The sequence below is a fragment of the Wenyingzhuangia gilva genome (genome assembly GCF_030519655.1).
In the GTDB taxonomy this organism is placed as follows: domain Bacteria; phylum Bacteroidota; class Bacteroidia; order Flavobacteriales; family Flavobacteriaceae; genus Wenyingzhuangia; species Wenyingzhuangia gilva.
In genome coordinates, this window is sequence record NZ_JAUMIT010000005.1 from 1 (window position 1) to 57,671 (window position 57,671).

At 32.8% G+C, this 57,671-nt stretch carries 41 protein-coding genes, 2 tRNA genes and 3 rRNA genes (1 of these 46 running past the window's edge); 36 read left to right on the plus strand and 10 right to left on the minus strand.

The window, feature by feature from the left end:
• On the plus strand, window positions 1–313 hold a 313-nt coding region (locus QVZ41_RS10280), incomplete at its 5' end, for a helix-turn-helix domain-containing protein (protein ID WP_302884492.1).
• Window positions 314–315: 2 nt separating this feature from the next.
• A complete protein-coding gene (locus QVZ41_RS10285) occupies window positions 316–1,146 on the plus strand; it encodes an IS3 family transposase (protein WP_302884725.1) in 831 nt (276 codons plus the stop codon).
• A gap of 69 nt (window positions 1,147–1,215) precedes the next feature.
• Here the strand turns inward: QVZ41_RS10285 and QVZ41_RS10290 are convergent, their stop codons facing one another.
• Window positions 1,216–1,929 (minus strand): YebC/PmpR family DNA-binding transcriptional regulator, encoded by a 714-nt coding sequence (locus QVZ41_RS10290; protein ID WP_302884493.1) that lies wholly within the window; start codon window positions 1,927–1,929, stop codon window positions 1,216–1,218.
• A gap of 65 nt (window positions 1,930–1,994) precedes the next feature.
• Window positions 1,995–3,623, minus strand: a complete 1,629-nt coding sequence (locus QVZ41_RS10295; RefSeq protein ID WP_302884494.1) for an acyl-CoA carboxylase subunit beta — start codon at window positions 3,621–3,623, stop codon at window positions 1,995–1,997.
• Window positions 3,624–4,137: 514 nt separating this feature from the next.
• Between QVZ41_RS10295 and QVZ41_RS10300 the strand changes: the two genes are divergently transcribed.
• From QVZ41_RS10300 to QVZ41_RS10330, 7 genes are all read left to right on the plus strand, one after another.
• Window positions 4,138–5,721, plus strand: coding sequence for a sensor histidine kinase (locus QVZ41_RS10300; RefSeq protein ID WP_302884495.1), 1,584 nt, complete (start codon window positions 4,138–4,140; stop codon window positions 5,719–5,721).
• 2 nt (window positions 5,722–5,723) lie between these two features.
• Window positions 5,724–6,485 (plus strand): LytR/AlgR family response regulator transcription factor, encoded by a 762-nt coding sequence (locus QVZ41_RS10305; protein WP_302884496.1) that lies wholly within the window; start codon window positions 5,724–5,726, stop codon window positions 6,483–6,485.
• Between the two features lie 121 nt (window positions 6,486–6,606).
• The gene (locus QVZ41_RS10310; RefSeq protein WP_302884497.1) at window positions 6,607–8,547 is read left to right on the plus strand and encodes a sensor histidine kinase; all 1,941 of its coding nucleotides are present in this window, start codon (window positions 6,607–6,609) and stop codon (window positions 8,545–8,547) included.
• A 4-nt stretch (window positions 8,548–8,551) separates the two neighbouring features.
• On the plus strand, window positions 8,552–9,313 hold the full coding sequence (locus QVZ41_RS10315; RefSeq protein WP_302884498.1) for a LytR/AlgR family response regulator transcription factor: 762 nt from the start codon (window positions 8,552–8,554) through the stop codon (window positions 9,311–9,313).
• A gap of 138 nt (window positions 9,314–9,451) precedes the next feature.
• Complete coding sequence (locus QVZ41_RS10320; protein WP_302884499.1) at window positions 9,452–12,298, plus strand: redoxin family protein; 2,847 nt, start codon at window positions 9,452–9,454, stop codon at window positions 12,296–12,298.
• Window positions 12,299–12,485: 187 nt separating this feature from the next.
• Entirely contained in the window at window positions 12,486–13,025 is a 540-nt protein-coding gene (locus QVZ41_RS10325) for an NADPH-dependent FMN reductase (RefSeq protein ID WP_302884500.1), read from the plus strand.
• A 4-nt stretch (window positions 13,026–13,029) separates the two neighbouring features.
• Entirely contained in the window at window positions 13,030–13,470 is a 441-nt protein-coding gene (locus tag QVZ41_RS10330) for a MarR family winged helix-turn-helix transcriptional regulator (RefSeq protein WP_302884501.1), read from the plus strand.
• An 83-nt stretch (window positions 13,471–13,553) separates the two neighbouring features.
• On the opposite strand, the gene QVZ41_RS10335 is transcribed toward QVZ41_RS10330, so the two are convergent.
• Entirely contained in the window at window positions 13,554–14,435 is an 882-nt protein-coding gene (locus tag QVZ41_RS10335; RefSeq protein ID WP_302884502.1) for an AraC family transcriptional regulator, read from the minus strand.
• A gap of 249 nt (window positions 14,436–14,684) precedes the next feature.
• On the opposite strand from QVZ41_RS10335, the gene QVZ41_RS10340 reads away from it, so the two are divergent.
• The 3 genes from QVZ41_RS10340 (at window position 14,685) to ettA (ending at window position 22,147) form a co-directional block, all read left to right on the plus strand.
• Window positions 14,685–17,513 (plus strand): glycoside hydrolase family 2 TIM barrel-domain containing protein, encoded by a 2,829-nt coding sequence (locus QVZ41_RS10340; protein WP_302884503.1) that lies wholly within the window; start codon window positions 14,685–14,687, stop codon window positions 17,511–17,513.
• 39 nt (window positions 17,514–17,552) lie between these two features.
• A complete protein-coding gene (locus QVZ41_RS10345; protein ID WP_302884504.1) occupies window positions 17,553–20,339 on the plus strand; it encodes a sugar-binding domain-containing protein in 2,787 nt (928 codons plus the stop codon).
• 116 nt (window positions 20,340–20,455) lie between these two features.
• Complete coding sequence (gene ettA, locus QVZ41_RS10350; RefSeq protein WP_302884505.1) at window positions 20,456–22,147, plus strand: energy-dependent translational throttle protein EttA; 1,692 nt, start codon at window positions 20,456–20,458, stop codon at window positions 22,145–22,147.
• A gap of 403 nt (window positions 22,148–22,550) precedes the next feature.
• On the opposite strand, the gene QVZ41_RS10355 is transcribed toward ettA, so the two are convergent.
• Both QVZ41_RS10355 and QVZ41_RS10360 read right to left on the minus strand, forming a co-directional pair.
• On the minus strand, window positions 22,551–23,327 hold the full coding sequence (locus QVZ41_RS10355; RefSeq protein ID WP_302884506.1) for a helix-turn-helix domain-containing protein: 777 nt from the start codon (window positions 23,325–23,327) through the stop codon (window positions 22,551–22,553).
• A 3-nt stretch (window positions 23,328–23,330) separates the two neighbouring features.
• A complete protein-coding gene (locus QVZ41_RS10360) occupies window positions 23,331–23,678 on the minus strand; it encodes a hypothetical protein (RefSeq protein ID WP_302884507.1) in 348 nt (115 codons plus the stop codon).
• A 209-nt stretch (window positions 23,679–23,887) separates the two neighbouring features.
• Here QVZ41_RS10360 and QVZ41_RS10365 point away from each other — a divergent pair, with 209 nt between their 5' ends.
• The 16 genes from QVZ41_RS10365 (at window position 23,888) to rrf (ending at window position 42,584) form a co-directional block, all read left to right on the plus strand.
• Window positions 23,888–25,093 (plus strand): c-type cytochrome, encoded by a 1,206-nt coding sequence (locus QVZ41_RS10365; protein WP_302884508.1) that lies wholly within the window; start codon window positions 23,888–23,890, stop codon window positions 25,091–25,093.
• Between the two features lie 62 nt (window positions 25,094–25,155).
• Window positions 25,156–28,209: a TAT-variant-translocated molybdopterin oxidoreductase gene (locus QVZ41_RS10370; protein WP_302884509.1), complete on the plus strand. Its 3,054-nt coding sequence runs from the start codon at window positions 25,156–25,158 to the stop codon at window positions 28,207–28,209.
• Between the two features lie 31 nt (window positions 28,210–28,240).
• Entirely contained in the window at window positions 28,241–29,641 is a 1,401-nt protein-coding gene (nrfD, locus tag QVZ41_RS10375; protein WP_302884510.1) for an NrfD/PsrC family molybdoenzyme membrane anchor subunit, read from the plus strand.
• On the plus strand, window positions 29,631–30,158 hold the full coding sequence (locus QVZ41_RS10380; RefSeq protein ID WP_302884511.1) for a DUF3341 domain-containing protein: 528 nt from the start codon (window positions 29,631–29,633) through the stop codon (window positions 30,156–30,158). Before nrfD ends, QVZ41_RS10380 begins: the two co-directional genes overlap by 11 nt.
• A 6-nt stretch (window positions 30,159–30,164) precedes the next feature.
• Window positions 30,165–30,716, plus strand: a complete 552-nt coding sequence (locus QVZ41_RS10385) for a c-type cytochrome (RefSeq protein WP_302884512.1) — start codon at window positions 30,165–30,167, stop codon at window positions 30,714–30,716.
• Window positions 30,717–30,739: 23 nt separating this feature from the next.
• Entirely contained in the window at window positions 30,740–32,140 is a 1,401-nt protein-coding gene (locus tag QVZ41_RS10390; RefSeq protein WP_302884513.1) for a quinol:cytochrome C oxidoreductase, read from the plus strand.
• A 39-nt stretch (window positions 32,141–32,179) separates the two neighbouring features.
• Window positions 32,180–33,238 carry a cytochrome c oxidase subunit II gene (locus QVZ41_RS10395; RefSeq protein ID WP_302884514.1) on the plus strand — a complete coding sequence of 353 codons (1,059 nt, stop codon included), beginning with the start codon at window positions 32,180–32,182 and terminating at the stop codon, window positions 33,236–33,238.
• A 41-nt stretch (window positions 33,239–33,279) separates the two neighbouring features.
• Window positions 33,280–35,055 carry a cytochrome c oxidase subunit I gene (locus tag QVZ41_RS10400; RefSeq protein ID WP_302884515.1) on the plus strand — a complete coding sequence of 592 codons (1,776 nt, stop codon included), beginning with the start codon at window positions 33,280–33,282 and terminating at the stop codon, window positions 35,053–35,055.
• Window positions 35,056–35,391: 336 nt separating this feature from the next.
• Window positions 35,392–35,958: a hypothetical protein gene (locus QVZ41_RS10405; RefSeq protein WP_302884516.1), complete on the plus strand. Its 567-nt coding sequence runs from the start codon at window positions 35,392–35,394 to the stop codon at window positions 35,956–35,958.
• Window positions 35,959–36,011: 53 nt separating this feature from the next.
• Window positions 36,012–36,161, plus strand: a complete 150-nt coding sequence (locus QVZ41_RS10410) for a hypothetical protein (protein ID WP_302884517.1) — start codon at window positions 36,012–36,014, stop codon at window positions 36,159–36,161.
• Window positions 36,162–36,252: 91 nt separating this feature from the next.
• The gene (gene ppnP, locus QVZ41_RS10415; RefSeq protein WP_302884518.1) at window positions 36,253–36,534 is read left to right on the plus strand and encodes a pyrimidine/purine nucleoside phosphorylase; all 282 of its coding nucleotides are present in this window, start codon (window positions 36,253–36,255) and stop codon (window positions 36,532–36,534) included.
• Window positions 36,535–37,379: 845 nt separating this feature from the next.
• A 16S ribosomal RNA gene (locus tag QVZ41_RS10420) occupies window positions 37,380–38,901 on the plus strand.
• Window positions 38,902–38,990: 89 nt separating this feature from the next.
• Window positions 38,991–39,067, plus strand: a tRNA-Ile gene (locus tag QVZ41_RS10425).
• Between the two features lie 137 nt (window positions 39,068–39,204).
• Window positions 39,205–39,278: transfer RNA gene (locus QVZ41_RS10430), tRNA-Ala, on the plus strand.
• Window positions 39,279–39,515: 237 nt separating this feature from the next.
• Window positions 39,516–42,313: ribosomal RNA gene (locus tag QVZ41_RS10435) — 23S ribosomal RNA — on the plus strand.
• 162 nt (window positions 42,314–42,475) lie between these two features.
• Window positions 42,476–42,584 (plus strand): 5S ribosomal RNA (gene rrf / locus QVZ41_RS10440).
• The 16S, 23S and 5S rRNA genes sit together here with 2 tRNA genes alongside, the layout of an rRNA operon.
• 126 nt (window positions 42,585–42,710) lie before the next feature.
• Here rrf and QVZ41_RS10445 read toward each other — a convergent pair.
• Complete coding sequence (locus QVZ41_RS10445) at window positions 42,711–43,613, minus strand: DUF72 domain-containing protein (protein WP_302884519.1); 903 nt, start codon at window positions 43,611–43,613, stop codon at window positions 42,711–42,713.
• A gap of 169 nt (window positions 43,614–43,782) precedes the next feature.
• Between QVZ41_RS10445 and QVZ41_RS10450 the strand changes: the two genes are divergently transcribed.
• Genes QVZ41_RS10450 through QVZ41_RS10460 form a run of 3 tightly spaced genes read left to right on the plus strand, consistent with a single transcriptional unit; the run spans window position 43,783 to window position 46,227 of the window.
• Complete coding sequence (locus tag QVZ41_RS10450; RefSeq protein ID WP_302884520.1) at window positions 43,783–45,036, plus strand: Y-family DNA polymerase; 1,254 nt, start codon at window positions 43,783–43,785, stop codon at window positions 45,034–45,036.
• On the plus strand, window positions 45,036–45,458 hold the full coding sequence (locus tag QVZ41_RS10455; protein WP_302884521.1) for a LexA family protein: 423 nt from the start codon (window positions 45,036–45,038) through the stop codon (window positions 45,456–45,458). Before QVZ41_RS10450 ends, QVZ41_RS10455 begins: the two co-directional genes overlap by 1 nt.
• A 1-nt stretch (window position 45,459) precedes the next feature.
• Window positions 45,460–46,227 (plus strand): arginine deiminase-related protein, encoded by a 768-nt coding sequence (locus tag QVZ41_RS10460; protein ID WP_302884522.1) that lies wholly within the window; start codon window positions 45,460–45,462, stop codon window positions 46,225–46,227.
• Window positions 46,228–46,268: 41 nt separating this feature from the next.
• Here QVZ41_RS10460 and QVZ41_RS10465 read toward each other — a convergent pair whose 3' ends face one another.
• A complete protein-coding gene (locus QVZ41_RS10465; RefSeq protein ID WP_302884523.1) occupies window positions 46,269–48,842 on the minus strand; it encodes an ATP-dependent Clp protease ATP-binding subunit in 2,574 nt (857 codons plus the stop codon).
• Between the two features lie 291 nt (window positions 48,843–49,133).
• On the opposite strand from QVZ41_RS10465, the gene gyrA reads away from it, so the two are divergent.
• Together gyrA and QVZ41_RS10475 are read left to right on the plus strand one after the other, a co-directional pair.
• Window positions 49,134–51,647, plus strand: a complete 2,514-nt coding sequence (gene gyrA, locus QVZ41_RS10470) for a DNA gyrase subunit A (protein ID WP_302884524.1) — start codon at window positions 49,134–49,136, stop codon at window positions 51,645–51,647.
• An 18-nt stretch (window positions 51,648–51,665) separates the two neighbouring features.
• Window positions 51,666–52,889, plus strand: coding sequence for a tetratricopeptide repeat protein (locus tag QVZ41_RS10475; protein ID WP_302884525.1), 1,224 nt, complete (start codon window positions 51,666–51,668; stop codon window positions 52,887–52,889).
• 57 nt (window positions 52,890–52,946) lie between these two features.
• Here the strand turns inward: QVZ41_RS10475 and QVZ41_RS10480 are convergent, their stop codons facing one another.
• Window positions 52,947–54,059 (minus strand): glycoside hydrolase family 43 protein, encoded by a 1,113-nt coding sequence (locus QVZ41_RS10480; protein ID WP_302884526.1) that lies wholly within the window; start codon window positions 54,057–54,059, stop codon window positions 52,947–52,949.
• A gap of 149 nt (window positions 54,060–54,208) precedes the next feature.
• On the opposite strand from QVZ41_RS10480, the gene QVZ41_RS10485 reads away from it, so the two are divergent.
• Both QVZ41_RS10485 and QVZ41_RS10490 read left to right on the plus strand, forming a co-directional pair.
• Window positions 54,209–54,904: a CoA transferase subunit A gene (locus QVZ41_RS10485; RefSeq protein ID WP_302884527.1), complete on the plus strand. Its 696-nt coding sequence runs from the start codon at window positions 54,209–54,211 to the stop codon at window positions 54,902–54,904.
• Window position 54,905: 1 nt separating this feature from the next.
• Window positions 54,906–55,559, plus strand: coding sequence for a 3-oxoacid CoA-transferase subunit B (locus QVZ41_RS10490; protein ID WP_302884528.1), 654 nt, complete (start codon window positions 54,906–54,908; stop codon window positions 55,557–55,559).
• Here the strand turns inward: QVZ41_RS10490 and QVZ41_RS10495 are convergent.
• On the minus strand, window positions 55,552–56,322 hold the full coding sequence (locus tag QVZ41_RS10495; protein WP_302884529.1) for a C40 family peptidase: 771 nt from the start codon (window positions 56,320–56,322) through the stop codon (window positions 55,552–55,554). The genes QVZ41_RS10490 and QVZ41_RS10495 overlap by 8 nt on opposite strands.
• Window positions 56,323–56,342: 20 nt before the next feature.
• Window positions 56,343–57,521, minus strand: a complete 1,179-nt coding sequence (locus QVZ41_RS10500) for an acetyl-CoA C-acyltransferase (RefSeq protein ID WP_302884530.1) — start codon at window positions 57,519–57,521, stop codon at window positions 56,343–56,345.
• A gap of 74 nt (window positions 57,522–57,595) precedes the next feature.
• Between QVZ41_RS10500 and QVZ41_RS10505 the strand changes: the two genes are divergently transcribed.
• Window positions 57,596–57,671, plus strand: partial view of an HD family phosphohydrolase gene (locus tag QVZ41_RS10505; protein WP_302884531.1) — the 5' end (the start) only. Its footprint extends 1,985 nt past the window's final position; 76 of the gene's 2,061 nt are visible here — the first part of the coding sequence; the start codon lies at window positions 57,596–57,598; the stop codon falls past the right edge of the window.

Below are 57,671 nucleotides of genomic sequence, written 5' to 3' on the forward strand. Positions count from 1 at the left end.
ATTTAAACTTGATGTTTTACAACGAATAGAAAAAGAACATCTTTCATTAAAGCAAGCATGTATTCTATTTGATATTGGAAGTGGTGCTAGTATTATTAATTGGCAAAGAAGATATAAATCCTTAGGTTTGAAAGGTCTTAAAAATCAACCTAAAGGAAGACCTATCGGAATGAAATCCAAGTCTAGAAAAAATAAATCTATACCATTAACTAGAGAAGAAGAGCTTTTAAAAGAGAATAAATATTTAAAAGCAGAACTTGATTTGCTAAAAAAGTTACAAGCCTTAGCTCAAGCCAGAGAGAAAAAGCAATAGCCATAAAAGAGTTAAGGCATAAGTATGATTTGTCGGTATTGTTACATCATGCAAAGATGGCTAGAAGTAGTTTTTATTATCATTTACAGAAGAATAAAAAGCCTGATAAATACGAGTTTATAAAAAGGTTTATTACTCAAATCTATCATCAACACAAAGGTAGATATGGTTATAGAAGAATCACTTTAGTATTAAACAATAGAGGTATTATCATCAATCATAAAACAGTATTAAGGCTAATGAAGTCCATGGGGTTAAAATCTTTGATTAGAGTTAAAAAGTATCGTTCTTACAGAGGAGTTCAAGGTAAAATAGCTCCGAATATACTTAAACGGAATTTTAAGGCTTCTAAACCCAATCAAAAATGGGCTACAGATATTACAGAGTTTAAAGTTAAAGGTCAAAAACTTTATTTGTCTCCAATTATTGATTTATGTAGTAGAGAAATCATTAGTTATCAAATTTCTAGGAGTCCTAATTTTAAACAGATAACTCAAATGCTGGGGAAAGCTTTTAGAAGCCACACAGCAACTAATGTATTATTACATTCTGATCAAGGATGGCAATATCAAATGAAAAAATATCAGAATATCTTAAAAAAGAACAAGATGATTCTAAGTATGTCTAGAAAAGGGAATTGTTTAGATAATGCTATTATTGAAAACTTCTTTGGAACTTTAAAATCTGAGCTGTTTTATCTAAAACAATGGAACTCGATTGAGCAATTAGAAAAGGAAATTAATGAATATATTTGCTATTATAATAATGATAGAATATCATCATTTTTAAAGGGAATGAGCCCGATAAAATATCGAGCTCATATCAATAATTAAATTTTTAACCGTCCAACTTTTTGGGGGCTGTCCATAAAGCAGAGGTTTTTTAGTTTTGTATAATAGTTATTATGCCATTGAGTGATATACGTTTTGTACATCATCGTCATCTTCTAATTTTTCTAATAATTTTTCAACATCTGCTTGTTGTTCCTCTGTCAACTCAGTTGTAGTGGTTGGAATTCTTTCGAATCCAGAAGATAATATTTCGAATTCATTTTCTTCCAAATAAGATTGAATTGCTCCAAATTGTGTAAAAGGACCGTAGATTAAAATTCCGTCTTCATCTTTAAAAACTTCCTCCACTTCAAAGTCCATCAAATCAAGTTCTAATTCTTCTAAATCAATATCTTTTCCTTCTGCATTAATTCGGAAATTACAAGTATGATCAAACATAAAAACGACAGAACCAGAAGTTCCTAAGTTTCCATTACACTTATTAAATGCTGCACGAACATTGGCAACCGTTCTGTTATTGTTGTCTGTAGCTGTTTCTACTACTACAGCAATACCATGTGGAGCATATCCTTCAAATAAGGTTTCTTTGTAGTTGGCAGTATCTTTATCAGTTGCTTTTTTTATCGCTCTTTCTACATTATCTTTAGGCATGTTAGCTGCCTTAGCGTTTTGAATAACAGCACGAAGTCTAGCATTGGCATCAGGATTTGGTCCTCCTTCTTTCACCGCCATAACAATGTCTTTACCAATTCTTGTAAACGTTTTTGCCATTGCAGACCAACGTTTCATCTTTCTAGCTTTTCTAAATTCAAATGCTCTACCCATTTCTATATGTATTATTAAAGTGCCGTAAAATTATTATTTTTTCTATTCTGCTACAAGTGTTTTTATCAAACTTGAATGACACCTAAATTGAAAGATTTTTCAATAGGAGCGTGGTTGGCAGCTTCTATTCCCATGCAAATCCAAGTACGGGTTTCTAAAGGATCTATTACCGCATCTGTCCACAATCTTGCAGCTGCATAATAAGGTGACGTTTGTTTGTCGTATTTTTCTTCTATATTTTTTAAAATCTCAGCATGTCTTTCAGGAGTAATTTCTTCTCCTTTGCGTTGTAAAGTAGCTTCTTCTATTTGAGCCAATACTTTTGCTGCTTGAGCACCTCCCATAACCGCTAATCTTGCTGATGGCCAAGCAAAAATCAATCTAGGGTCAAAAGCTTTACCACACATGGCATAGTTTCCTGCTCCGTAAGAGTTTCCTATTACTACCGTAAATTTCGGAACGACAGAATTAGACACTGCATTTACCAATTTAGCACCATCTTTTATAATTCCACCATGTTCACTTTTACTACCTACCATAAAACCTGTAACATCTTGTAAAAAGACTAAAGGAATTTTCTTTTGATTGCAGTTGGCAATAAAACGAGTGGCTTTATCAGCAGAGTCAGAATAAATCACGCCACCAAACTGCATTTCACCTTTTTTGTTTTTGATAACTTTACGTTGATTGGCTACAATTCCTACAGCCCAACCTTCTATACGAGCATAACCACAAATAATGCTTTCTCCGTAACCATCTTTATAAGGTTCAAAATCAGAATTGTCTACCAAACGTTTGATGATTTCATTCATGTCATATTGATCAGAACGTAATTTTGGTAATATTCCGTAAATATCTTCAGGATTTTCTTTAGGTGGTAATGCTTCTTTTTTGCTGTATCCAGCTTGGTCAAAATCACCAATTTTATCCATGATGTTTTTAATGGTATCTAAACAATCTTTATCATCTTTAGATTTATAATCTGTAACTCCAGAAATTTCGCAATGTGTGGTTGCTCCTCCTAAAGTTTCGTTGTCAATACTTTCTCCAATAGCCGCTTTTACCAAGTAACTACCCGCTAAAAAAATACTTCCTGTTTTATCAACAATTAAAGCTTCATCGCTCATAATAGGCAAGTAGGCACCGCCGGCAACACAACTTCCCATGACAGCCGAAATTTGAGTAATTCCCATACTACTCATTTGGGCATTGTTTCTAAATATTCTACCAAAATGTTCTTTGTCAGGAAAAATCTCATCTTGCATAGGCAAATAAACCCCAGCACTATCTACTAAATAGATAATAGGAATTCTGTTTTCCATGGCAATTTCTTGCGCTCTTAAATTCTTTTTAGCTGTAATAGGAAACCAAGCACCTGCTTTTACAGTAGCATCATTAGCCACAACAATACATTGCTTTCCGCTAACATATCCTATTTTAACAATCACTCCACCAGAAGGACATCCTCCGTGTTCTTGATACATCTCATCGCCAACAAATGCACCAATTTCAATTGATTTTCTTTTTTTATCAAATAAGTAATCAATTCTTTCTCTTGCAGTCAGTTTTCCTTTTAGGTGTAACTTTTCTATTCTTTTTAAACCACCACCCACAGCAACTTTAGCAAATCTTGATCTTAAGTCTGATAAAGCTAATTTGTTATGGTCTTCGTTTTTATTAAAATTGATGTTCATTGTCTATTTTTTGCAGTGCCAAATGTACAAAAACGATCACATTTTTTAGGGTAACAGTTACTAAGATGTTTTTATTGTTATACAAAAATCTAACTTGTTTGTATTTGTCCTAAGCAAAAAGGTTGATAAGAAAGAATAAATGCATTTTAATCTTTCATCATGCAGTTCGTCAGAAAAGTATTTTACCAAAGAGACTAATAAAGTTCTTTTGTGGTATAAATAATTAAATTTACTGTGATGAAAAAAACATACTACGCTTTCTTGTTTCTATTAATAGCTTTTAAATCGTTTTCTCAAGAATCGAAAAAACTTCCCAAAGTACCATGGGAAGACATTGTTGAAATAAATGCAAATAAACTTTTATCCTTAAAAAAAATGGAATACTGATGTTAAAGTTCAATTAGAAGGAGATTATACAAAAACGGATTCTTTAGAGGTTGCGAAAATCTTAAAAGAATTAGATGTAATCACAGAAACTATAAATATTGAGTTTTCAAAAGATGAAGCACCTAATATGATTGTTACATTTTCAGCTCCAAAAAAATCAGAATTAAATATTGATTTAATAAATAATACTCTTTTTAATAATGGAGATGATGATGGTTTTTATGTTGATGAAACTAATCAGTATATAGTAAAATCGGAACTGTTTGTTAATAATGACAAAGAATCAGAGTATAATCGTTTATCAAAGCTAAAAATAGCAGAAGCATTAGTAAGGTTTAATAATAAAACGCCTATTAATTTTCCTGGTGCGTCTGATATTCATGTGCTTGGTGTGAAAAAAAATCCATTAGATACTTTAGAAATTTTTATAAAAGAAATATATAATTTAGATTTTGAAAAGAACCTTAAAATAGCTAACAAACAGTTTGATTATATAATAGATGATATTTACAAAGAAAGAGTAAAAAGAAGAGACCGTGATTTATGGTGGGTGCAAAATCCAGAAGCTGTCCTTGCCTTGCCAGCCTTGTTATTATTGTTGCTATTTTTATTTATTCTTAAAAAAATAGATATAGCATTAGAGTTTAAAATAAAAAATAGGAATTTTAAATTTATCATTGTAGCTACTATAAGTTTAATATTTATTAGTTTTTTGATAAGCTGTTGGGATTATTCTTATAAGTTTTTAGAATTTCCTGTAAAGTATCGTTCTAATCATTCTTTTCTAGAAACAATTTTTATGAAATTCGTAGATGTATCGGGTATGGGGTTATTGCTTCCAATCATTCTGTTTCTTCGATTCATAGAAAATAAAATCAAAAAAACCTCGCAAGGCCTATTTATAAAAACAGCTTTGATATTTTTATCTACAGGTATTTTACCTTTTATTGCTATATTTTTGATGATGTATTTTTCAGGAAATTTAAATTCTGATGCACAATACCTAAGGTTATCTGAGTTTTTTCTATACACCATGTCTATTGCTGTAATAAGGTCATTAATAAGCTTTTTTATTTTTAAAGAACGAAATTTAATTGTAGAAAATGAGATGAAGCTTTCTAACCTGAGAGAGTTAAAAACCAAAGCAGAATTAACATCTTTACAATCACAAATCAATCCACATTTTTTATACAATGCCTTAAACTCTATTGCAAGTTTGGCACATACCAATGCCGATAAAACAGAAAAAATGGCCTTGTCGTTATCAGATTTGTTTAAATATACCATCAACAGAAAAGATAAAAAAATAAGTACCGTAAATGATGAATTAGAAATGGTGCGTAGTTATTTAGAGATAGAGCAAACCCGTTTTGGCGATCGTTTAGAGTTTGTTATAAATGTTGAAGACGAGGTGTTACAAGAAGAAATTCCTATGTTTTTATTACAACCTTTGGTAGAAAACGCGGTAAAACACGGTGTGTCTAAAATTGAAGATAAAGGCGTTATAAAACTTAATATTATAAAAAAGGACAAAGGATTAGAAATTGAAGTGACAGACAATGGTCCAGATTTTCCTGAAGGTTTGGTGAGTGGTCATGGTTTGCAAACAGTATATGATTTATTGCGCTTGAGTTATGGAGACAAAGCAGCTTTAAAATGGCAAAACACACCACAAAAAAGCATTTGTATTTTAATTGATAAAACAGCTTAAAAATGAGTACAAAATACAGCACTATTATTATAGATGACGAGCCGCCAGCAAGAGATTGTTTGTTAAAATTATTAGGGAATTTTCCTGAAACTTTTGATGTTTTAGATACCGCTAAAAACGGAAGAGAAGCCAAACAAAAAATAGAAGATTTAAAACCTGATCTCATTTTTTTAGATATAGAAATGCCAGGGCTTACTGGTTTTGAGTTGTTAGAAGCATTGGAAACGATTCCTATTGTAATATTTTGCACGGCATATGACGAATATTCTCTAAAAGCCTTTGAAACCAATAGTATTGATTATTTAGTAAAACCTGTCCGTTTAGAGCGTTTAGAAAAAACAATTGAAAAGTTAAAATTACTCGATAGGCATTTTTCAACTCAAAATTTTTCTAGTTTTTTAAAACAAGTATCATTTCAAAAAGAAGCTAAAAAAATGACCTCTATTACGGTTAAAAAAGGGGATAAGCTTGTTTTTATAAAATTAGAAGATGTTTCAAATTTTGAGGCAGGAGACAAATATGTAAATGTACATACCAATAATGAAATCCATTTAAGCGAACAATCTTTAACCCAATTAGAACAAAAATTACCAGATAACTTTTTAAGTGTTCATCGTGCTGTAATTATTAATACAGATTTTGTTAACGATGTTCAAAAATATTTTAATAGCAGGTTTGTCATCACTTTAAATAATCCTAAAAAGAGTAGTCTTACCACTGGGAGAAGTTATTATCAGGCTATAAAAGAATGGATGAATATTTAATAAAATGACTTTATTTAAAAAAATGCAACTCATTACATCCATATTGCAGTTTAACCGAAACTCATTTTACCTAAACAGCTTTTAAACTTCTTTTGTGGTATAAATAATTAAATTTACTGTGATGAAAAAAGATGTTTTAAAAATTGTTTTGTTGGTTGTTATTTTTGCTACAACCAGTTTAATTATGACTCAAAAAGTCATAAAAAATCCACAAGACCCAAATTGGGAATATGTGAAAAACAGAGTTTTTGATGGTGAAACTTCAGTTTTTAGAAAATCAAAAGGGCCAATCTTATTTGAACTTCATGAAGCTACAAAATCTGATAGTTTAGTTGTTAAAGAAGTGATTACTGATTTAAAAAAACTATTACCTAATAAAAAAATTGCTTTTTTTAATACCTTCGTTGGCAAACCTCTTTCAAGTTTTTTAAATAGGGGTAAATTAAAAAATCCTTTAGATAGCATAAATGGTTATAAACTTAAAGACATCAAAGATTCTCATATTCTTTTAAGCTTTGAACCCAGTAGTTTATACAAGAACAAAGGCAATGACTTTATACAACTAGGTCAAGGCTATTCTATTCAGTCAAGACCATTTGAACGCATAGACAATAAAATAACACGTAATTTCCCTTTAACAATTGTTTCAATAGGTGATATCTTTTCTTTTGATCAAAAAAAGAATTACTTAATGATTGGAGTATTAAGAAACTTAGTTTTTCTTCAAAATGATTCAAATGTTGACGGTCATTCTGTATTTGCTTCAAAGGAAATAACAGGTTTAGATAACAGAATTTTAGACAGAGATATCTTCTTATTACAAAAATTATATAGTGATGATTTTTTTGAGCAGTTTAAAACTTATTTAACGAATACATATTCCTGGAGATATTACAGTCTTTTTTTAAACAAAAAACTAAACAAAATACAAGTTATATCTAGTCTTTGTATCATAGGAAGTTTAGTTTTTATTTTGCTCTTTAGTTATTTTGAAAAAAGAAAGTTTAAAAATTCCTTTTTAAACTACTTTTTACCAATATGCGCTACTTGTATCTATTTTATTCATTTTTTATTCCTTTATAATTATTTAACCTTTAATGGTTATTTTCAACAAATACATCAAATGATGGAATACGTCATACCATTAACTTTAATGGATATCATTTCTCGTATTTTATTTATCCCAAGTATTATTGCATTAGTGATTTCATTATCACTTTGGCTTATAGAAAAAAATTGGGTTCAAAAAATTAAAAACTTTAATTTTCAATTAATTAATAAAACATTTTTTACATTTTTATTTTTTAATACTCCAATATTTTTATTACCAAATATAATCAGTAATTTAGAATATGCAACCAGCTATATACCCGTTTTTATTTTTACAGGAGCAATATCTATTGGAAGAGGCCTTCTCATCTATCTCAACCACTTTTCAGATTCTTTAGTAAAAGAAAAAGATGTAGAATTAAGTAAATTAAAAGAAGCCAATACACAATCTGAATTAAAATTACTACAGTCGCATATCAATCCACATTTTTTATACAATGCCTTAAATTCTATTGCCGGTTTGGCACATAGTAACCCAGATAAAACAGAAAAAATGGCTTTGTCTTTGTCTAATTTGTTTAGATATTCTATCAATAAAAAAGGACAAAAAATGAGTACTGTTAAAGAAGAGGTCTTAATGGTGGAAAATTATTTAGAAATTGAAAAAATACGTTTTGGAGATCGTTTAAAATTTACTCTAAACATAGATGAAACTTTAGAAAATGAAGAAATCCCCATGTATATTTTACAGCCTTTGGTAGAAAATGCGATCAAACATGGTATTTCTGAAATTAGAGGAGAAGGATTAATTACGCTAGAGATTAAAAAAGAATTAGCAAATCTGCTAATAATAGTGAGTGATAACGGACCTAGTTTTCCAAATGGTTTGGTAAGCGGACATGGTTTGCAAACAGTTTATGATTTACTAAGATTAAGCTATGGAGATAAAGCTTCTTTAAAATGGGAAAACACACCGGTTAAACAAATTTCAATTTCAATTACAAAAGGTTAGTGATATGAATAAAATATATAAAACCATTATTATTGATGATGAGCCACCAGCTAGAGAACGTTTGCAGAAATTATTGGCAAATTTTCCCGATACCTTTCAAGTAATTGCGGTGGCAGAAGACGGCGTAGAAGGACAAGAGAAAATAGAGACATTAAATCCAGATCTTATTTTTTTAGATATAGAAATGCCAGAAGTATCAGGTTTTGACATGCTAAAACGGTTAAAAACAATTCCGATAGTTATTTTTTGTACGGCATATGATCAATATTCGTTAAAAGCTTTTGAAACCAATAGTATAGATTATTTGTTAAAACCAGTGGGTTTAGAACGTTTGCAACAATCAGTTGATAAATTAAAATTGTTTAGTGATAACAAAGCCTCTCAGAATATAATGCAAATGTTAACGGATTTGTCATCCAAAAAAGAAATCAAAAAGATGACTTCTTTAACAGTTAAAAAAGGAGACAAGCTTATTTTTCTAAAGTTAGAAGAGATTAGTCATTTTAGTGCAGATGAAAGATATGTTTCTGTTCATTCAAAAGAAGAAAACTATTTAATAGAAGACACTTTAACTCAGTTAGAAGAAAAATTACCAGATAATTTTTTACGGGTGCATAGGGCTGTCATTATCAATACAGAATACGTAAAAGAAATTCAGAAGTATTTTAACAGTAGGTTTACCATCACTCTAAACAATCTAAAAAAGAGTAGTATTACCACAGGTAGAAGTTATAATTCGGCAATTAAAACTTGGATAGGAGTCTAAGAAATTAAAAAGAAACATATCTACATAATAAAATTAATTTAGGTTTACCTGTGTATAAACGTAATTATTTGGAATAAACATATATAAAACAATAAATTGTAAATCAAAATATTCAACATCCAAAAAAAAACTATGAAAATGGAACAAAAAATTATTAAATCTTTCTACTTACTTTTCTTGCTTTTGACAACTCAGATATTTGCACAAAACGACAATAATTCTAAAATCGATTTACCAGAATTAGTTTTTGGAGAATGGACTACCGTTCTCGATAAAAATAGATTTACAGAATTTACCCTACACAAACATTTTATAGAAAGTTACTGGCAACCCTATTTGTATAATGATGATTTTAAAAAATCAGAGAATCTTTATTCGTTTACGGCTACAAATGATCATGATGATACCAAAGAGTTTAAAATTAAAGTAATTAGCAAAGACACCCTATCTGTTAACAGAGGAGAAGGGTTTAAAACTTTTTTTAGGCAAAAAACTCCAAGAAAATCTAGTTATACAACTTTAAAAGAATGCCCTGACTTCCTCAAGAAAACATGGTATACAACGGATGGAAATAATAAGCTTGAGTTTTCTTTAACAGATGATGAATTTATTTTTGATGGAAAAAAATATGAAGTTGAACAAGTAGTAAATTATTCAGGATCTAGACAATACAGGTTTTTAGTAAAAGATGAAATTGGTTATAAAATGTTTTATTTTAAGGATTGGTATGCAGATGGTTATTTGCAAATAGGTTATAACGGTAATTATGGCGATTTGTATAAATCTAATAAAGCATACCCTAATTCTAGAACAGAAAATGTAGCAGCATACTTGGCATCTATAGTACCGAAAGAAATACAAGGAAATTGGTTAAAAACAGATGGAAGTAACTTATGGTCACACACATTGTATTATAATTTTGCTGTATTAGATCAAGTTAAATGGAACTATAAATCTATTAAAAAGAAAGGCAATAAATACATTGTTATTTTAGAAAAAAATGGCACCGAAAAAGTAATGTATGTACAACCAAATACTAATAATACAGTTAGTTTTGGGTTTAATAAAAAACAACTTCAACCTTATAGTCTCGAAAAAACCAATAACCCAAATTTCAAGTTAAAAGAAAATACAAGTATTGTTTTAGATACTACCATTCTTAAAGTAGGTATAGCAACTTACACGGGCATTATAAAAAACTTTGATAAAGATAATACAGAAAGAACAGGCACAGTTGCTGTAAATAATATTTTTACTGGCGACCAAGATTCTTATATAATTGAAATAGAAGATGATGGTAGTTTTTCTGTAAGTTTTCCATGTTATCATTTAGAACAAGTATATGTTAAGTTTCCAAAAAGTTATTCGGCTGTATATGTAGCTCCTGGAAAAAAGACATGGCATTTCATAAATAGTTCTAAAAGAGGTGATGGTTTTTTTGCAGGAGATTTAAAACAGTTAAATACCGATGTTAATAGTTTATTTTTTATGGTGTTTGATGAAGATTATTATAACCTAACAAAAAACATAAAAGAGCTTACACTTAAAGATTATAAAACAGCTTGTTTTAACATACAAAAACAACAGATTCATAAATTAGATAGTATCTCGAAAACACGTTTTTTAAGCACAAAAGCATATCAAACAATGCATGATGAGTTAACATATAGAGGTTATGAAGAAGCACTTAGTTACGATATGTATAAAAGATCATCATCTAAAGACGGTGATGATATAGATGCAGAATATATAAGTTTTATTACCCCAAATATATTAAATAATAAAAAAGCTATAGAAACAAGTAGTTACAATTCTTTTATAAACCGTTTAAAATTTTTAAAACCGTTTCGAGAAGGTATAAGTGTAACACATCCTAATGTCGTTGAATTGGCAAAAATTTTGAATGAAGAAGGAGTAGAATTAACTATTGATGAACTCGCTTTAATAGAAAAGCATAAAACATATAATATAGAAAATGCCCAAGCCATTAAAAAGCAAAAGGAATTTAATGATACGCATAAAGATATTTTAAGAGACATTAGTAGAAAATTTGGAACCTTATATCAAAAAATGACAGATGAAGAGCGTAAAAAGTATTTTGGTGAAAACATGTCGTTAGATAATTTTACAGATTATATAAAGTCAAATAAATTAGATATTACTTTTACAGAAGCAGAAAAAGAATACCAAATAAAGGCACAAAACTTATTAACCAAGGAAGAAAAAGAAAATCTTAAATTATTTTATTCTGAAGAAACTAATAAGCAAAATCGTGCATTTTCAGAAAAGTACAAAAGCCATATCGATAAATTTGTTTCGAGTGAACTCAAGAGAAAAGGTATTGAAAAGATTCGCGAAAACCTAGAAGATACTTTTAGTACAGATGTTATTATTGCTCAAGAAATTCTAGGAACATTAAGTCGCAATTACACGCCGCTTTCAGACTCAGAAATACAAACTTCTAAAAAAGAAATTAAAAATAGTTTTATCGCCAATGTTTTAACTATTGAAAACGATAAACTAAAAACCAAAATAGAGGCGAATAATTCCAGAACAGGGTATGTAGTTAATACAACGTCAAACATAGAAGCCAATAGAATTTTTGAAGCTATCACCTCTAAGTATAAAGGTAAGGTAATATTTGTCGATTTTTGGGCAACTTGGTGTGGTCCTTGTAGATCTGGAATTAAAAGAATGAAACAACTTAAAGAAGATTATAAAGATAAAGACGTTGCGTTTGTGTATATAACAAGTCCATCATCTCCAAAAACTACTTATAACAATATGATTCCCAGTATTAAAGGAGAGCATTATAGGGTGTCAAAAGACGAATGGAATTATTTAGGAGATAAATTTAATATTTCTGGTATTCCTCATTACTTATTGGTGAATAAAAAAGGGGAGGTTGTAAAACAAAATACTAGTGATCTCCATAGCCCAGAAAGTATAAAATTACTTTTAGATAGCTATTTAGAAAAAGAATAAGACTTTACAATAAAATAAATACATTTATTATAAATGGCGGTATTGTAACTAAATTATTAGTTACAATACCGCTATTTATGTTTTATTAATTTATAAATAATTAAAATATTTCACATGGTTTTATTTACCATGGTAAATATTATTTGTACATTTGTAGTATAAAAACATATAAAATTTAGAAAGTAAAATGAAAAATGTAATAGTATTCGGAGCAAGTAATAGTAAAAACTCAATCAATCAACAATTAGCAGAGTATGCGGCAAGTAAACTAAGCGATGCTAAAATCACTACTATTGATTTGAACGATTACGAAATGCCTATATATAGTTTAGATAGAGAAGGAGCATCTGGAATTCCACAATTGGCTAAAGATTTTGATGCTATGATGGCTACCGCTGATGGATTTATAGTTTCTTTTGCAGAATATAACGGAGTTTACTCAACTGCTTTTAAAAATATTTTTGACTGGGTTTCTAGAGTTGATGGAAATGTTTGGAAAGATAAACCAGTAATCTTTATGGCTACATCTCCAGGAGAAAGAGGTGGAATTACGGTGTTAGAAATTGCAGCAGGTAGAATGCCATATCATGGAGCGATGGTAGTTGGTACTTTTTCATTAGCTTCTTTTGGAGATAATTTTAAAGATGGAGCTATTGTGAATGATGACTTAAATAAGGAATTAACCAAATTGGTTAATAAGTTTCATAAAGAATTATTAGAAGCCTAATATTATGACTGAATTTTCTAAAGAAGTAAACACTGTTTTTGATTCACAACACCTAAAGGCAGTTTTGAATTTAAAGTATACAGCTCAATTTTTTAGTGCTTTAGGAAATAAGGAATTAGAGCCTTATCAAATTTCTACTCCTCAATATAACATTCTTAGAATTTTAAGAGGAGCAAAAAAACCGATAACGATGAAAGTAGTTAAAGAAAGAATGATTGAAAAATCTCCTAACACTACTCGTTTAACAGATAAATTATTAGATAAGGGACTTATTGAAAGAGTGAGATGCGAAGAAGATAGAAGAGCTGTTTATGTTTCTATTACAGAAAAAGGATTACAACTTTTAGAGAAAGTATCTTTTAATAAAACCATGGAGCAAATACAACATTTAACAGAAGATGAGGCCATACAACTTTGTCAACTCTTAGATAAAATTAGAAATTAAGAATCTTTTTTCAACAATGTTGAATTTTAGTATATTAAGTTAAGTTTAGTTTGTAAAAAGCCAGTTGAAATTTCAACTGGCTTTTATTTTTGTTGACTTTTTTTATAGTCTCTAGGAGATTTACCCATGTATGATTTAAAAATTCTTGAAAAATATAATGGATCTTCAAACCCAATTTTATGACTAACTTCTTTAATACTTAGATCTGTATAACTTAAATATTCACAGGCTTTTTGAACCTTTTTTAAATTGAAAAACACCATTAAAGGATAACCTGTGGTAGCTTTAAATTTTGTGTGTAAATAAGATTTTGAATAGTTGAATTTCGTGGCAATTTCATCTAATGTAAAACTTTTGTTTAAATTATTTAATAGATACTTTTTTATAGATTCTATAATAGTGTCATTACTTATTTCTTCAATATTAGAATCATAGTCATGATAAATAAAGTTATTGATAAAGTTTAAACTAAGTAAGTTAGCATATTCTATTTGATGCTCTAGATGGTTGTTGTCAAATAGATGAAATATTTTATGAAACAATTCTATTTTTTCATTTGAAAAAGTAATATTTCTAGAGTTTTTAGTATTTTCATATCTTTTATAGAGTTCTGAAGCCAAAGATCCATTAAAGTGAAACCAGTAAATGCTCCATGGATCTTCTTTATTTGCTTTGTACTCATGCTTTGTGTTTTTAGGGATAATAAAAAATTGGTTTGGAGAAATTTCTGTTTTTACTTTGTTAATGTAGATTTCGCCTTTTCCCTTTGTACAATAAATAAATATATATTGACCTACTCCTCTTTTTCTTTGGCAGTGATGATAATTTGCCATGGGGTAATGTCCTATGTCACTAATATAAAAATGATGGGTAATAGCATTACTTTTAACAATATTTATAATTGCTTTTGGCAAAGTAAGCATTTTTTGTCCAAGAAATCCTTCTTTAAGTGTGATATCATCCATTTTTAGTTATTTGTGTAAATCGAAAAGATAATTATTTGTTGATAAAAATACAATATTATTATTGATGTGTTTTTTGATAAGTATTTTAATATGTTTTTTGTTGTTTATTGTGTGTTTTTTTTGCTTTATTATCTATTTGTTTGTAGAAAGTATTATTGTCCATGTTTATGGTTGTTATCTCTATTTTTTATATGACTTAGAGTTGTATTTTTAGGCTTTTAATAATAGTATAATGTTTAATTAAATAATATGAAATTTTTAAAACTAACAATAATTTTAATCGCCCTAAGCATAAGTTCATGTACTAATAAAGATGTTACAGAGATAGATTTGTCAGGTACTTGGCAATTTAAAATAGATTCGTTAAATCAAGGTGTAAGTCAAAAATGGTATATTCAAAAATTAACAGAAGAGGTTAATTTACCAGGGTCAATGACTGAGAATGATAAAGGGAATGATATTTCTTTAAATACTAAATGGACTGGGCAAATTGTTGATAGTGCTTGGTATTATAATGAGAAATATGCTAAATATAGAGATTCAAAAAATCTAAAAATTCCTTTTTGGCTACAGCCTAACAAACACTATGTTGGTGTAGCATGGTATCAAAAAGAATTTGAAGTTTCTAAAGATTGGCAAAGCAAGGCTGTTGAATTAACTCTTGAACGTCCTCATTGGGAAACAAAGGTTTGGATTGACGATCATTATATTGGGATGCAAAATAGTTTAGGGACTTCTCATAATTATAACTTAGGAGTTTTAGAACCGGGAACACACACACTTTCCATTAGAATAGATAATGCTATTCATAAAATTAATCCAGGAATTAATGCTCACAGTATTACAGATCATACCCAAACCAATTGGAATGGAATTGTTGGAGATATTAAATTAGAAGCAAAACCTATTATTGCGTTTCAACATGTTAAAATATTCCCAGATGTTACTAATAAAAAAGTAAAAGTTACAGGAAAAATTAAAAATACTACTGGAGAAAATCAGAGCGTAAAATTTGAAATAAAAGTAGTTGGAGTTGGTGAAAATAATCATCAATTAGAAACAATAGATCAAGAAATAGAGATTGATAGTGAAGGGGATTTTACTATGGATTATGCTATGGGAGATGATGTTTTGTTATGGGATGAATTCAATCCTAACTTATACAAAATGGAGTTAGCATTAAAATCTCAATATGGTACAGATTATAAGGGTATTAATTTTGGAATGCGTGAGTTTAAGGCAAAAGGAACTCAGTTTGTTATGAATGGAAAACCTATCTTTCTTAGAGGTACTTTAGAATGTGCAGTTTTTCCAATAACAGGATATCCATCAACTGATATTAATGATTGGAAGAGAATTTTAAACATTATTAAAGATCATGGATTGAATCATGTACGCTTTCATTCATGGTGTCCTCCAGAAGCTGCTTTCAATGCTGCTGATGAATTAGGGGTTTACATACAAGCAGAGGCATCTACTTGGCCTAATGGTAATTCATCTATAGGAAATGGAAATCCAGTTGACGAATGGTTATATAAAGAAACTCAAGATATACTAGATGCCTACGGAAATCACCCTTCTTTTGTTATGATGACTTCGGGTAATGAACCTCTTCGTGTAAATCATAAACCTTATTTAAGAAAATATGTAAATCACTTTAGAAAACAAGACAACCGAAGACTTTATACAGGAGCTGCTGATAGACCTTATTTAGATAATCTAGATTATTATAACAATTCATATGCTCGTATTCAAAGATGGGGAGAAGGATTAAATAGTATTATTAACAAATCTCCCCAAACAGATTTTGATTATAATTATTTTATAGATACCATTCCTATGCCTTATGTAAGTCATGAAATAGGGCAGTGGTGTGCATATCCTAATTATAAAGAAATGTCTAAATATACTGGAGTTTTAAAGCCAAAGAATTTTGAGATTTTTAAGGAAAGTTTAGAAAATAATCATTTAGGTTATTTGGCTGACAGCTTATTGCTTGCTTCTGGTAAATTGCAAGCCTTGTGTTATAAAGCAGATATTGAAGCTGCTTTAAGAACTAAAGGATTTGGAGGTTTTCAACTATTAGGATTGAGTGATTTTCCTGGGCAAGGAACAGCTTTGGTTGGTGTATTAGATGCTTTTTGGGAAGAAAAAGGATATATTTCTCCAGAAGAGTTTCGTAGATTTTGTAACGAAACAGTTCCTTTGGCTCGTTTAAAGAAACGAATTTTTCTCAATAATGAAAATTTTGAGGCAAGTGTTGAGGTGGCTCATTTTGGTAAAAATAAATTAGTACAAGCTTCCTCTACTTGGGAGTTGATAAATGTTAAAGGAGATGTTGTATTTAAAGGTGCTTTTGATAAAAAAGACATTCCATTAAACAATGGTATTCCTCTTGGTCATATTAAGAAGGATTTAACCTCTATTAAATCTCCAGAAAAATTAACACTTGTTGTTCATGTAAATAATTTTTCTAATAGTTGGGATGTTTGGGTATATCCTTCTGAAAAAGAAAAAATCAATGAGAAAGAGGTAAAGGTTGTCAATAAATTAGATACTAAAACTATTTCTTATTTAGAGAATGGAGGAAACGTTTTATTGAATTTAACCAAAGGAAGTATTAAGCCCGAAAAAGGAGGGAGTGTTGGAATTGGTTTTTCTAGTATATTTTGGAATACCGCATGGACTCTAGGAGAAAAACCACATACTTTAGGAGTTTTATGTAACCCTAATCATCCTGCTTTGGCTGAGTTTCCTACAGAATATCATTCAAACTGGCAATGGTGGGATGCTATGAGTCATTCCAATGCAATTATTTTAGATGAATTTACTCCAAATTTAAAACCGATTGTAAGGGTTGTAGATGATTGGTTTACGAATAGAAGTTTGGGACTTGTTTTTGAAGTTAAAATAGGAAAAGGTAAATTAATAGTTTCAGGTGTTGATTTAACAACAGATCTTAAAAACCGACCAGAAGCTCAACAATTATTGTACAGTCTTAAAAAGTATATGATTTCTGAGGACTTTAATCCTGCTGTAACATTGGAAATCAAATCAATTATAGATTTGTACAAATAATAAAATATTAACATCAAAGTAAAAAAATACATAAACAAATTGTTTTTTAAATACACTGGTATATTTCTGCTATTTTTTATTTCTGCATGCGCACAAGAGCAGGCAAAAAATGTATCTTTAAAAGGTTCATGGAAGGTTAAATTAGATTCAACCAACATTGGTGTTCAAAATAATTGGCCTTCTCAGGTTTTAGAAGGAGCGTCTATTCAGTTACCAGGTACTTTAGATGATGCTGGAATAGGTGCTCCAAATACTTTAACACCAGCCATCAATAACTACGTGATGTCTAACTTAACTAGAAAACATCAATATATTGGTAAGGCTTGGTATCAAAAAGAAATTACCATTCCTGTTTCATGGAAAAAAAATAAGATTGAACTACTTTTAGAACGTATTATTTGGGAGTCATCTGTTTATGTTGATGGTGCTTTGGTTGGATCCGCAAATAGTTTAATAGGAAGCCACGTTTTTGATTTAACTAACTTTCTTTCTTCTGGTACACATTTGTTAACCATATGTATAGACAATACTAATAAATTTCCCTTCATTAATGTGGCGGGTAATAAATATCCAGATCCTGTAAATCAAGACATGGCTCATGCCTATACCAATCACACACAAATTAAATGGAATGGTATTTTGGGTGATATTTTATTAAAAACATCAAATAAAAATGCACCCACAAATCTTCAAGTTTATCCAAATGTGAAGGAAAATAAATTAAAAATTACTTTTAATCAGCCTAAACCTACTGAAGATGTTTTTACTTGTGTTATAAAATCAACAGAAGGACAAATAGTTTTTCATGACAAGATTCACAAATCAACAGCTGTTGATAACACTATTAGTTTTGATATTAAAAAACCTGAAGGCCTTGAGTTTTGGGATGAGTTCCATCCAAATTTATATGAGGTAGAGATTGGTTCAACATCAGGAATTGTAACAGCTAAATTTGGATACAAAGAAGTTTTAAATCAAAATGGCAACCTTACTTTAAACGGAAGACGAATTTTTCTTAGAGGAAATTTAGAATGTGTTATTTTTCCTTTAACAGGTCATCCACCCATGAAAAAAGAAGGTTGGTTAACTTTAATGAATCAAGCAAAAAGTTATGGTTTAAATCATTTACGTTTTCACTCATGGTGTCCTCCAAAAGCAGTGTTTGAAGCTGCTGATGAAATAGGATTATATTGCCAGGTTGAACTACCACAGTGGAGTTTAAAAGTGGGAAAAGACCTAAATACAACCGATTTTTTAATTGCTGAAGCAAATAAAATCATCAAAGATTATGGGAATCATCCTTCGTTTCTTTTTATGACAATGGGGAATGAATTAGAGGGAGATAGGAATTTGTTGAACACAATGGTTAAAAATTTAAAAGAGAAAGATAATCGTCATATGTATGCAACAACGTCTTTTTCTTTTCAAAAACCTATGGGAGTAGTTCCAGAACATGAAGATGAGTTTTTTATTACCCAATGGACAGATAAAGGTTGGGTTCGTGGACAAGGAATTTTTAATAGTCAGTCTCCAAATTTTGATAAAGATTATTCAGTAAATAGTAAACATCTGAAAATTCCATTAATATCTCATGAAATTGGACAGTATTCTGTTTATCCAGATATGACTGAAATTTCAAAATATACAGGAGTTTTAGAGCCTAAAAACTTTGTAGCTGTAAAACAAGATTTAGAAAAAAAGGGATTGATTAATTTGGCTCCTAAATTTACGTATAATTCGGGAAAACTGGCAGCTTTATTATATAAGGAAGAAATAGAAAGGGCTTTAAAAACCCCTAGTTTTGATGGTTTTCAATTGCTGCAATTACAAGATTTTCCTGGGCAAGGAACCGCTTTAGTTGGTTTATTAAATGCTTTTTGGGAATCAAAAGGAATTATTTCGGCTGAAGAATTTTGTCAGTTTAATAGCGAGTTGGTTACGTTGATTAGATTTGAAAAAGCAGTATATCAAAAAGGAGAGCTATTTAAAGCAACTGTTGAGGTTGCTAACTTTTTTGAAGACAAAAAAGATCAGATTTTAGATTGGAAAATTACTGATGATTCAGGAGTTGAATTAAAAAAAGGAGCTTTTAAAAATGTTGATTTAACTATAGGGAATAATTTAAACATAGGAACAATTGAATATTCTATTACCACTGATAAAGCAAGAAGATTGAATGTTTCAGTAAGTTTAAGAGGAACAAAGTATAAAAATAATTGGCATGTTTGGGAGTATCCGAAAGAAGTAAAAACGATTGATAAAAAAATCATCATCACTTCATCTTTTGAAATTGCGATGAAAGCGTTAAGCAAAGGAAAAACTGTGTTGTTAAATCCGGATTACAAAAGCTTGAAAGGAATTGAAGGACGTTTTGTTCCTGTGTTTTGGAGTCCAGTTCATTTTCCTAATCAACCAGCAACCATGGGAATTATGTTAGATGATAATCACCCAGCTTTTAATCATTTTCCAACAAGTACACATACAGATTGGCAATGGTGGGATTTGTGTTTAAAATCTAAATCGATGATTACAGATTCATTACAAGTTACACCGATAGTAAGTGTGATAGATAATTTTGTAACCAATCATCATTTGGCAAATGTGTTTGAAGCTAAGGTTGGAAAGGGAAAACTAATCTTTTCATCAATAGATTTAACCTCTAATTTAAATGACAGACCAGTAGCTAGACAATTAAGATTTAGTTTGATTCAGTACATGAAAAGCAAAGATTTTAATCCTACAAAAACAATTACAAATCAAGATTTAAATAATCTGGAAATTAATGTAAAAGGGAAACAATTTTCTGATAAAGACATTTACAATTAATATATCATTCACAATTTATAAAAGCCTGTTACAAAAACTGTAACAGGCTTTTGTTTTATATGTAGCGCTTTGTTAAAAAAGAAGTATTTTTGTACTTATCAAAATTTTAAAAAAATATGTCAGACGATAAGAAAGTAATTTTTTCCATGTCTGGATTGAGTAAAACATACCAATCAACAGGAAAACAAGTATTAAAAAATATTCATTTAAGCTTTTTTTATGGAGCTAAAATAGGAATCTTAGGTTTAAACGGTTCGGGTAAATCTACTTTGATGAAGATAATTGCTGGAACTGAAAAAAATTATCAAGGAGATATTACCTTTTTACCAGGTTACTCGGTTGGGTACTTAGAGCAAGAACCTAAATTAGATGATGATAAAACGGTGATGGATATTGTTAAAGAGGGAGCTGCAGAAACAGTTGCTATTTTAGAAGAATACAATAAAATCAACGACATGTTTGGTTTAGAGGAAGTGTATTCTGATGCAGATAAAATGGATCAGTTAATGGCTCGTCAAGCAGAATTACAAGATCAAATAGATGCTTCTAATGCTTGGGAATTAGATACTAAGTTAGAAATTGCCATGGATGCTTTACGTACTCCAGAAGGGGATACGCCAATTAAAAATCTATCAGGAGGGGAAAGAAGAAGAGTTGCTTTGTGTAGATTGTTATTACAAGAACCAGACGTGTTGTTATTAGATGAACCTACCAACCACTTAGATGCTGAATCTGTACACTGGTTAGAGCATCACTTAGCACAATACAAAGGAACTGTGATTGCTATTACGCATGATAGATATTTCTTAGACAATGTTGCTGGATGGATTTTAGAGTTAGATAGAGGTGAAGGAATTCCTTGGAAAGGAAATTATTCATCATGGTTAGAGCAAAAAGGACAGCGTTTGGCAAAAGAAGAAAAAACAGCCTCAAAACGTCAAAAAACATTAGAGCGCGAGTTAGAATGGGTCCGTCAAGGAGCAAAAGGTCGTCAAGCAAAATCGAAAGCTCGTTTAAAGAATTACGATAAGTTGATGAACCAAGATCAAAAGCAAGTTGAAGAGAAATTAGAAATATATATTCCTAATGGACCTCGTTTAGGAACTAATGTAATTGAAGCCAAAGGTGTTGCAAAAGCATTTGGAGATAAATTATTATATGATAACTTAGAGTTTAACTTACCTCAAAATGGAATTGTTGGAATTATTGGGCCTAATGGAGCGGGTAAATCAACTATTTTTAGAATGATAATGGGAGAAGAAACTCCTGATGGAGGGGAGTTTATAGTAGGTGACACAGCTAAAATTGCTTATGTAGATCAAACTCACTCAAATATTGATCCTGAAAAATCTATCTGGGAAAACTTTTCTGAAGGTCAAGAATTAATCATGATGGGAGGAAAGATGGTAAACTCTAGGGCTTACTTATCTCGATTTAACTTTTCAGGGTCAGAACAAAATAAAAAAGTATCAACCTTATCAGGAGGAGAACGTAACCGTTTGCATTTAGCTATGACTTTGCGTGAAGAAGGAAACGTATTGTTGTTAGATGAGCCTACTAACGATTTAGATGTAAACACATTAAGAGCATTGGAAGAAGGTTTAGATAACTTTGCAGGTTGTGCGGTGGTTATTTCTCACGATAGATGGTTTTTAGATAGGATTTGTACCCATATTTTAGCATTTGAAGGAGATAGTCAGGTTTATTTCTTTGAAGGGTCGTTTTCGGAATATGAAGAAAACAAAATTAAAAGATTAGGAGGAGATAATATACCTAAGAGAATTAAATACAAAAAGTTAATTAGGTAGTAGATAAATAAAAAAGACGTTACCATAGCAAGTAACGTCTTTTTTTCTAAACAACTATTTCCTTTTTCAACGATAAAACTCTCTTGTATAAGTTCTTAATATTCTTATTAACACTCTAAAGTTAATAAACATGAGTGTATTTCAAAACACTCAAATTGAGTGTTTTGAAATACACTCAAATACTTTTTAAAATAAAATAAAAGGCAATATTAAAAAATAATGCCTTTTTCTTTTCCTTTTTCATGAAAATTAACCTAAAGTAAAATTTTCAACTTTTTTCATTACAAAAATACGACAGATATGTGTTTTATGAAACACTCAATCTGAGTGTTTATTTAAAAAAATAAAAAAGCCTGTTACTTTTATAGTAGCAGGCTCTTTTAAACAGTTTTATTAAAAGTATTTAAAATAACTGTTGAGATTTACAGTATTGTATAATTTCTCCAGTAGATTTTAAACCTGTTTTTTTGATGATTTTTCTTCGATGGCCATCAACAGTATGAGGACTAATAAACAATTTTTCTCCTATTTCTTTACTTGTATGATTTAATGCTAATAATCTTAAAACGTCCTTTTCTCTGTTAGATAAACCATCTGTTAATAAGTTTTGGCTGTAATTTTTGTAAAACAACGTTTCATACTCATCATTATCATTTAGCTTTTTGATAGAGGCTATAATTGGAAGTTCAACGTTTTCTGAAGTAATAGTGTTGTGACTGATTCCTACAATTGGCTTTCCAGTTTCGTCAAATGCTATCGGAGTTTGATGTTTGTGAAGGTTTACATATACTCCTTTAGCGTTTTTAATTCTTAGATTCCAAGTATATGAAAGTTTTTTTCTGTCTTCAACAGGAATTTCAGCCATGGTAAACGCCATCAATTCATTTAAGATATTTAACCAAATCTCTAAGTCTTTAGGATGATGATGTTCAAACCAATAAGGGACTCCTTCACTCATCATTTTATCAATACTAAGACCTAAAGTTTTTTCAAAGTTTTTACTGATAAATTCGTAAGTGTTATTAATGGTATTTGTAAGGATAAAAAACGACTGAGTAGGTAATAAAAAGGCATCTAAATCTTTAAGTTTTTTAATATGGATATCTACAACTCCTTTGTTATAGTCTTTAATCGTATTAAATACTTCTTGATAGATATCTATGTACTGTTGATCACTCAATGTTTATAAAATTTTTGCGTTTGGGTATTTTTCTTTAATTATCAAATAAATACGCTCAGCCTCAATCTTTGTACTGTAAGCTTTTGTAATAACTTTCCAATCAGGACTTACATAAGTTAGCTTAATTTTGATGTCTTTGAATTCTTCTTCAAATGTATTATAAGTGATCAGAGCTTGCTCTTCATTACCGTTATAAAGTAGAACACTATAGCCGTTTTTACTGGTTTTGTTATAGTTGCGTTTTTTTTCTATAAAATAATCTAAAGAACTTTTATGATCTTGAGAATATATTAACGTTGTAGTGAACATGCTTATTGTTAAACTAAAAAGAATAATTATTTTATTATGCATGAATAATTTGTTTTAATATCAAACAAATATAATAAAAGTAATCTTAAAAAAACCTTATTTAGAATATCTATAAATTAACTTTTAGACGCTATATCTGTTCTCCAATTGGATGCATAATATTACTTTTGCCTAACGTGAAATTTAAGTGATTTTTATCATGTCTTATAAATTCACGTTTAGAATATATTTAAAACTTATTATACAACTGTATGAAAATTGTGAAATTACACAGAAAATTATCTAGTGTTTTAAAGTTAAGTCTAGCGCTTTTCTTCTCTTTTTCCTTAAGTTTATCTGCACAAGATAAGCCGTCAGATGAGCAAGTAAAAGCAGGAAAAGCATTGTTTAACATGCATTGTGCCTCTTGTCACAAGTTAGACAAAAAATCAACAGGTCCAGCATTAGGAAATGTAGCTGAACGCCGAGATATGGATTGGCTTAAAGCATGGATTAAAAACAACAACGAATTAAGGGCTTCTGGAGATGCTGATGCAAAAGCAATTTATGAAGAATTTGGTGGGGTTGCTATGAGTGTTTTTGAGTTTTTATCTGATGAGCAGATAGAAGACATTATTGCTTATACAACTGTTGGTGATGTTAAAAAAGCAGGAGCAGCTACAGCGGTTCAAGCGGTAGAGGCAGAATCAACTCCTAGTCAAGTATTACCTATGATTGCTACTATAGTTGTAACGTTGGTTTTATTAGCTTTAATAGGATGGGTTTTCTTAAAAAGTAACAATGGGTTCTTAAAGATTTTTGCTACAATTATACTAGTTTTCTTAGGAGTTTATTTTGGTTTTACAGCTTTAATGTCTGTAGGTGTAGATGAAGGTTATCAGCCAGTTCAGCCAATTGCATTCTCTCACAAAATACATGCAGGAGATAACAAGATTGACTGTCAGTACTGTCACTCATCAGCAAAACATTCTAAAACATCGGGAATTCCTTCAGTTAATGTTTGTATGAACTGTCATAAGAATATTTCTGAGGTTGCTGAAGATACTAAAATCGAAACCAAAGGAAAAGCTTACTTAGATAAGGAGATTCAAAAAGTATATGAGGCTGCTGGATGGGATTCAGAAAACTTAAAGTATACTGGAGAAACAAAACCAGTAAAATGGGTTCGTATTCATAATTTACCAGACTTTGCTTATTTCAATCACTCACAACACGTTACTGTTGCAGGGGTAAAGTGTCAAAAATGTCATGGTCCAGTTGAAGAAATGGATGAATTATATCAATATGCTCCATTAACAATGGGTTGGTGTATTGAATGTCACAAAGAAACTGAAGTGAACATTGCGGGTAACGGATACTACAAAAAAATACACGAACAATTATCTCAAAAATATGGAGTGGATAAAGTTACTATCGCTCAATTAGGAGGTAAAGAGTGTGGTAAGTGTCACTACTAAGAGTACAAGAATTTTAAGCTAAGTCACAGTTAGCATCAATTATAGATAAAACAAAATTAACCATGGCATCAAACAAAAAATACTGGAAAAGTGTTGAGGAGCTAAATGAAAATAGTTCTATTGTTGCTTCGCTTGAACAAAACGAATTCAATGAAGGACAATCTCCTGAATCGTTTTTAGGTGATAAAGAAACTTTAGAAACGTCTAGTACAACAAGACGTGATTTCTTAAAATATGTTGGGTTTACAACAGCAGCAGCTTCTTTAGCAGCTTGTGAAGGTCCGGTAATCAAATCGATTCCTTACGTTGTAAAACCAGAGGAGGTAACTCCAGGTATCGCAAATTATTATGCATCTACTATTGCAGATGGATTTGACTTTGCGAACGTATTGGTGAAAACAAAAGAAGGACGTCCAGTTTTTATTTTACCAAACAAAGAGGCTAAAGGAACTACAAATGCTCGTGTAAATGCATCTGTATTGTCTTTATATGATAGCTTAAGATTAAGAGGTCCTAAAATAAAAGGAAATACAGCTTCTTGGTCTGATGTAAATTCAAAAATTACAGCACAATTAGAGCAACTTTCTAGTGCAGGAGAAAAAATTGTTTTCTTAACAGGAACCATGGCAAGTCCATCTACGGATGCTCTTATTGCTGATTTCTCGAAAAAATATAACAATGTATCTCACGTAGTTTACGATGCTGTTTCAGAATCTGCTGCATTAGATGCTTTTGAAGAAGCTTATGGAGAAAGAGCTTTACCTAATTATAATTTATCTGACGCTAAAACAATTGTATCTATTGGTGCAGACTTTTTAGGTGATTGGCAAGGTGGTGGTTTCGAAGCTGCTTATGCTGCAGGTAGAGATGTAAAAGCAGGGAAGTTTTCTCGTCACATTCAATTTGAGGCTAATTACTCTTTAACAGGAGCAAATGCTGATAAGCGAGTGGTGTTAAAACCATCAGAACAAGCTTTTGCTTTGATCAACTTATATAATGCTATTACTGGTCAAAATTTACCATCTAAGAAAACTCCTGGGGATGCTGCTATCAAACAGGCTGCTGCTCAATTGAAAAAGGCAGGAAGTAAAGCTGTAGTAGTTACTGGAATTCAAGATAAAAATGCTCAATTAATAGCTTTAGCAATCAACAACTACTTAAACTCAGAAATTTTAGATACTACAAACGTAAAGTATGTACGTGGAGGAAATGATGTTGAAGTAGCAGGATTGATTAAAGAATTAAAAGCTGGTAAAGTCGGGGCTTTAATTACTTACAACACTAACCCAGTATATACTTTAGCAAATGCTGCAGATTTTAAAGCAGGATTGGCTAAAACAAAATTAACAGTTGGATTCTCTTCTAAAGAAGATGAAACGTTAAGCGAGATGCAATATGCATTAGCAACTCCAAGTTATTTAGAAGCTTGGGGAGATGTTAAAATTACTGCAAATCAATACAGTTTAACGCAGCCAACTATCAAACCTTTATTTGATACTAAGCAGTTTCAAGATTGTTTGTTAGCATGGACAGGAAGTAATACTTCTTACTATGACTATTTAACTTCTTTTGCTAAATCAACTATTTTAAATGGAGGTTCTTGGAACAAAGCTTTACATGATGGATTTGCTTCAGTAAATGTATCTCCATTAACAGGAAGCTCAATTGATGTTGTTTCTGCTGCAAAAGCTTTAAAAGGAAATACCAAAACAGGTGAGTTTGAATTAACATTATATTCTTCAGTTGCATTAGGAGATGGTCAACAGGCAAATAACCCATGGTTACAAGAGTTGCCAGATCCATTAACAAGAGCATCTTGGGATAACTATTTGTTAATCTCTCAAGCTGATGCAAATACATTAGGATTTAGTAATCCTGTTCAAGACAATGGAGCTATTAATGGACAGTATGCTACTATTACTGTTAATGGAGCTACTATTGAAAATGTACCAGTTTTAATTCAACCAGGTCAAGCCCAAGGAACTTTAGCGTTATCATACGGTTATGGTAAAACCAAAGCAATGAAAAAAGAAATGCTTGTAGGGGTAAATGCCTATACAGTTGCTTTTGGAGGTACTCAAATTGCTTCGATAACTAACGCTGGTGGTGAACATTTATTTGCTTGTGAGCAATTACAACACACCATTGCTGGTCGTCATGATATTTTGAAAGAAACTAGTTTACATGAATATACTCACGGTAAAGTAGAAGAGTGGAATGCTAGACCAGAAGTTTCTTTAAAACATCAGGAAGTTGATGTAACTAAAGTTGATTTATGGGAAGATCAAGATCGTTCTATAGGACATCACTTTAACTTATCTATTGACTTAACTTCTTGTACAGGTTGTGGAGCCTGTGTAATTGCATGTCACTCAGAAAACAACGTTCCTGTTGTTGGAAAACACGAAGTTCGTGTAGGTAGAGATATGCACTGGTTACGTATTGATAGATACTATACGTCAGAAGGAGATGCTACTTTAGAAACTAAAAAATCTAATACAGCTCCAACTACTCACGATAATGCTGGATTCTACGAATCTTTAGAAACTGTAGAATCACAAAACCCACAAGTTGCTTTCCAGCCTATTATGTGTCAGCACTGTAATCATGCACCTTGTGAAACTGTTTGTCCTGTGGCTGCAACTTCTCATGGTCGTCAAGGTCAAAACCAAATGGCATACAACAGATGTGTTGGTACTCGTTACTGTGCTAACAACTGTCCTTATAGAGTTCGTCGTTTTAACTGGTTTAAATACAATAATAATGATGAGTTTGATTTCAATATGAATGATGACTATGGTAAAATGGTATTAAACCCAGATGTTACTGTACGTTCTCGTGGAGTTATGGAAAAATGTTCAATGTGTATTCAAATGACTCAAAAAACTATTCTTGATGCTAAAAAAGAGGGTAGACCAATTGATGTAAACGAATTCACTACTGCTTGTTCTAGTGCTTGTGCTACAGGTTCTATCAAGTTTGGAGATATCAATAACCCAGAAGATGAAGTAACTGCTTTACGTAAAGATAAGCGTGCATATAGATTGTTAGAGTTCATTGGAACTGACAACAATGTTGTTTATCAAACTAAAATCAGAAACACAAACGAAGCTTAAAAAGGAATAACTAAAATTTAAAATTGATTATATGTCGTCTCATTACGAAGCACCCATCAGAGAACCTTTAGTTTTAGGGGAAAAGAGTTACCACGATATCACAATGGATATCGTAAAACCAATAGAGGGTAAGGCAAATAAAAATTGGTATATCGCATTTGGAATTGCATTAACTGCCTTTTTATGGGGAGTTGGATGTATTCTTTATACCATCGGAACAGGAATTGGAGTTTGGGGGTTAAACAAGAACATTGGATGGGCTTGGGATATTACCAACTTTGTATGGTGGGTAGGTATCGGTCACGCTGGTACATTAATCTCAGCAGTATTATTGTTATTTCGTCAAAAATGGAGAATGGCAATTAACCGTTCTGCAGAAGCAATGACAATCTTTGCTGTTTTCCAAGCAGGTTTGTTTCCATTAATTCACATGGGACGTCCTTGGAATGGTTATTGGGTATTACCTATTCCAAACCAGTTTGGATCGTTATGGGTAAACTTTAACTCACCATTATTATGGGACGTATTTGCAATTTCAACGTATTTATCAGTATCATTAGTGTTTTGGTGGACTGGTTTATTACCTGACTTTGCAATGATTAGAGATAGAGCCGTAAAACCTTTTCAAAAGAAGATATATGCTTTGTTATCTTTTGGATGGTCTGGTAGAGCAAAAGACTGGCAACGTTTTGAAGAAGTTTCTTTAGTATTAGCTGGTTTGGCAACTCCATTAGTACTTTCTGTACATACTATTGTATCTATGGACTTTGCTACTTCTATCAACCCAGGTTGGCACTCAACAATTTTCCCTCCTTATTTCGTTGCTGGAGCAATCTTCTCAGGATTTGCGATGGTACAAACGTTATTAGGAATTATGAGAAAAGTATCAAATTTAGAAAACTATATCACTCGTTTACATGTTGAATACATGAACATAGTAATTATTGTTACTGGTGGTATTGTAGCAGTTGCGTATGCTTCTGAATTCTTTATTGCCTGGTATACGGGATCTCCATATGAAAACTATACTTATATGTCTGTAGGTGCCGCAACAGGACCTTATGGATGGGCATTCTGGTCATTAATCTTATTCAACATTGCAATTCCTCAATTATTGTGGATAACAAAAGTTAGAAGAAGTTTTATTTGGTCTTTCATCATCTCTATTGCCATTAACATAGGAATGTGGTTTGAGCGTTTTGATATTATTGCAATTGTATTGAGTAAAGGTCATTTACCATCTACATGGACACGTTTTGAACCTACATTTGTCGATGTTGGAGTATTTGTTGGAACAATTGGATTCTTCTTTGTATTGTTCTTATTATATGCTAGAACTTTCCCTGTAATTGCTCAGGCAGAAGTAAAAACAATTATGAAATCTTCAGGAGAACATTATAAACAATTAAGAGACGGAAAAAATGAGCACTAATAAAGTTATACACGCATTATATAATGATGATGATGTTTTAATGGATGCCGTTAAAACAGTAAAAGAAGCTAATCATCATATTGAAGAAGTTTTTACACCGTTTCCAGTTCACGGTTTAGATAAATTATTAGGATTGCCACATACGCGCTTAGCGATTTGTGCTTTTATATACGGATTATGTGGTTTGTCTTTTGCAATTTGGATGACGAATTACATGATGATTGAAGATTGGCCACAAGACATTGGAGGTAAACCAAATTTTGCTTGGGTTTATAATATGCCTGCTTTTGTACCAATTATGTTTGAATTAACTGTGTTTTTTGCAGCTCACTTAATGGTAATTACTTTTTACATGAGAAGTAGATTATGGCCTTTTAAAGAAGCAGAAAACCCAGATCCAAGAACTACAGATGATATTTTCTTAATGGAAATTCCTGTAGAAGATAATGAAGAAGAATTAACAGCTTTGTTAAATACAACTAACGCTGTTGAGATTAAAGTAATTGAAAAGCATTAAGAACTCATGAGTAGATTATTTAAAATAACAACAGTTATAGCAATAGTAACATTGGTCTTTACTTCATGCGATAAAACCAAACGTAACTTACAATACATGCCAGATATGTATCAGTCAGTTTCAGGTGAACCATATGAAGAAAGCGATGTATTTACAAACGGAATCGAAGCACAACAACCTGTTGTAGGATCAATTTCAAGAGGACACATTCCTTATGAATATCCTGATACAAATGAAGGTTATGAAGATGCTAAGATGAATTTAAAATCTCCTTTAACAGCGGAAGACTTTGATAGCAATAAAGAAGCTCAATTGTTTGAAATTTATTGTGCAGTATGTCATGGTAAAAAAGGTGATGGACAAGGTGAGTTAGTTAAAAGAGAAAAGTTTTTAGGAATTCCAAATTACAAGGATAGAGATATTACTGAAGGAAGTATTTACCATGTAATTATGCACGGTAAAAACATGATGGGTTCTCACGCCTCTCAATTAACTGAGAAAGAACGTTGGTTAATTACTAAACACGTTCAGGAATTAAGAAACAACTTGTTAAAATAATTACCAAAACACTTAGATAAATTATGTATCAATTTTCAAGTAAATTAAAAATAGGAGCTATTGCCTTAATGGTAATTGGTTTAATAGGTATCATCATCAGTTTTGCATCTGCTCCAAGTACAGAAGCAGAGGCTGCTGAAATATTAGCTCACCAAGAAGCTGCACATGGTGCTCATGGTGAAGCTCACGGAACAAAAACAATTGCTCATGAAGAAACTCATGAACATACTGATAAAGAAGCACATTACGTAGATACTACTCATGAAGAACATCCAGATCATCATGCAGAAGAAGGACATGATAGTAGCCATTTAGAACATGTTTTTCATCAATTACAAAATAGACCATGGGCTGCATTTTATGTTGCTTTATTCTTTTTCACTTTTGTAACAGTTGTAGTATTTGCTTTTCTAAATATTCAAAGAGTTGCTCAAGCAGGATGGTCAATAGTTTTGTTTAGAGTAATGGAAGGGATTTCAGGATTTTTACCATATGTATCGGCTATTTTCTTAGTGTTTTTAGTTGTAACGGCTTTCCACGGAAATCATTTATTTGTTTGGATGGCTGAGGGTACTGTTGATCCATCATCACCAAATTTCGATCCAATTATCGCTAACAAATCAGGATGGTTAAACGTACCAAGATGGTTGATTTGTAGTATTATTTATTTAGTAGGATGGAATATTTTCCGTTTCTTAAACAGAAAATATTCTTTATTACAAGACAATGCTTCTGATTTAGTAAATTATCATAAAAACTATAAAATTGGAGTTGCTTTTTTAGCGTTCTTTATTTTTACCGAATCTATGTCTGTATGGGATTGGATTATGGGATTAGATCCACACTGGTTCTCTACTTTGTTTGGTTGGTATGTGTTTGCTACGGGTGTAGTATCAGCTTTAACAGTAATTGCAATGGTAACCGTTTACTTAAAATCTAAAGGGTATTTAGAAATTGTTAATAACAGTCATTTACATGATTTAGCAAAATTTATGTTTGGGTTTTCTATTTTTTGGACTTACTTATGGTTTGCTCAGTTCATGTTAATTTGGTATGCAGACATGCCAGAAGAGACCACTTATTTTGTACAACGTTTTGATGAATATAAATTATTATTCTTAGGAATGATTCCTTTGAACTTTATTTTACCTGTATTAATGTTGGTAAATAGTGACTTTAAACGTATTCCTCAGATAGTATTAGGAGCAGGAACTATTATCTTATTAGGACATTATATTGATGTTTTTGTGATGATTATGCCAGCAACTGTTGGAGATCAATGGGGATTCGGATGGGGAGAAATAGGTAGTGTTTTATTCTTTTTAGGATTATTTATTTATGCTGTCTTTACTTCTATTAGTAAAGCTCCATTAATTGCAAAAGGAAATCCTTTCTTACACGAAAGTGAACATTTCCATTATTAATATATATCATTACATTTGCAAAAAAATTAAAACAGAATTATGTTAGCATTATTTTATTTTTTCGTAGCCGTTGCTTTTGCCATTGGAATTTGGCAAGTTAATAGACTACTTACATACAGAGTAATCTTTAAAGAGATTAAAGACGGTAATAAGATCATTACTTTTCAGAACGATAACAATCCTATCGCAACCGAAAAAGATAATGATATACAAGGTAAATTCTTTATGATATTCTTAGTAGGTTTTTACTTACTAATGGGGTATTGTCTAATTTTCCTACATGATATTATGTTGCCAGATGCAGCATCTATTGAAGGTGAAAATTATGATAATTTATATACAATCACTTTTGTATTAATTGGAATTGTTCAGTTTTTAACACAAGCATTATTATACTTTTTTGCTTACAAATACAGAGGTATTAAAGGTAGAAAAGCAACTTTCTTTGCTGATTCTCACAAACTAGAATTAATATGGACAACAATACCTACAGTTGTATTAGCAGTTCTAATTTTGTATGGATTATCTATATGGAATGATGTTACCGACTTAGAAGGTGATGAAGCTATTTTAGTTGAAGTATATGCTAAGCAATTCTCTTGGGAAGCAAGATATGCAGGTAGAGATAATGAGTTAGGTCGTGGAAATGTTAGAAACATAGAAGGAGCTAATACTATGGGAATTGATATGACAGATGAAAATGCAGCAGATGATATTCCTGTACGTGAATTACATTTACCTGTTGGTAAAAAAGTAGTTTTTAAATTCCGTTCACAAGATGTTTTACACTCTGCATACATGCCTCACTTTAGAGCACAAATGAACTGTGTACCAGGAATGGTTACTGAGTTTGGATTTACACCAAAATATACTACTGAAGAAATGCGTCAACAAGAAGATGTTATTTTAAAAGTTGCTAGTGTAAATGAAGCTAGAGTAGCTAATGGTGAAGAGCCATATGAATTTGATTACTTATTATTATGTAACAAAATATGTGGTCCTTCTCACTACAATATGCAAATGAAAATTATTGTTGAATCTGAGAAAGATTATTTGACTTGGTTAAATCAACAAAAGACGGCTAAAGAATTATTTTAGTTATATAAACCGTTTAGAATCATCAAAAGATAAAAATTAATATGTCAGCACATCACCATAAAGAAACATTCGTAACTAAATATTTATTTAGTTTTGATCACAAAATGATTTCAAAGCAGTTTTTAGTAACTGGTATGATCATGGGAGTTATTGGAGTTTTAATGTCTTTGTTATTTAGATTACAAATTGCATGGCCAGAGCATTCATTTTCAATTATTGAAGCTTTCTTACCAGAACGTTTTCAATCTGAAGCAGGAGTTATGAAACCTGATATTTATTTAGCCTTAGTTACTATTCATGGTACAATTATGGTATTCTTTGTATTAACAGCAGGTTTAAGTGGTACTTTTTCTAACTTATTAATTCCATTGCAAATTGGAGCTCGTGATATGGCTTCAGGATTTATGAACTGTATTTCTTACTGGATGTTTTTTATATCATCAGTAATTATGGTTATTTCATTGTTTGTTCAAGCAGGACCAGCTTCGGCAGGATGGACAATTTACCCTCCTTTATCTGCATTGCCACAAGCAATTCCAGGTTCTGGAACAGGGATGACCTTATGGTTAGTTTCAATGGCTATTTTTATCGCACAGTCTTTAATTGGTTCTTTAAATTATATTGTTACAATTTTAAATTTAAGAACAAAAGGAATGACAATGACAAGATTACCATTAACAATGTGGGCTTTATTTGTTACAGCAATTATTGGAGTTGTTTCTTTCCCTGTATTGTTTTCTGCAGCGTTGTTGTTAATTTTTGATAGAAGTTTTGGAACATCTTTCTTCTTATCTGATATATTTATTGGTGGAGAAGTTTTAAATTATCAAGGAGGTTCTCCAGTATTGTTTGAACACCTATTCTGGTTCTTAGGACACCCTGAAGTATACATTGTACTATTACCTGCATTAGGATTAACTTCTGAAATTATTTCTACAAATTCACGTAAACCTATTTTTGGTTACCGTGCAATGATTGGATCTATTATGGCAATTGCCTTCCTATCAACAATTGTATGGGGGCACCATATGTTTGTATCGGGTATGAATCCATTTTTAGGATCAGTATTTACATTTACAACATTATTAATTGCAATACCTTCAGCGGTAAAGGCATTTAACTATATTACTACTTTATGGAAAGGTAACTTACAGTTTAACCCTGCAATGTTATTTTCTATCGGATTGGTATCAACTTTTATTACAGGAGGATTAACAGGAATTGTATTAGGAGATTCTGCTTTAGATATTAACGTACACGATACTTACTTTGTGGTTGCTCACTTTCACTTGGTAATGGGGGTATCTGCTATCTATGGTATGTATGCTGGTATATATCACTGGTTCCCTAAAATGTATGGTAGAATGATGAATAAAACCTTAGGTTATGTTCACTTCTGGATTACTGCAATTGCAGCATACGGTGTTTTCTTCCCAATGCATTTTATTGGTTTAGCAGGTTTACCACGTAGATATTACACAAACACTAACTTCCCATTATTTGATGATTTAGCAAATGTAAACCAAGTAATGACTGTATTTGCTTTAATTGGTGGTGCTGCACAAATTGTTTTCTTAGTAAACTTTTTCATGAGTATCTACAAAGGAAAAGTAGCTACCCAAAACCCATGGCGTTCTAATACTTTAGAGTGGACAACTCCTGTAGAGCACATTCATGGAAATTGGCCAGGAGAAATTCCTGAAGTACACCGTTGGCCATATGATTACAGCAAAGTAGATGAAAATGGAGAATACATCTTTGGAGAAGATTATATTATGCAAACAGTTCCCTTAAAAGCTGGTGAACAAGAATCATAATATTTATATCATATAAAAAAAGACCTTACTATAATAAGTAAGGTCTTTTTTTATATTTAATTATTGGTTTAACATTCTATATTATTAACTGTTAATAATTCAATAATTGCTTCTTTTATATTTAGTTGTACTAAGGAAGATGTTAAGAACTATAGAAATACTAATGAATCATCTGAACAATTTTCCGATAGCAATACTGATGAGGACTGTAGTGATATACACGACTCTAACGAATTACACGATCTATGTGATTCAGAAAGCTCAACAACTGTATATACAAAAAAGAATATTATATCATCATATACATTAGGTCCTTTAAACAACAGCAGTAGTACGATGTCTTATTATAACGACTATTTTAACCATACATATGGTGCAAATTATCTTTTAAATTATAATGATGATGGAGGAACTGGAATGGATGGATATCCTAACATTATTGTAGGAGGTGTTAAAATAGGTAAAAATTGGTACTCTGGTGATAAATCTAAAGTAGGAATGTCTGTAAAAATGAAAGACATAAGTTCAACAATGTCCATCGAGTGGATTAACAGTGAGTCAAATGCTACAGATGAAAATGATAAATGGATGGCTTCTATAAATTTTATCTTTGATAATAATGGTACAGAAAATTCAATTCCTGATTCTTCATTAAGAGATTATGATTTGGTGATAGAGTCTTTTAGCTATAATTTTGATAATTCTACGAATGATATTAGTACATCTTCAAATGGAGTTATTTATTTTTTTGCAAGAGATGACAATAAACAAATAAAGCCATATACCATAACTTATCAAAATAAGACTTATACCTATGCTGTTAGATATAAATTTTTTAATACAGGGGGGATAAGGACGATAAAATTCATGTTAAATTTATCCCTTATGGAAAAAATGGAATAGTTCCAGTTTTAAAAGTCAATGTAAAAGATATTATAGCAGCAAGTAAAAATTACGTGCAGTTTGCTAACATTCCTGAAAGTAAAAAACACTTAATAGACAAACTAGCTCCTGATGATTGTTGGTTAAAGTCAATTAATGCAGGATACGAAGTTTATGCAGGAAAATCAAACTTAAAAATTGATAAGTTTAAAATCATTCCTTAGATTTTCATTTTTTATTAAAAGTACCAAAAGTTTCATTGTCTCTTCTTACTAATTCCATATTTTCGTATTATAATAATTAAAACAAGATAATATGATATCAGCAAATGAATATTTTGATGGAAATGTTAAATCATTAGGGTACGAATCAGCAACAGGGAAGTCTACTTTAGGAGTTATGGAAGCTGGAACTTACGAGTTCGCAACAAGTTTACATGAAACGATGAATGTCGTAGAAGGGGAGATGACGGTTTTGTTACCAGGATCTTCAGATTGGGTTACCTATAAAGCAGGTGAAGCATATGAAATAGAAGCGAATCAAAAGTTTCAAGTTAAAGTATCAGGTCAAACTTCTTATTTATGTCAATATAAATAATTGAATTTATTTACAATATTAGAAAAGGCTTTACTATAAATGATTAGTAAAGCCTTTTTTATTTTCACTATCACAATGCCAAAATTCGAATTATTTTGGGATGAATACGAAGATTACATTCGCCAGGCTGTGATTTAAAATAAAAAAGGAGACTAATATAGTAGATCTCTTTTTTGTTTTATGGAGGATTATATGTGTTTTTTATGTGTTTGCTTCCGAGACTTCGGGAGGTTGTGCTTGTTGTTACCGGCTTTTTCTAGGTTGTAGCTAAGAGTTCAGAGATGAATTTATTTAGGGTTTTTCTAAAGGGTCTATCCCTAAGAGCAAGTCTTTCTATTATATATTAGTTTCCAAAACTAGAAATACAGACTATTTTTAAAAATAATTCCAGGTTTAAAGTTCGATAAATAAGGCTGTTAGACTGAGTTATAAAAAAAACGAAAAAAAAGGTTAAAATATATTAGGAAATAATGTTTTAAGTAGCGTATCTTTGCACCCGCAACGGCGAGCAGGTAACTGCTTTAAGGAGCGAAAAAGTTCAGATACATTAGGGGTTTTATTGGTGATTAAGTTTACTGTTTAATGCAAAAAAAGATTTGAAAAATATTTTAAATTTTATTTGTTTTAAGAAAAATAAAGTTCTTATATTTGCAACCGCTTAGCGAAGTAGCTAGGTTGTTGACTCTTAACTGAGTTACTGAATACAAAACACGCGATGCGTGAAGTTCATTGAGAATATTGAAATTGACAGCGTAAAATTAGAAAGTAAAATTACATGATTAGATTCATGAGATTTTTTTGAGCATCATCATAATTTAAGTTATAGCGATATAACAACAACATTAACGATGAAGAGTTTGATCCTGGCTCAGGATGAACGCTAGCGGCAGGCCTAACACATGCAAGTCGAGGGGTAACAGGGATTGCTTGCAATTTGCTGACGACCGGCGCACGGGTGCGTAACGCGTATAGAACCTACCTTAAACAGGGGGATACCCCATGGAAACGTGGAATAATATCCCATAGTGTTATAGATTCGCATGGATTTATAATTAAAGATTTATCGGTTTAAGATGGCTATGCGTCCTATTAGTTAGTTGGTAAGGTAACGGCTTACCAAGACATCGATAGGTAGGGGTCCTGAGAGGGAGATCCCCCACACTGGTACTGAGACACGGACCAGACTCCTACGGGAGGCAGCAGTGAGGAATATTGGTCAATGGGCGCAAGCCTGAACCAGCCATGCCGCGTGAAGGATGACTGCCCTATGGGTTGTAAACTTCTTTTATATGGGAAGAACTGTAGATACGTGTATTTGCTTGACGGTACCATACGAATAAGGACCGGCTAACTCCGTGCCAGCAGCCGCGGTAATACGGAGGGTCCAAGCGTTATCCGGAATCATTGGGTTTAAAGGGTTCGTAGGCGGGCTAATCAGTCAGAGGTGAAATCCAGCAGCTTAACTGTTGAACTGCCTTTGATACTGTTAGTCTTGAGTCATATGGAAGTGGATAGAATATGTAGTGTAGCGGTGAAATGCATAGATATTACATAGAATACCGATTGCGAAGGCAGTCCACTACGTATTGACTGACGCTGAGGAACGAAAGCGTGGGGAGCGAACGGGATTAGATACCCCGGTAGTCCACGCCGTAAACGATGGACACTAGTTGTTGGGTGTAAGCTCAGTGACTAAGCGAAAGTGATAAGTGTCCCACCTGGGGAGTACGGTCGCAAGATTGAAACTCAAAGGAATTGACGGGGGCCCGCACAAGCGGTGGAGCATGTGGTTTAATTCGATGATACGCGAGGAACCTTACCAGGGCTTAAATGTAGGATGCATTAGTTAGAGATAGCTATTTCTTCGGACTTCTTACAAGGTGCTGCATGGTTGTCGTCAGCTCGTGCCGTGAGGTGTCAGGTTAAGTCCTATAACGAGCGCAACCCCTATCTTTAGTTGCTAACAGGTTAAGCTGAGGACTCTAGAGAGACTGCCGGTGCAAACCGCGAGGAAGGTGGGGATGACGTCAAATCATCACGGCCCTTACGTCCTGGGCTACACACGTGCTACAATGGTAATGACAGAGGGCAGCTACTTGGCGACAAGATGCGAATCTTCAAACATTATCACAGTTCGGATTGGAGTCTGCAACTCGACTCCATGAAGCTGGAATCGCTAGTAATCGCATATCAGCCATGATGCGGTGAATACGTTCCCGGGCCTTGTACACACCGCCCGTCAAGCCATGGAAGCTGGGGGTGCCTGAAGTCGGTCACCGCAAGGAGCCGCCTAGGGTAAAACTGGTAACTAGGGCTAAGTCGTAACAAGGTAGCCGTACCGGAAGGTGCGGCTGGAACACCTCCTTTCTAGAGAAAAGAGATGAATGTTAAGATGAATCTTTTTTACTTTTTAATTAGCTGTTAATTTTTATAATATATAATACAATCACATATTGAGTCTCGTAGCTCAGCTGGTTAGAGCGCTACACTGATAATGTAGAGGTCGGCAGTTCGAGTCTGCCCGAGACTACCAAGGTTAGCTTGATAGTTAGGCAGAAAAAAAGACAACAATAGATTGTATTACAAAGGAAATTCTAGAGGATTAGTAATCCACCCAAGTAAGCATAAGCGACTGCAAACTGCAGACTGTGGAACTTGCCTACTAGTAATGGGGGATTAGCTCAGCTGGCTAGAGCGCTTGCCTTGCACGCAAGAGGTCATCGGTTCGACTCCGATATTCTCCACAATTTAGTACAAAGTACTAAGTAAGGAGTACAAATTTAGACTTTGTACTTAGTACTAAATACTTAATACTAAAAAACGTTCATTGACATATTGATAATAATATTGTTTAAAAAATAATATTACTTGAGTAGACATTAGAATCTATCATTTATGATAGAATTATAATAGAAATAGAACAACGCAAGTTGTAACAATAAAAATGGTTTCGACCATTAATGATTAAAGACGCAAAAGTACAATAAGCTAATTAAGGGTGTATGGCGGATGCCTAGGCTCTCAGAGGCGAAGAAGGACGTGATAAGCTGCGATAAGCTACGGGGATTTGCACATAAGAGTTATATCCGTAGATTTCCGAATGGGGCAACCCACTATGTTGAAGGCATAGTACCGAAAGGGGCAAACCCGGTGAACTGAAACATCTAAGTAACCGGAGGAAGAGAAAATAATAATGATTTCGTTAGTAGTGGCGAGCGAACGCGAAAGAGCCCAAACCTACGATGTTACGGCATTGTAGGGGTTGTAGGACTGCAATATTCGATGCTTAATGAATTAGAATAACCTGGAAAGGTTAACCGTAGAGGGTGATAGTCCCGTATAAGTAAAGCGAGTTATTGATAGCAGTATCCTGAGTAGGGCGGGGCACGAGGAACCCTGTCTGAATCTGCCGGGACCATCCGGTAAGGCTAAATACTCCTGAGAGACCGATAGTGAACTAGTACCGTGAGGGAAAGGTGAAAAGAACCCTAAGTAAGGGAGTGAAATAGATCCTGAAACCGTACACCTACAAGCGGTCGGAGCCCACAAGCTGGGTGACGGCGTGCCTTTTGCATAATGAGCCTACGAGTTACTTTATCTAGCAAGGTTAAGGATTTAAGATCCGGAGCCGTAGCGAAAGCGAGTCTGAATAGGGCGAATTAGTTAGGTTGAGTAGACGCGAAACCTGGTGATCTACCCATGGGCAGGTTGAAGCTGTGGTAACACACAGTGGAGGACCGAACCCGTTGACGTTGAAAAGTCTTGGGATGACCTGTGGGTAGGGGTGAAAGGCCAATCAAACCAGGAAATAGCTCGTACTCCCCGAAATGCATTTAGGTGCAGCGTTGTATTAGTTATATAGAGGTAGAGCTACTGATTGGATGCGGGGGCTTCATCGCCTACCAATTCCTGACAAACTCCGAATGCTATATAATGATTTACAGCAGTGAGGGCATGGGTGCTAAGGTCCATGTCCGAGAGGGAAAGAACCCAGACCATCAGCTAAGGTCCCCAAATATATGTTAAGTTGAAAAAACGAGGTTTGTCTGCCCAGACAGCTAGGATGTTGGCTTGGAAGCAGCCATTCATTTAAAGAGTGCGTAACAGCTCACTAGTCGAGCGGACGAGCATGGATAATAATCGGGCATAAACATATTACCGAAGCTATGGATGTATAGTTTACTATACGTGGTAGGGGAGCATTCTAGTTGTGCTGAAGGTGTTCTGTAAGGGATGCTGGAACGTCTAGAAAAGAAAATGTAGGCATAAGTAACGATAAGGCGGGTGAGAAACCCGCCCTCCGAAAGACTAAGGTTTCCACAGCGATGCTAATCAGCTGTGGGTTAGTCAGGGCCTAAGGCGAACCCGAAAGGGGTAGTCGATGGACAACAGGTTAATATTCCTGTACACGCACCCATTAAAAGTGACGGATTGCCCAGATCTTTACGTACTGACGGAATAGTACGTTGAGCCTAGCCTTCGGGTGAAGCGAAAAGAAGTAAGCGGTTCCAAGAAAAGCGAGGGCTGCGTCCTGTACCGTAAACCGACACAGGTAGTTGGGATGAGTATTCTAAGGAGCTCGAGTGATTCATGGCTAAGGAACTAGGCAAAATAGACCCGTAACTTCGGGAGAAGGGTCGCCCATCTTCGGATGGGCCGCAGTGAAAAGGTCCAGGCGACTGTTTATCAAAAACACAGGGCTCTGCTAAAACGAAAGTTGATGTATAGGGCCTGACACCTGCCCGGTGCTGGAAGGTTAAGTGGAGGGTTTAGCTTCGGCGAAGATCTGAAATGAAGCCCCAGTAAACGGCGGCCGTAACTATAACGGTCCTAAGGTAGCGAAATTCCTTGTCGGGTAAGTTCCGACCTGCACGAATGGTGCAACGATCTGGACACTGTCTCAGCCATGAGCTCGGTGAAATTGTAGTATCGGTGAAGATGCCGATTACCCGCTACGGGACGAAAAGACCCCGTGAACCTTTACTATAGCTTAGTATTGGCTTTGGATAAGTAATGTGTAGGATAGGTCGGAGACTTTGAAGCAGCATCGCCAGGTGTTGTGGAGTCATTGTTGAAATACGACCCTTTGCTTATCTAGAGTCTAACCTCTGACGAGGGACAGTGCTTGGTGGGTAGTTTGACTGGGGTGGTCGCCTCCAAAAGAGTAACGGAGGCTTCTAAAGGTACCCTCAGTACGCTTGGTAACCGTACGTAGAGTGCAATGGCATAAGGGTGCTTGACTGCGAGACCTACAAGTCGATCAGGTTGGAAACAAGAGCATAGTGATCCGGTGGTTCCGCATGGAAGGGCCATCGCTCAAAGGATAAAAGGTACTCCGGGGATAACAGGCTGATCTCCCCCAAGAGCTCACATCGACGGGGGGGTTTGGCACCTCGATGTCGGCTCGTCACATCCTGGGGCTGGAGAAGGTCCCAAGGGTTGGGCTGTTCGCCCATTAAAGTGGCACGCGAGCTGGGTTCAGAACGTCGTGAGACAGTTCGGTCTCTATCTGTAGCGGGCGTTAGAAATTTGCGTGGATTTGATTCTAGTACGAGAGGACCGAATTGAACTAACCTCTGGTGTATCTGTTGTTCCGCCAGGAGCATTGCAGAGTAGCTACGTTGGGAAGGGATAAGCGCTGAAAGCATATAAGCGCGAAACCCACCACAAGATGAGATTTCTTTAAAGGGTGGTTGTAGATCACGACCTTGATAGGATACAGGTGTAAAGGCAGTAATGTCATAGCCGAGTATTACTAATAACCCATAGGCTTATGTACTGCGGGCTTTAATTATTGATTTCACTACCAAGTAATATAAATACAATAAACAATATTGGTATCAATATGTTAACACATACTGATAGTACAAGGTAAAGGGTATAAAGTACAAAGATTAAAATCTTGATACTGACTACTAGATACTAAGGACTATTAAGACCTTAAGGTGATTATTGCAATAGGGCTCACCTCTTCCCATTCCGAACAGAGAAGTTAAGCCTATTAGCGCAGATGGTACTAGCATTGCTGGGAGAGTATGTCATCGCCTTTTTTTAGAAACCTCATTCATTAAATTGAATGAGGTTTTTTTATATCCTTCTTTTTGGGGAAGTAGTGAATGAGATACTCACAAAATAAATACACCTCAAATTCGATCAAAAACTTCACTTATTATTTATTAAAATAAACTTTGCTGTTGACCTTCAATGTCGGATAATGTTTGAGGGACTTTTAAGTTTAAACTTAATCTATTGTTTAGTTTTTTGATGAAGTATGATGATAATAGTACTGATTCTATTTCTACATTTTGATGAATAAAAAATGAAATAGATTGAACTCCTTGATTGATCCAGTTCTCAATTCTATCAATCCAGTCATCTAATCTTTTATAATCAGAAGAATGGTTTGAACCTACAAAACGAATAAATACTTTAGAATTGGTTAATCTCATGTGTAATAAATCTCTTCTGCCAGCTGTGTCGGTAATAATATTACTGATGTTTTTAGTTTGATAAAGTTGATATAATTCATTAGCTATATCAGTATTATGATACCAATCTGTATGACGAAGTTCTACGGCAAGAGGAATTTGTATTGGCCATGTTTCTATAAAGTCTTTCAGTTTTACAAAATCGATAGGACTAAAGGATTCATGCATTTGTAAAAAAATAGTTCCTAGTTTTTCCTTTAACTCAATAACATTATTTATAAACAATTCCGTAATGGGATAAGAGCTATTATCTAATTGATGTTCGTGTGAAATATCTTTGGTGATTTTTGGATAGAATTTAAAATCAACAGGTGTTTTTAAATACCATTTTTGAAATTGTTCTTTTGGGTATAAATTATAGAAGGTAGCATTTAATTCGATGCTATTAAATTGACTGCTATAATATTTTAATTCATCTTTTGTACCTCGAGGATAAAAACCTTTTAAGTCTTGTTTATTCCATTTGGCACATCCAATATAAAATTCAGTTTTACCGATAAATGATTTATTAAATACGTTAGAGGTATCGGTATGATCATTAGGTAGTGTGAAATCTATGTTTTCTGGGTTGAGTACTTTTCCGAATTGCATAATGTAAAAATACAAATCTAATTTTAGTTTGCGTTAGTGATGGAACGGTGTGTTTGAGCTCTTTGTAACATAGTGGAAAAAGCGAGTAGTGAGAGCACGACCCAATAGGGGAACGCCCAAATATTTTAAATGCATTTATATCACAGTGTTTTGATTTACCTTTGCAAATATGTACGGAATTGTAGATTGTAATAGTTTTTATGCATCGTGCGAACGAGCTTTTAGACCTAATTTGATTGGGAAACCTATTGTGGTTTTATCAAACAATGATGGTTGTGTGATTGCGCGTAGTAAAGAAGCAAAGCCATATGTTAAAATGGGAGCTGTTGCTTTTAAAAGTAAAGATGATTTTAGAAAACATGGTGTTTATGTTTTTTCGTCTAACTATGCTTTATATGGAGATATGAGTTCTAGGGTAATGACCATTATTAGTAAATATGTAGATGATATTGAACCCTACTCTATAGATGAAGCTTTTTTTAAGCTTGAAAATGTATCGGCACAAGAGGCGGAGTTGATTGGGAAACAGATTCAGAAAGAAGTGATGCAACAATTAGGATTGCCAGTGAGTGTTGGGATTGCAGCAAGTAAAGCGTTGGCTAAATTGGCTAATAATATTGTGAAAACTTATCCGGAACAAACTAAAAATGTTTATGTTATTGGAACAGAAGAGAAGCGTTTAAAAGCATTAAAGTGGACTCCGATTTATGATGTTTGGGGAATTGGAAGGAAGTTGTCCAAAAAATTACAAGACATGAATGTTGAAAAGGCTTATGATTTTACATTGTTGTCAGATGAATTGGTTCGTAGTAAATTTTCTATAGTTGGATTGCGTTTAAAACATGATTTAGAAGGAAAACCAACCATTGGTTTTGAGGAAGTACATGATAAATATATGATTGCTACGACACGCAGTTTTCCTAATGTGATTTCTGATTTGAAAGAAATTGAAGAACGTGTGGCTACTTTTGCGAATAGTTGCGCAGAAAAGTTAAGAAAACAAAAAAGCGAATGTGCTGGTGCTTATGTTTTTTTAAGATCTAACAGGTTTGGAAAGGAACATATAAAATTAGGAGGAATGGTGCATTTTGGGTTTGCAACTAGTTCTAGTATTACTATTACCAAAGGGGTTTTAGAAAAATTACGTGAAATTTTTAAAGAAGGACATACTTATAAAAAAGCAGGAGTAATTTTGGTATCGATAACTCCAAATAGTAGTCATCAAATAAGATTGTTTGGAGATGAAAATCCAAAACATCAGTTATTGATGGATACCATGGATAGATTGAACGATAAAATGGGACAAGGAAAATTAAAGTTGGCCAATCAAGATATTAAGAAGACTTGGAAAATGAGACAGGAGCATTTGTCTCCACAATACACGACTAAATTTAGTGATATTATTACTGTAAATTGTAAATGATGATGTTGACATTTTATAAATATGAATTTAATGGTTTTGTAAAAATTCCTTTTGTAGAAAATGGAATTAAAGCCGGATTTCCTTCACCTGCAGAAGATTTTCAAGGAAAGAGAATTTCTTTAGATAAAGAATTGATTAAAAACGAGACCGCAACTTTTTTTGCAAAAGTAGATGGAGATTCTATGCAGGATGCAGGAATGTCTGATGGAGATTTGTTGGTGGTTGATAGAAGTTTGGAACCTCAGAATGGTAAAATTGCTGTTTGCATGTTGGAGGGAGACTTTACTGTTAAAAGATTAAGAGTTGATAAGGATGGTGTATATTTGGTTCCTGAAAATAAAAGTTACCAAGAGATAAAAGTAACAGAAGATCAGGAGTTGATAATTTGGGGTATAGTAACCTATGTGATTAAAAAAGTATAGTATGATATTAATAGATTTTAGGAATTGGATTTTTGATAAATCGTTAGGTGTGTTACCCAATGCACAAAAGGAATTGTTACAAAGAGATTTTGATATACTTACAAAAAATACTGATTTTAAAATCTTGGATTTAGGAGTTCTAAAGCCTTTAAGTATTTCTAATTTATTTTTTAAAAATGAGGAACAAATTGCTGTTTCTCCTATTAAAGATATTGAGGCTTATTATGAAGCAATAGATAAAGTTTTAGAAATAGAAAACAAAGAAACCATTGACTATACCGAAGCTGCTGAGGAAGAGATTTATTTTTACGGCCAAAATAGTTTGGTTTCGCATTTGGCTTCTGAAATAGCTTTGTGCGGAATTAATGAAAAAACGGATGAATCTTTATTCGAAGAATATTGTGAAGATTTTGAGTTGACTCCTTTTAGTTTTGATTTACCAGATGATATATTAACAAGTGATATAGCTTGTTTTGTAGGAAATAGGTTGTTGATTTGTTCAGCGTATATAAAAGATAAAAAAGTAAAAAAAGATTTGTTTTCTCTTTTAAAAGTAAACGGAATTAGTACCATTACTTTTACAAAAGAACAAATAGAGAATGGTGTTTTTGATATGAAGTCAGTGGGGGATAAATTGATACTGACTCAAAAAGCACATAATGTATTTACAGAAGATCAAAAAAATGCACTTTCTGAAATAAAAACGGAAATCATAAATATTTCTTTTTTAGACAAAGCAGGAATAAAATTGAGTGATATTATTTTATAGCACAAAAAAAAGGATGAACTACTTAGTTCATCCTTTTTTGTTTATTCTTTTATTTCAGAATTTTCTTGATGTTCAATAGAAATGGTTAATTCTTGTTTTTCTTTATCCAATTCCATTTTAATAATGTCTCCATCATTTAAGTTAGCATTTACTATTTCCTCTGCCAAGGCATCTTCAATGTATTTTTGAATGGCTCTTTTTAAAGGTCTAGCACCATACTTTTTATCAAATCCTTTCTCTGCTATGTAATCTTTTGCTTCGTCGCTTAAAATTAAAGTATATCCTAAACCACTAATACGTTTGGTTAATTTAGACAATTCAATATCTATAATTCTATGGATATCTTCTCTTTCTAAAGCGTTGAATAAAATAACATCATCAATTCTGTTTAAGAATTCAGGAGCAAAAGATTTCTTTAAAGCACCTTCAATCACACTTTTAATATGGTCATTGGTTTGTGCAGCCTTAGAGGCAGTTCCGAAACCAACTCCTACTCCAAAATCTTTTACTTGACGTGCTCCAATGTTAGAAGTCATAATAATAATAGTGTTCCTGAAATCAATTTTACGACCCAAACTATCGGTTACATATCCATCATCTAAAATTTGTAAAAGCATATTGAATACATCTGGATGTGCTTTTTCAATTTCGTCTAACAACACAATTGAGTAGGGTTTTCTTCTCACTTTTTCAGTTAATTGTCCACCCTCTTCATAACCTACGTATCCTGGAGGTGCTCCAACCAATCTAGAAATAGCAAATTTTTCCATGTATTCACTCATATCAATACGAATTAACGCATCTTCAGAGTCAAACATTTCTGTAGCCAATACTTTTGCTAACTGTGTTTTTCCAACTCCTGTTTGACCTAAAAATATAAAGGATCCAATAGGTTTGTTAGGGTCTTTTAAACCAACACGGTTACGTTGAATGGCTTTAATTACTTTGGCAACGGCTTCATCTTGTCCAATAACTTTTCCTTTAATGGTACTTGGTAATTCTCTTAGTTTAGAGCTTTCAGCTTCCGCAACTCTATTTACAGGAATACCAGTCATCATAGAAACTACTTCTGCAACGTTTTCTTCGGTTACTATTTCTCTATTTTTTCTAGCAGCTTCTTCCCATTGTTGTTGAGCAGAGGCCAACGCAGCTTCCATATTTTTTTCATCATCTCTTAACTTGGCTGCTTCTTCATATTTTTGACCATTAACTGCTTTTGTTTTTTTGTCTTTAATACTTTCTAATTCCGCTTCAAGTTTAATAATTTGCTTAGGGACTACAATGTTTGTAATGTGGATTCTAGATCCAGCCTCGTCTAATGCATCAATCGCTTTGTCCGGTAAAAAACGATCAGTCATGTAACGATTTGTTAATTTTACACAAGCAACAATTGCTTCATCTGTAAAAGTCACATTGTGATGATCTTCGTATTTACCTTTGATGTTGTGTAAAATTTGAATGGTTTCTTCTTCAGTAGTTGGTTCTACAATTACTTTTTGGAAACGTCTTTCTAAAGCACCATCTTTTTCTATGTTTTGACGATATTCATCTAAGGTAGTAGCACCAATACATTGAATTTCACCTCTAGCCAAAGCAGGTTTTAACATGTTAGAAGCATCTAAAGAACCGGTTGCTCCTCCAGCACCAACAATGGTGTGAATTTCATCAATAAATAAAATGATGTCATCATTTTTTTCCAATTCATTCATCAAAGCTTTCATTCTTTCTTCAAACTGTCCTCTGTATTTAGTGCCAGCAACAAGGCTAGCCAAATCAAGAGAAACAACACGTTTGTTGAATAAAATTCTAGAAACTTTACGTTGCACAATTCTTAAAGCCAAACCTTCTGCAATAGCAGATTTACCCACTCCAGGCTCACCAATTAACATAGGGTTGTTCTTTTTACGTCTGCTCAAAATTTGAGAAACACGTTCAATTTCTTCATTACGACCAACAACCGGATCTAACTTATCTGTTTCCGCTAAGAAAGTCAAGTCACGACCAAAATTATCCAATACAGGTGTTTTAGATTTTTTGTTTGGATTAGGTGTTTGTGGTTGACTTCTTTCAAAAGAACCCGTATTTCCTCCAGAAAAATCTTGAGAACTTTCATTGGTTGGGCTACTAAAGGTATCTTCAATAGCATCATCAAGCTCTTGTTCGTCTTCTCCTCCTTGAGACAATTGTTTGTATAAAGATTTTACATCATTATAAGTAATGTGCAACTTATCTAGTATTTTAGTAATTGGGTCATTTTCATTTCGTAAAATACAAAGCAATAGTAAAGCTGTATCAACGGTAGTACTATTATACAATCTAGCTTCCAAGAAAGTAGATTTTAAAGCTTTTTCAGCTTGTTTGGTTAAATGCAGGTTTTTTCTTTCGCCAGCAGGTATAGGTAAGCTAGAAATAGGATGTAAAGCTTCTACCTTGTGTTTTAAATACTCAAGGTTTACATCTAATGCGATTAGCATATCATTTGCCTTGCTAGTTTGATTTCGAATAATACCCAGCACCAAATGTTCAGTACCAATAAAGTCATGACCTAGTCTGATAGCCTCTTCCTTACTGAAACCAATCACATCTTTTACTTCTTGTGAGAAATTATCATCCATATTCTATCGTTTTTAAGATTAGGTTCTACGTAAATTTAGTAGATTTTTTTTACATAAATTACAAATTACCTGCCATTGTTAAAAGAAGACAAACTGTCTTGTTTTTATTTTTCTGTAAATCAGTTGATTATGTTTTTTATATGTTGATAAAACATATACGAAGACAATAATTGATAGGTTTTGTTTGTTAATAACTTGTGGCTAAATTAGCGCTTTAAGAGCCTTGTGAAATGGATAAAAAGGTTTAAATTGCTATGTTGATAATTAAAATATAACTTAAGAATAATATACATGATTGAAGGAGAAAAGCTGATTCCTATTAATATTGAAGAGCAGATGAAATCTGCTTATATTGATTATTCAATGTCTGTAATTGTGTCACGTGCACTACCAGATGTAAGAGATGGGTTAAAGCCGGTACATAGACGTGTTCTATTTGGAATGCATGAGTTGGGAATTAAGTCAACTGGAGCGTATAAAAAATCTGCAAGAGTTGTTGGGGAAGTATTAGGAAAGTATCATCCACATGGTGATACCTCAGTGTATGACTCTATGGTGCGTATGGCACAAAGTTGGAGCGTACGTTACATGATGGTCGATGGACAAGGAAACTTTGGTTCTGTAGATGGAGATAGTCCGGCGGCAATGCGTTATACGGAGGTTCGTATGCAGAAGATATCAGAAGAAATGTTATCTGATATTGAGAAAGAAACTATTGATTATCGATTGAACTTTGATGATACTTTAAATGAACCGACGGTTTTGCCTACCCGTATTCCAAACTTATTGGTAAACGGAGCTTCTGGTATTGCAGTAGGGATGGCTACAAACATGGCTCCTCACAACCTAACAGAGGTAATTAATGGTATTGAAGCTTATATTGACAATAGAGATATTGATATTGATGGTTTGATGGAACACATCAAGGCACCAGATTTTCCTACAGGAGGAACCATTTATGGTTATGAAGGGGTAAAAGATGCTTTCCATACAGGAAGAGGAAAAATAGTGATTCGTGCAAAGGCTACTTTTGAAGAAGTAAAAGGTAGAGATTGTATTGTAGTTACTGAAATTCCATATTTGGTAAACAAAGCAGAAATGATTAAGAAAACTGCGGAGTTAGTCAATGAGAAAAAACTAGAAGGGATTGCTAATATTCGTGATGAGTCTGACCGTAAGGGGATGAGAGTCGTGTATGTTTTAAAGAAAGATGCTATTCCAAATATTATTTTAAATAAATTATTTAAGTATACTTCTTTACAAACTTCTTTTAGTGTTAATAACATTGCTTTGGTGAATGGAAGACCAGAAATGTTAAACTTAAAAGATTTAATACATCATTTTGTTGAGCACAGACATGAGATAGTAACTCGTAGAACAGAGTTTGATTTAAAGAAAGCAGAAGCAAGAGCACATATTTTAGAAGGATTAATTATCGCATCAGACAATATTGATGAAGTAATTGCAATTATTAGAGGTTCTAAAAATGGTGATGAGGCACGCGAAAAATTAATGGCTCGTTTTGAATTGACTGAAATTCAGGCAAAAGCGATTGTTGAAATGCGTTTGCGTCAGTTAACAGGACTAGAGCAAGACAAACTGCGTTCAGAATATGAGGAAATCATGATTCTGATTGCAGACTTAAAAGATATTTTAGGAAGTGAAGAGCGTAGAATGGAAATTATTAAGAACGAATTAATTGCCATTAGAGAAAAATATGGTGATGAAAGACGTTCTGTGATTGAATATGCTGGTGGAGATATGAGAATTGAGGACATGATTCCTGATTCTAAAGTAGTGGTAACTATTTCTCATGCTGGATATGTTAAACGTACCCCGTTGTCAGAATATAAAACTCAAAACAGAGGTGGTAAAGGACAAAAAGGGGTGGCAACAAGAAATGAAGATTTCTTAGAGCATTTATTTGTGGGAACCAACCATCAATACATGATGTTCTTTACACAAAAAGGAAAAGTGTTTTGGATGCGTGTGTACGAAATTCCAGAAGGAACAAAAGTATCAAAAGGTAGAGCTTTACAAAACTTAATCAACATAGAAAGTGATGATAAAGTAAAAGCGTTCTTAGTAACTGAAGATTTAAAAGATGAAGAATACATCAACAATCATTATGTTATTATGGCAACCAAACAAGGTCAAGTTAAAAAGACATTGTTAGAGCAATATTCTAGACCTAGAACGAATGGTGTACAAGCAATTACTATTAAAGAAGGTGACGAATTATTAGAAGCTAAACTAACCAATGGATCTAGTCAAGTAATGTTGGCGGTTAAGTCTGGTAAAACCATTCGTTTTGAAGAAGAAAAAACCAGACCAATGGGTAGAACTGCATCTGGAGTTAGGGGAATAACTCTTGCACATGATAAAGATGAAGTAATTGGTATGATTGCTGTAGATGATATGGAAAGTGAAATCCTAGTTGTTTCTGAAAAGGGATATGGTAAACGTTCTAAATTAGAAGATTATCGTATTACAAACAGAGGTGGTAAAGGAGTTAAGACCTTAAATATTTCTGATAAAACAGGAGAATTGGTGTCAATCAAAAACGTTACAGATGAAGATGATTTGATGATTATTAACAAATCAGGAATTACCATCCGTATGGAAGTTGAGCAATTGAGAACCATGGGTAGAGCTACTCAGGGAGTTAGATTGATTAACATAAATGAGAATGACTCAATTGCTGCGGTAGCTAAGGTAATGAAAGATGATGAAGAAGTTGAAGAAAACCAAGAAGGAGCTATAGAAGACAGTATTGAAAATTCAACAGAAACAAATCAAGAGTAAAACATAAATAAATCAGAGATGAAAAAAGTAATCACATTAATATTAGGTGTTAGTGTTTCTTTTTCTGTATTAGCACAGAAAAAGGAGTTGAAGAGTGTAGAGAAATTAATAAAGCGTTCTAATTTTACTGAGGCAGCAGAAAGTATTAAGGGATTAGAATCTCTAGCAAAAGACACAGAATATGAGTCTTATTATTATTTCTTATTAGGAAAAATAGCATTCGGGGATGAGGAAGATGCTACTGTTGACAAAGATTACAAAACAGCAGGTATTAATTTTTATAAAACTTTAGATGTTGAGTATAAAACTGGAGAAAAAGATTATTCTGAAAAGGCTATCAGTTATCTTAATATTATAAGTGATAGCTACTTTAAAAAATTAGCAGAGTATCTTAAGAAAGAAGATTATAAAAATGCTGGAGATGTTTACGAGACTTTGTACAATATAAGACCTGAACGTAAAGACTTGTTAGAAAACGTGCTGAATTGTCGTATTAATGAAAAAAATTATCCTGCGGTTGCTAAGATTACAGAAAAAATGTTGAAAATTTTAGGGGATAAAACTTATAGTGCAATCAATAAGCATACCTTAAGAAACAATGAATTCTTTAAAAAAGAAGATAGAGATAAAGCAATTAAAGAAGCTACTCATATTACACCTGGTGAAACTGAAGTTAATAAAGCTCTTCGTGAAGAATATTACAATAATTTAATAGTAATTTATGATCAGCAGGGGAATATTGAAAAAGAACTTGTGAAGTTAAAAGAAGCTAAAAAAGAATTTCCTAAGAATGTAAAATTCTTTGAAAATTATGCCAATGTTATTTATAAAACAGGTGATAAAGAAGCATATGTAAAAGCTATTGAAGAAACTTTAGAGTTAGATCCAAATAATAAAAATTTTTGGTATAATTTAGGAGTGATTTCTCAAAATTTAGGAAATACTGAAAAGGCAGTAGCAGCTTATGATAAAGTTATAGAGTTAGATCCAAAGTATAGAAATGCTTATATTAACAAAGGAGTTGTTATTATAAGTCAAGAACAAGATATTGTTAAAGAGTTAAATAAGAATAGAGGAACTAAAAAATATTCTGAAATAAAAGAGAAACTTAATAATATGTATCTTGATGCAATTCCGCTATTTGAAAAGGCGTATGAATTGAAAAAAGACGAAGAAGTAAGGTCTAATTTAAAAGCGCTTTATAAAGCCATTAATCAGCCAGAAAAAGCAAAAAACTTGTAATATAAGTTTATCAATTGAACAAAAAAGACCTCAGTATTAATTTACTGAGGTCTTTTTTTATTTAAAAAATTGATTGATTTTCCATCTTTTTTCCCACTCAATAACAGGTTTTCCTTCCTTAAATTTTATGGGTAACCAAATGTATCTACCATCTATTGGAGTTTTAGGAGTCCATCTGTCTGCCATAAAAATAAAAGCATCTTTTTTACCCTGAATTGGTAATATAAATGTGCTTTGAGAATAAAAGGTAAGATTTGAATCTTTACCTTTTGCAGGATTTCCTAAGGGTGTCCAAGGACCTAAAATTGAATTAGCTTTAAAAGATCTAGCAGCATTTGGATCCCATCCTGTTAATCCAGAAGTAATCATATAATACGTTCCGTCTTTTTTAAAAATAGCAGGGGCCTCATTTTGTCCGCCTGGATCAATTCTAGCCCACTTACCTGTAAAACCTAAATAATCATCAGTAAGTTCAGAAATATGTAAGGTTTGATTTTCTTCAGAGGAATGAATGTGATAAGCTTTACCATTATCGTCTACATAAATAGTCATATCTCTAGACATTTGTCCTTCCACAAAATCTCTTCTAACAAATAATCCTTCTTTTACAGCTTTATACCATTTTTCTGACCACCATTTTTGTGGTTCGCCATCTTTTGGAGCTTTTTTCCATTTTTCATTATAGTTTAAAGGCCATGTTTCTTTGTTTGGTCTGTAAGATTTTAAATAAACAAAAGGACCTAGTGGAGAACTGCTAGTGGCAACAGCAGTCCTTGCTGCTGCATATCCTTGTCCTTTTAATTCTAAATGGAACCACATAACATATTCTTTTGTTTTTGCATTGTAAATAACCTTTGGTCTTTCCATTACACTTCCTGTAACAATTTCTGAATTAGGATTTTTGGAAACAGCTAAAGCGACTCCTTCATTTTTCCAATTATATAAATCATTAGAGCTATAAACTGTTATTCCAACTTGAGCATTGTTTGATGTCCCTTTATGTTCTCCATACCAATAGTAAATACCCCTGTCAAAAAGAATTCCCCCTCCATGAGCATTTATGTGGATACCATCTGTATCTTTCCAAATTTCTCCTGGTGAAAAAGAATTGTTTTGTGCAATTAATTCTACGGTTAATAGTAGTAGTAAATATAGTGATGTCTTTTTCATGTAGGCTGTTTTTTAATAATGATTTCAAATCTCTGAATTATTATAATATAAAAGGGATGTGAAATTCATAGAATTAGCGGGGTTAATAGATAATTTTATGAATTTTAAAGCAATATTTAGTATATTTAAGTAAACTCAATTTTTAAAAAATGATATCCAAAAAAGTACATTCGGTTCAAGAAGCTTTAAAGGGAATAAAAGATGATATGACTCTTTTGGTAGGAGGTTTTGGTCTTTGTGGAATTCCTGAAAATAGCATTGCAGAACTGGTTAGGTTGGATGTTAAAAAACTGACCTGTGTCTCCAATAATGCAGGAGTAGATGATTTTGGCTTGGGTTTATTGTTACAAAAGCATCAAATCAAAAAGATGATTTCTTCTTATGTGGGAGAAAATCATGAGTTTGAAAGACAAATGCTAAACAATGAAATTGAAGTTGAGTTGATCCCACAAGGAACTTTGGCAGAACGTTGTCGATCTGCAAAAGTGGGAATTCCTGCTTTTTTTACACCTGCTGGAGTGGGAACTGAAGTAGCTAAGGGAAAAGAAGTTAGAGTTTTTAATGGAAAAAAATATTTGTTGGAATATGCCGTACAAGCTGATTTTGCTTTGATCAAAGCATGGAAAGGTGATGAGGCTGGGAATATTATTTTTAAAGGAACGGCAAGGAATTTTAATCAAGCTATGTGTGGAGCTGCCAAAATAAATGTAGTAGAGGTAGAAGAATTGGTTCCAGTTGGAGAATTAAATCCTAATGAAATTCATGTTCCTGGGGTTTTTGTTCAACGTATTTTTCAAGGAGAAAAATATGAGAAAAGGATTGAAAAATTAACGTTAAAGGAATAGGATGTTAAGTAAAGAACAAATAGCACAGCGTATTTCTAAAGAACTGCAAGATGGATTTTATGTGAATTTAGGGATCGGAATTCCAACCTTGGTGGCTAATTACGTTCCAGAAAATATTAATGTAGAATTTCAAAGTGAAAATGGGGTTTTAGGAATGGGATCTTTTCCAACCAAAGAACAAGTAGATGCCGATATCATTAATGCAGGAAAACAAACCATTACTACTTTGCCAGGAGCTTCTTTTTTTGATTCAGAACTTAGTTTTGGAATGATTAGAGGGCAACACATCGATTTAACGGTTTTAGGAGCCATGGAAGTTTCTCAAAACGGAGATATTGCCAATTGGAAAATTCCAGGTAAAATGGTCAAAGGGATGGGAGGTGCTATGGATTTAGTAGCCAGTGCAGAAAACATTATTGTAGCCATGATGCATACCAATAGAGAGGGGGAATCTAAATTGTTAAAACAATGTAGTTTGCCTTTAACAGGGGTATCTTGTGTAAAAACAATTGTAACAAACTTAGCTTTACTAACCATAGAAAACGGAAAGTTTTTGTTAAAAGAAACGGCTCCTGATGTTGGAGTAGAATATATTAAAAGTGTAACCGAAGGAGAGTTAATAGTATCTCCAAATTGTAAAACAATGTTTATATAATTTTCTTAATCACTCTAAGTTTATGAGTGTGTCTTTTGGTATCTACATTGTAAATTCCCAAATGATCTAAGCGGTCAATTCTTACTTTTCCGTGTGCATGAATAATGTAGTTGTCGGCCATCATAATTCCAACATGAATAATATTACCTTCATCATTATCAAAAAAAGCCAAATCACCAGGTTCACTTTCTTCAATAAAACTTAAAACTTCACCTTGAGAGGCTTGGTCTTTGGCGTCTCTTTTTAATGGATATCCGTTTAATTTATATACCAATTGAGTTAATCCAGAACAATCAATTCCAAAAGGGGTTTTACCACCCCATAAATAAGGAGTATTTAAAAATTGCAGAGCGGTAGTAACAATGTTTTCTTTTTTTTGTTTGTTAGAGATGACATCCCCTTCAAAGGCAAATTTTTCTTCTCCAATAAGAAATTGACCATCTTTGTAAAAAGGTAAATGAGAACCGATGACAATATTGGTTAATAATTGTTGTTCATTTTCTCCAAAATTAATGATATCACTAGATAAAGATACAGCAGCCTTTTCTATTTTTTCATAATCCTCAAGAGAAATCAATAAGAATTGTTTGTTGTCCACCCATCCCTCATAACTATCGTAAGCCAAACGGATTTTACTCCATTTGTTTCTAATTTCTAAGACTTTAAAATGTTCGCCTAATAAGACTTGAGATACCATTTCAGAACTATCTGAAGGCTCTAATCTTAAAGGAACAACACTAAGGTTACAAATACCGTAATCCATTGAATATATGAGTAGGCTATCTAAATATTTTTAATAATTATGGCAGTTGCACCCCCGCCACCGTTACAAATAGCTGCAAGTCCATAACCTGCCTGCTGTTGTTTTAAAACATTTATCAAAGAAACAACAATTCTTGCACCTGAGCAACCCAGCGGGTGGCCAAGTGATACTGCTCCACCATTTTTATTAATTTTATGCATCGGTATTTTTAATAGATTTGCATTGGCAATTCCAACGACAGAAAATGCCTCGTTTAGTTCAAAATAATCAATATCAGTAATTTGTAAGTTGGCTTTTTTAAGTACTGCTGGAATGGCTTTGGCAGGAGCAGTGGTAAAGAGTTCTGGTTGAGTAGCAGCATCTTCATAAGCAATAATTTCTGCTAGAGGAGTTAAGTTTAAAATTTTTGCTTTTTCTTCAGACATAATTAATAAGGCAGCAGCTCCATCATTTAAAGTAGAAGCATTGGCAGCTGTTACAGTTCCATCTTTGGAAAATACTGGTTTTAATAATGGGAATTTTTCAGGTCTAAAATTTTTAAATTCTTCATCTTCACTAATGATGATTTCATTTCCTCTTTTATCGTGATAGACTACGGGAGAAATTTCCTTTTTAAATTTCCCTTCTTTGTTGGCATTGATTGATTTTTGATAAGATTGAATGGCAAAAGTATCTTGTTCTTCTCTAGAAATATGATGTGTTTTGGCACAGTTATCACCACAAATCCCCATGTGATTTTGATCATAAACATTGGTTAGACCATCTTGTAAAAGTCCATCCTGTAAATTTTGATTTCCTAATTTACTGCCTGTTCTTAAATATTGATAGTGTGGAACCAAAGACATGTTTTCCATTCCTCCTACAAGCACAATGTTTCTATCTCCAGCTTTAATGGCTTGCGCTCCCATAGTAATAGCCTTCATACCTGATGCACAAACTTTATTGATGGTTGTGCAAGGGGTTTCATCTTTTAAACCTGCATATTTTGCGGCTTGTTTGGCAGGTGCCTGTCCTAATCCTGCCTGTAAAACGTTTCCTAAATAAACTTCTTCTATTAAATTGTAGGGAATGTTAATTTCATTTAAAACTCCTTTTATAGCTGCAGAAGCCAGTTTGGGAGCTGTAATGGTAGATAAACTTCCTAAAAAGGATCCTATAGGAGTTCTTTTGGCGGAAACAATGACGATTTTTTTAGACATGATGAAAACAGGTTAAGCGTACTTTGAATTTACAAAAATTAATTGTTTATTTTTGATAAACATCAAAACAACTAATGAAGAATATCATTAATCGCATCTATCAGAATCAATCTATTATTTACAAAGTTTTTTTATTTGTATTGGTAGTGT

Bases quoted from the DNA above. Each gene is read 5' to 3' on its own strand.
- QVZ41_RS10290 (WP_302884493.1), bottom strand. From the start codon at position 1,929: ATGGGTAGAGCATTTGAATTTAGAAAAGCTAGAAAGATGAAACGTTGG.
- QVZ41_RS10295 (WP_302884494.1), bottom strand. From the start codon at position 3,623: ATGAACATCAATTTTAATAAAAACGAAGACCATAACAAATTAGCTTTA.
- QVZ41_RS10300 (WP_302884495.1), top strand. From the start codon at position 4,138: ATGATTGTTACATTTTCAGCTCCAAAAAAATCAGAATTAAATATTGAT.
- QVZ41_RS10305 (WP_302884496.1), top strand. From the start codon at position 5,724: ATGAGTACAAAATACAGCACTATTATTATAGATGACGAGCCGCCAGCA.
- QVZ41_RS10310 (WP_302884497.1), top strand. From the start codon at position 6,607: ATGAAAAAAGATGTTTTAAAAATTGTTTTGTTGGTTGTTATTTTTGCT.
- QVZ41_RS10315 (WP_302884498.1), top strand. From the start codon at position 8,552: ATGAATAAAATATATAAAACCATTATTATTGATGATGAGCCACCAGCT.
- QVZ41_RS10320 (WP_302884499.1), top strand. From the start codon at position 9,452: ATGGAACAAAAAATTATTAAATCTTTCTACTTACTTTTCTTGCTTTTG.
- QVZ41_RS10325 (WP_302884500.1), top strand. From the start codon at position 12,486: ATGAAAAATGTAATAGTATTCGGAGCAAGTAATAGTAAAAACTCAATC.
- QVZ41_RS10330 (WP_302884501.1), top strand. From the start codon at position 13,030: ATGACTGAATTTTCTAAAGAAGTAAACACTGTTTTTGATTCACAACAC.
- QVZ41_RS10335 (WP_302884502.1), bottom strand. From the start codon at position 14,435: ATGGATGATATCACACTTAAAGAAGGATTTCTTGGACAAAAAATGCTT.
- QVZ41_RS10340 (WP_302884503.1), top strand. From the start codon at position 14,685: ATGAAATTTTTAAAACTAACAATAATTTTAATCGCCCTAAGCATAAGT.
- ettA (WP_302884505.1), top strand. From the start codon at position 20,456: ATGTCAGACGATAAGAAAGTAATTTTTTCCATGTCTGGATTGAGTAAA.
- QVZ41_RS10360 (WP_302884507.1), bottom strand. From the start codon at position 23,678: ATGCATAATAAAATAATTATTCTTTTTAGTTTAACAATAAGCATGTTC.
- QVZ41_RS10365 (WP_302884508.1), top strand. From the start codon at position 23,888: ATGAAAATTGTGAAATTACACAGAAAATTATCTAGTGTTTTAAAGTTA.
- QVZ41_RS10370 (WP_302884509.1), top strand. From the start codon at position 25,156: ATGGCATCAAACAAAAAATACTGGAAAAGTGTTGAGGAGCTAAATGAA.
- nrfD (WP_302884510.1), top strand. From the start codon at position 28,241: ATGTCGTCTCATTACGAAGCACCCATCAGAGAACCTTTAGTTTTAGGG.
- QVZ41_RS10380 (WP_302884511.1), top strand. From the start codon at position 29,631: ATGAGCACTAATAAAGTTATACACGCATTATATAATGATGATGATGTT.
- QVZ41_RS10385 (WP_302884512.1), top strand. From the start codon at position 30,165: ATGAGTAGATTATTTAAAATAACAACAGTTATAGCAATAGTAACATTG.
- QVZ41_RS10390 (WP_302884513.1), top strand. From the start codon at position 30,740: ATGTATCAATTTTCAAGTAAATTAAAAATAGGAGCTATTGCCTTAATG.
- QVZ41_RS10395 (WP_302884514.1), top strand. From the start codon at position 32,180: ATGTTAGCATTATTTTATTTTTTCGTAGCCGTTGCTTTTGCCATTGGA.
- QVZ41_RS10400 (WP_302884515.1), top strand. From the start codon at position 33,280: ATGTCAGCACATCACCATAAAGAAACATTCGTAACTAAATATTTATTT.
- QVZ41_RS10405 (WP_302884516.1), top strand. From the start codon at position 35,392: ATGTCTTATTATAACGACTATTTTAACCATACATATGGTGCAAATTAT.
- ppnP (WP_302884518.1), top strand. From the start codon at position 36,253: ATGATATCAGCAAATGAATATTTTGATGGAAATGTTAAATCATTAGGG.
- QVZ41_RS10445 (WP_302884519.1), bottom strand. From the start codon at position 43,613: ATGCAATTCGGAAAAGTACTCAACCCAGAAAACATAGATTTCACACTA.
- QVZ41_RS10450 (WP_302884520.1), top strand. From the start codon at position 43,783: ATGTACGGAATTGTAGATTGTAATAGTTTTTATGCATCGTGCGAACGA.
- QVZ41_RS10455 (WP_302884521.1), top strand. From the start codon at position 45,036: ATGATGTTGACATTTTATAAATATGAATTTAATGGTTTTGTAAAAATT.
- QVZ41_RS10460 (WP_302884522.1), top strand. From the start codon at position 45,460: ATGATATTAATAGATTTTAGGAATTGGATTTTTGATAAATCGTTAGGT.
- QVZ41_RS10465 (WP_302884523.1), bottom strand. From the start codon at position 48,842: ATGGATGATAATTTCTCACAAGAAGTAAAAGATGTGATTGGTTTCAGT.
- gyrA (WP_302884524.1), top strand. From the start codon at position 49,134: ATGATTGAAGGAGAAAAGCTGATTCCTATTAATATTGAAGAGCAGATG.
- QVZ41_RS10475 (WP_302884525.1), top strand. From the start codon at position 51,666: ATGAAAAAAGTAATCACATTAATATTAGGTGTTAGTGTTTCTTTTTCT.
- QVZ41_RS10480 (WP_302884526.1), bottom strand. From the start codon at position 54,059: ATGAAAAAGACATCACTATATTTACTACTACTATTAACCGTAGAATTA.
- QVZ41_RS10485 (WP_302884527.1), top strand. From the start codon at position 54,209: ATGATATCCAAAAAAGTACATTCGGTTCAAGAAGCTTTAAAGGGAATA.
- QVZ41_RS10490 (WP_302884528.1), top strand. From the start codon at position 54,906: ATGTTAAGTAAAGAACAAATAGCACAGCGTATTTCTAAAGAACTGCAA.
- QVZ41_RS10495 (WP_302884529.1), bottom strand. From the start codon at position 56,322: ATGGATTACGGTATTTGTAACCTTAGTGTTGTTCCTTTAAGATTAGAG.
- QVZ41_RS10500 (WP_302884530.1), bottom strand. From the start codon at position 57,521: ATGTCTAAAAAAATCGTCATTGTTTCCGCCAAAAGAACTCCTATAGGA.